Here is a 52,985-nt window from a genome sequence, read left to right as displayed (position 1 = left end):
GGATGACGACGGGCGTTGCAGCCCCATTCCGGGACGGTCGGCGCCCCGCGCCTGGTCCGGGTGGCCACCCGGACCAGGCACCCCGCGGCTGCGGGACAGCCTCTTTCTAGCAGAGCCCCAACAGACAATTCCGGGGCCGCGTAGCGGAACCCGGAAGCCACCCGTGATGCATGACTGCACGAGGCGGCGCGGCCCGTCGTGGATTCCGGGTTCGCCTACGGCGCCCCGGAATGACGACCGCGGTCGGTACAGCAATCTGCTCCATCCACGAAAAAGCCCCGGCCTTTCGGCCGGGGCTCTCGGTCTCAGTCTGCGGTTCGCTTAGCGGCGGTCGCCGAGGAGCGAGAGCAGGAACTGGAACATGTTGATGAAGTCCAGGTACAGGGTCAGGGCGCCGTTGACGGACATCTTGGCCGCACCCTCGGCGTCGAGGCCGCTGTAGAGGAACATCTCCTTCAGCTTCTGCGTGTCGTAGGCGGTGAGGCCCGCGAAGATCAGGACGCCGAGCACCGAGATCGCGAACTGGAGCGCGCTCGAGGCCAGGAAGATGTTCACCAGCGAGGCGATGATCAGGCCGATCAGGCCCATGATCAGGAACGAGCCCATGCCCGACAGGCTACGCTTGGTCGTGTAGCCGTAGAGGCTCAGGCCGCCGAAGGTGGCCGCCGTGATGAAGAACACCCGCACCACGCTGGCGCCCGTGAAGGCGAGCAGCAGCGAGGACATCGAGGCGCCCATCACCGCGGCGAAGGCCCAGAACATCGTCCGCGCCGAGGCTGCCGACATCCGGTCCATCCGGAAGGAGAAGACGAAGATGAAGGCGAGCGGCGCCAGCATCAGCACGTACTTGAACCACGTGCCGTAGATGAAGACACCCACTTGGTTGAGCGGGATGCCCTTGTAGTTGGCGACGATCGTGCCGGTCTGGACGGCCATGTTGAGGCCGAGCGCCACGAGACCCGAGATCCCGAGGCCGACGACCATGTTGTTGTAGACGCCCAGCATGAAGCTGCGCAGGCCCTGGTCGACCTCGACCTGGGAGCCGGCGTATCCCTGCGGCTGGGCACCGTAGCGGAACGGGCTGTTGTCGAATGCCATGAAAGTTTCCCTTGGAAGCTCCCGGCGCGGGATCGATGCGAGGTCCACGCGCGAACCCCGGCGTGTCGAGCACGCCTCGGGCCTGAATATGTTCGCTCGGACAGTCACAGACAAGAGGGCGGTGAAGCTCGCGGCCGAGATTTCAAGTCGTTCCGGCGGCGAAAGTTTTTAACCAAACGCCGGGATTAAAGCTCGTCTTTCGGCGTCGGGGGCCATGACTCAGAACTGCCGCAGATAGGGTGCCGGCTTCTGGCCGAGGATGCGCCACGTGCCGGCCAAGCCCACGATCACCGCGAAGGCGACGGCGATGCCGGCCACCATCAGGGCGCCCGCCGGATCGGGCCGGAAATCGAGCCGCATCACCCGGGCGACGATGCCCCAGCCGGCCAGCGTCCCGGCCAGAATGCCGAAGGCAGCGGTGACGGCACCGAGCGCACCGTATTCGAGCACGTAGGCGAAGAGAAGCCGGCCGCGGGTGGCACCGAGAACCTTCAGCACCACGGCGTCGTAGAGCCGGGCCCGGTGCCCGGCGGCGAGCGCCCCGGCGAGCACGAGCAGGCTCGTCAGCACCGCCACCACGCTGGCGCCGCGGATCGCCAGCGTCAGCTTGTGGACGAGGTCGTTCACGGCATCCAACGCGTCCTTCACCCGCACGCTGGTGACCGAGGGGAAGGCCTTGGCGGCGTCGCGCACGATCTCGGCCTCGAGCTTCGGCTCGGGGCCGTTCGGCAGCGTCAGGGTGGCCAGGTCCGCATGCGGCGCGCCGCGGAACGTGCCGGGGGAGAACACCATCACGAAGTTGATGCCGAGCGAGCGCCACTCGACCTTGCGCAGGTTGGCGACCTTCGCGGTGATCGTGCGGCCGAGCACGTTGACCGCGACGGTGGAGCCGACCTTCAGGTCCAGCGCCCGCGCCGCGTCCGACTCGAACGAGACGAGCGGCTGGCGGCCTTCTTCCGCGTTCCACCACGTGCCGTCGAGGATCTGCGAGCCCTCGGGCAGGATCTCGGCGTAGGTGATGCCGCGGTCGCCGTCGAGGATCCAGCTCGCGTCCTCCGGCGGCTTGATCTGGCCCGCGGGCACGCCGTTCAGCGCGGTGATGCGCCCACGCATCATCGGCACCCGCTCGATCTTGGCGTCGGGCGCCTTCGAGCCGAGGAAGGCCGAGAAGGCCTCCGCGTCGCGCGAGGGCACGTCGAGGAAGAACAGGCTCGGGGCGCGGCCCGGCAGCGAGCTTTCGAGCGCGCGGGTGATGTTGGCGTCGATGGCGCCCAGCGTCACCAGCAGCGTCGTGCCGAGGCCGAGCGAGAGCACGACCGCGGGGGTGAGCGCGCCGGGGCGGTGGAGGTTGGCCAGCGCCATCCGCGGCGCCATCGCCCGCGGCCGCGGCAGGCGGGCGGCCAACGCCATGATGCCGACCGCGATGAGCCGAAGCCCGCCGAAGGCGAGGCCTGCGGCCAGCATGAAGTACAGCGCGACCTTGCGGTCGAACGCCGTGACGAGGGCGAGGCCAGCGAGCGCCAGGAGCGCGAGCGCCAGACCCACGAGGTAGCGGGTCCGCGGCCGGCGCCGCTCGGGATCGACGCCGTCGCGAAACAGGCTGGCCACCGGCACGTCGTGGGCGCGCCCCAGCGGCAGGATCGCGAAGGCGAGCGCGGTGAGCAACCCGTAGGCGGCGGCGAGCGCGAGGCGGCCCGGCGCGATCTCGGGGTTGAGCGGCAACGGAAGCTGGTCGCGCAGGGCGAAGTCGAGCCCGAACGGCAGGGCGGCGCCGAGCGCCAGTCCGAGCACCGTGCTGAGTCCGGCGATCAGCATGACCTGCACGAGGTAGAGCCCGACCACCTGCGAGCCCGGCGCGCCGACACTTTTCAGCGTCGCGATCGCCCCGCGCCGCCCGTCGACGAAGGCCCGCACGGCATTCGCTACGCCGACGCCGCCGACGATCAGCGCGGTCAGCCCGACGAGCGTGAGGAACTGGGTGAAGCGCTCGATGCCCTTGGCGAAGCGCGGATCGGCGTTGGTCCGCCCGCGCATCTGAAAGCCGGCCTCGGGCAGCGCCTTCTGGATCGCGGCGTCGGTCGCTGTCAGCTGCGCGTCGTCGAGGCCGGGAAGCTGGAGACGGTAGCTCCACTGGTTGAGGCTGCCGGGCTGGATCAGGCCGGTGGCGCGGAGCGCGGGCATCGCGATCATCAGCCGCGGGCCGAAGCCGACGCCGGCGGCGACCTTGTCGGGCTCCGACACGAGCGCGGCGCGGATCTGGACCGGGAAGCCGCCGAGCGTGACCCGGTCACCGGGCTTCAGGTCGAGCCGGGTCAGGAGAGCCGGGTCGGCCACCGCGCCGTAGACGCCGTCGCGCTCGGCGAGCAGCTCGGGCAGCGGCCGGGCCGGATCGGTCTCGACCGTACCGACCGCCGGGTACGAGGCATCGACTGCCTTCAGCTCGACGAGCGCCGCGCCCTCGCCCGCCACCGCCATGGCGCGCAAAGTCACGACCTCGGAGACCGGGCCCTTGGCGGCCAATGCGGCCCGCTCGGCCTGGGTCGCCTCGCGGTTGACCAGCGAATAGGTGAGGTCGCCGCCGAGAATTCGCCGGCCCTCGCGCCCGAGCCCGCCCGAGAGCGAGGCGGCGATCGAGGTGACGCCGCTGATCGCGGCCACACCCAAGGCGATGCAGGCGATGAAGACGCGAAAGCCCGAAAGCCCGCCGCGCAGTTCGCGGAGCGCCAAGCGCAGGGTCAGCGGCAGCCGGGAGGCGGCCGGCCGGCTTTGCGGGGAATCCGGCCGGGACAACGTGCCATGCATGCGCGCTCGATCGGTTGGTCTTCCGGCCGGAACGGCCGCGCCTCAATCTGGGCACTTCCGCCGCCCGCGCAACCACGCCCGCCGCCGCAGCCCGTGGCGAAGTCCCGCTTCCGAGCCGCTTCCAAGCCCCGGCGGCAGCGGCTAAACCGGCTGCCCATATCTTTTGAGCCCGGAAGAAGAAGCCGTGTCGTCCCTGCGCCTGGGCGTGAACATCGATCACGTCGCCACCGTCCGCAACGCCCGCGGCGGGCTCATGCCCGATCCGGTGCGCGCCGCAGGGGAGGCCGTGGCAGCGGGCGCCGACGGCATCACCGCGCATCTGCGCGAGGACCGCCGCCACATCCGCGACGCCGATATCGCGGCGCTTAAAAGCCTGCCGGTGCCGCTGAACCTGGAGATGGCAGCGACCGACGAGATGGTCGGCATCGCGCTCCATACCCGGCCGCATGCCGCCTGCCTCGTGCCGGAGAAGCGCGAGGAGCGCACCACCGAGGGCGGGCTCGACATCGTCGGCGGGCGCGCGCACCTCGCGCCCCGCATCGCGACGCTGTCCGAGGCCGGCATCCGCGTGTCGCTGTTCGTCGAGCCCGACGAGGCGGTGATGGAGGCGGCCCGTGCGCTCGGGGCGCCGGTGGTCGAACTCCATACCGGAAGCTACTGCGAGGCTTGCGTTGCGGGTGACACCGCGCGCGTCGCGCATGAACTCGACCGGATCGTGCGCGCCGCCGCCCACGGCGCCGGGCTCGGCCTCGAGATCCATGCCGGCCACGGCCTGACGCTGGATAGCGTCGGCCCGGTCGCGGCCGTGCCGCAGTTGCGCGAGCTGAACATCGGCCACGCGCTGATCGCCGAGGCGATCTTCGTCGGTTTGCGGCAGGCCGTGCACGACATGCGGGCGGCGATGGACCGGGCGCGGCGGTAGCCGGAGCACTAGTAAGTTGAGGATGGTTGGCAGGAACTTTCAATCCGGATCGAAATCGGGGCGCTGAACAGCCGAGGCGGAGCAACAAATCAGATTGCAAGGCAACACCCATATGAGCAGCAAGAATTTTGTAGCAATTATCTGTACGTTGCTTTTTGATATAACGCTGATTGCAGCATTTATATCGAATCTTACTAGGCCAAAATATTGGATACCGATCACAGGAAAAATCGTGGGTTCCGCTACCACATCATGCGGCGACTCCACATTTATTGTGCCGGCATTAGTTTATGAACTAAACGGCATAAGCTACAATGACTTGAACAAGAGAGAATATCATATAATAAAAATCTTCGACGGAGGCGATGTCGATATCTTTGTCAATCCGAAGATAAATAGCCAGTATGCGCTCAAATCCGAGACAGGTATATTCAAAAATGTCCTCTTGGTTCCAATTTTCCTATTGATAAACGCAACACTGATATCACTACTTCTACATGATCAGACCTGAAATCAAACAGAACTTAATATAAAACTAATATGCTGTCAATCCGTGGCTGAAAACTGTTAGAAAAATTTCCATTCAAGGCTGCGAGATTATCGTAGCCTAGTATGTCCCATTTTATCTTCCGACATGACTCCGCATCACATGCATGCGCCGACTAAGATATAGCACCAGACAATCTGGTAGCGGGAAGCGATCGAAACATGATCCTCGGCATCGGCACCGATCTCTGCGACATCCGCCGGATCGAGAATTCCCTCGAAAAGTACGGCGAGCGCTTCACCCACCGGGTCTTCACCGAGGGCGAGCGGGCAAAGTGCGACCGGCGGGCGGCGCGGGCGCCGTCCTATGCCCGGCGCTTCGCCGCCAAGGAAGCCTGCGCCAAGGCGCTCGGCACCGGGATCGGCCAGGGGGTGTTCTGGCGCGACATGGAGGTGGTGAACCTTCCCGGCGGCCAGCCGACGCTGCGGCTCTCCGGAGGTGCGCAGGAACACCTGTCACGCATGGTTCCGGCGGGCTTTGAGGCGCGGCTGCACATCACGCTCACCGACGAACCCCCTCTGGCGCAAGCCTTCGTGATCATCGAAGCGGTCCCGGCGGCCAAGCCCTGAACTGAATACACGGCTGAGCCGGCTTATCCTCGCGTTGCGGGCGGCCCGCGCATGGTCTAGACCCCCGGCCCAGCAGAACGATTGCGCGATGGACGGTCTCGGGCCGGGCATCGGCGTGTGAGGCTGCGAAGGCAACGAGATCATGGAACCCGCACGCGTGGATCGCGACAGCAAATCGGAGATCCGGGCGGCGGAACCCGGCACCTGGGAGAGCATCCGCGAGACCGTGAAGGTCGGCGTCCAGGCGCTGCTGATCGCGCTCGTGGTGCGCACGCTCCTGTTCCAGCCGTTCAATATCCCCTCGGGCTCGCTGATCCCGACGCTTCTGATCGGCGATTACCTGTTCGTGTCGAAGTACACCTACGGCTACTCGAAATACTCCCTGCCGCTGTCGGAGTACCTGCCGTTCGAGGCGCATGGGCGGATCTGGGCGGCCGAGCCGAAGCGCGGCGACATCGCCGTGTTCAAGCTGCCAAAGGACAACGCCACCGACTATATCAAGCGCGTCATCGGCTTGCCCGGCGACAAGATCCAGATGATCGAGGGCGTGCTCAACATCAACGGCAAGCCGGTCAAGCGCGAGCGCATCGCCGATTACGAGACCCTCGACGCCTTCGACCAGACCGTGAAGGTCGCCCAGTACACCGAGACGCTGCCCGGCGGGGTCAGCCACAAGGTGATCGAGCGCGATGGCGACCGCGGCTTCTGGGACAACACCACGGTCTACACGGTGCCCGAGGGGCACTATTTCATGATGGGCGACAACCGCGACAACTCGACCGATTCGCGCGACCTCTCCAGCGTCGGCTACGTGCCGTTCGAGAACTTCGTCGGCCGGGCCGAGATGATCTTCTTCTCGATCGACGAGCGCACCCCCGCCTGGCAGCTCTGGCGCTGGCCCGCGGATGTCCGCTGGAACCGCCTCTTCACGACGATCCACTGACCGCTATTTCGCCATCGTGACCGCGGCACCGACAGAAAGCCCCGCTCCGGCGGGCAAACGGCGTTGAGCGCGCCCGACGAAGGCGCCCCGCGCTCCAGCCGTGCCCGGCGCGCCCAGCGGCCGCGGCCGGGCCTCGACGTGCTGGAAGCCCGCATCGGCCATACCTTCGCAGACTCCGCGCTGCTGCCGCTGGCGCTGACCCATGTCAGCAAGGCGGGCCATACCGGCCGGGTCGGCAGCTACCAGCGCCTCGAATTTCTGGGCGACCGCGTGCTGGGGCTCGCCATCGCGGAAAGCCTCTACACCGCCTTCCCGGACGCGGAGGAAGGCGAGCTATCGCGGCGGCTGGCCGGCCTCGTGCGGCGGGAGACCTGCGCGGCGGTGGCCGAAGCCTGGGAGGTCGGGCCCCATCTCAATCTCGGCCCCGGCGAGGTCCAGACCGGCGGGCGGCGCAACCAGACCATCCTCGCCGACGTCTGCGAATCGATCCTCGGCGCGGTCTTTCTCGATGCCGGCTACGCGGCCACCAAGGCGATCGTGCAGGCGGCCTTCCGCCCCGGCGAGGTGACCGGCGCGCCGCGCGGGCGCGACGCCAAATCCTCCTTGCAGGAATGGGCGATGGCGCGCAGCCTGCCGATCCCGCTCTACGAGGTGGTGGACCGCTCCGGCCCCGACCACGCCCCGGTCTTCCGCATCGCCGTGCGGGTGGACGGGATCGAGCCGGGTTACGGCGAGGGCAATTCCAAGCGCGTGGCCGAGCAGGAGGCCGCCCGCGCCGTGCTGGCCCGCGAGGGCATCGGCGGCACCCAGGATCAGGACGACACCCATGGCTGAGGACGACACGACGGGCGGACCGCACGAGCAGAGGCAGCCGCAGGACACCCGCGCGGGCTTCGTCGCGCTGATCGGCGTGCCGAACGCGGGCAAGTCGACGCTGCTGAACGCGCTGGTCGGCGCCAAGGTCTCGATCGTCTCGCGCAAGGTGCAGACGACCCGCGCCCTCGTGCGCGGCATCGTCATGGAGGGCGCCGCCCAGATCATCCTGGTGGACACCCCCGGCATCTTCGCCCCGAAGCGCCGCCTCGACCGGGCGATGGTGCATTCCGCCTGGAGCGGCGCGGCGGACGCCGACGCGGTCTGCCTCTTGGTCGATGCCCGGAAAGGCGCCGACGAGGAGGTCGAGACCATTCTCCGCCGCCTGCCCGAGGTGAAGCGGCCCAAGATCCTGATCCTCAACAAGATCGACCTGATCCCCCGCGAGCGCCTGCTCGAACTGGCCGCCAAGCTCAACCAGCAGGTGCCATTCGAGGACACCTTCATGATCTCGGCGCTCAAGGGCGACGGCATCGAGCGCCTGCGCAAGGCGCTGGCGGACCGGATGCCGTCCTCCCCCTGGCTCTACCCCGAGGATCAGGTCTCCGACGCGCCGCTGCGGATGCTGGCCGCCGAGATCACGCGGGAAAAGATCTACGACCGGCTGCACGAGGAGCTGCCCTACCGCTCCACCGTCGAGACCGACCAGTGGCAGGCCCGGCCCGACGGCTCGGTCCGGATCGAGCAGACCATCTTCGTCGAGCGCGAGAGCCAGCGCTCGATCGTGCTGGGCAAGAACGGCCAGACCATCAAGGCGATCGGTCAGGCCGCCCGCATCGAGATTTCGGAGGTGGCCGAGGCCAAGGTCCACCTGTTCCTGCACGTAAAGGTCCGCGAGAACTGGGCCGACGACCCCGCCCGCTACCGCGAGATGGGGCTGGAATTTCCGACCGGCTGATTCCTTTTGGGGCTTCATGCCGTCCCCGTAACAACCATCCGAGCCGAACCGGGAGCTCTCCTCCCCCTTGCGGGGAGGAGGTAGGAGGTGGGGGTGGCGCAGAAGGCACCGGGGCGCTCGATCCTGAACCACCCCCACCCCTACCCCTCCCCGCAAGGGGGAGGGGAAACGCGCGCGATATCGGGTCCGAAGCCGAGATGATGCGAGTCCATGTCCGCCGCCTCTGACGCCATCGTCCACGGCCTACCGCTGGCCGAACTTGTCGCCGTGCCGGACGGCGCCGCGCAGGTCTCGCCGCTGATCCCCGGCTCGGCGCGTCTCGAAGACATCGCCGCCGACAGTCTGGAGAATGCCGTGCTGCTCGCGCCCCCCGGCACGGTCGAGCGCCGCTATGCCCTGGCGCTCGCGCTGCGGGCCCTGAAGCCCGGCGGGCGGCTCACCGTGCTGGCACCCAAGGACAAGGGCGGCACCCGGCTCGCCAAGGAATTGCGCAATTTCGGCTGCGCGATCACCGAGGAGGCCAAGCGCCATCACCGCATCTGCACCGCGACGCGCCCGGCCGCACCCGCCGGCCTCGATGAGGCGATCCAGGCGGGGCGCCCGCGCCACATCGACAATCTCGGTCTGTGCACCCAGCCCGGCATCTTCTCCTGGGACCGGCTCGATCCCGGTACCGCGCTGCTGCTGCGCCATCTGCCGAGCCTGTCGGGCAAGGGCGCCGATTTCGGCTGCGGTCTCGGCATCCTCTCGCGCGCGGTGCTGCACTCCGAAAAGGTCAAGTCGCTGGCGATGATCGACATCGACCGCCGGGCGATCGAGATGGCCCGGCGCAATGTCGGCGAGGCCCGCGCCACCGCGCATTGGGCGGATCTCCGCGGCGCCGAACCCGCGCTCACCGGCCTCGACTTCGTCGTGACCAATCCCCCCTTCCACGACGGCGGCGCCGAGGATCAGGCGCTGGGCCAAGCGTTCATCGCCCGCGCGGCGGCGGCGCTCCGCAACGGCGGCACGCTGTACCTCGTGGCCAACGCCCACCTGCCCTACGAGGCCCCCTTGCGCGCCGCCTTCAAGACCGTGACGCCCACGGTGACGGAAGGCGGCTACAAGCTGTTCGAGGCCCGCAAATGAAGGCGTTGCGCCTCGACCGGCTGCTGGCCAACCTCGGCTACGGCTCGCGCCGGGAGATCGAGGGGCTGGCCCGGGCCCGCCGCATCCTCCGAGACGGCGCGCCGCTGACCGACGCCTCCGCCCGCATCCCGCTCGATCCCGACCTTCCCGCCCGGATGACCGTGATGGGCGAGCCGCTCGATCCGCTGCCGGGCCTGTGCCTGATGCTGCACAAGCCGCTCGGCGTCACCTGCTCGCACAAGGAGGCGGGGCCGCTGGTCTACGGCCTGCTGCCCGAGCGCTGGCGCCGCCGCGACCCGGCGCTCTCCACCGTCGGCCGGCTCGACAAGGAGACCTCCGGCCTCCTGCTGCTGACCGACGACGGCGCCCTGCTGCATCGGATCATCGCCCCCAAGGCCAAAGTGGCCAAGCGCTACCGGGTGAGCCTCGCCCGCCCGCTCCAGGGCGACGAGGCGGCGATCCTGTCCTCCGGCGAACTGATGCTGGAGGGTGAGGACCGGCCGCTGCTGCCCGTCGAGATGGAGACCGAGGACGCCACCCACTGCTCGGTGACTCTGCACGAGGGCCGCTACCATCAGGTCCGGCGGATGTTCGCCGCCATGGGCAACCACGTCGATGCGCTCCACCGCGACCGCGTCGGCGGGCTGGCACTGCCGGACGATCTGGCGGCGGGCGATCATCGGATTCTGGGAACGGACGAGATCGCGGCGATCTTCGCCGGTTAGCGCATCGGCCCGAGAGGGCGCCGGCGGCTTTCGAAGCTCTCCCCAGCACCGTCTCGATGCAGGGCACCGCCGCTCCGATCGATCGCGCCCAAGCCATTCGTTGAGATTGCGGCCCTGGGGGCCTATGGATGGCGCCATGGAACTCCACGCTTCCGCCGAACGATCCATGTCCTCCCTGGCGCCTCCCCTGGCCTGCAAACCGCCGCGTGGCGGCAGGGCGGCGCCGTTCCTGCCGATGAGCCGCGCCGAGATGACGGCACTCGGGTGGGAGTCCTGCGACATCGTCCTGGTGACCGGCGACGCCTATGTCGATCATCCGAGCTTCGGCATGGCCATCATCGGCCGGCTGCTCGAAGCGCAGGGGTTCCGGGTCGGCATCATCGCCCAGCCCGACTGGCATTCGGCCGAGCCGTTCAAGGCGCTCGGCCGGCCAAAACTGTTCTTCGGCGTCACCGGCGGCAACCTCGATTCGATGGTGAACCGCTACACGGCCGACCGGCGCCTGCGCCACGACGACGCCTACACGGCCGGCGGCGAAGGCGGAAAGCGGCCGGACCGCTGCACGATCGTCTACACGCAGCGCTGCCGCGAGGCCTACAAGGACGTGCCGATCGTTCTCGGCGGCATCGAGGCGTCGCTGCGCCGCATCGCCCATTACGATTACTGGTCCGACAAGGTGCGCCGCTCGATCCTGGCGGACGCCAAGGCCGACCTGCTCCTCTACGGCAACGCCGAGCGCGCCGTGGTCGAGGTGGCCAACCGCATGGCCGCCGGCGCGGCCCCGCGCGAGCTCGATTCGATCCGGGGCGTCGCCCTGTTCCGCCGCGTGCCCGAGCATTACACCGAGTTGCCCGCCGACGACCTCGATTCCACCGACGAGGCCGCCGCCCGAAAGCCCGGCGACACCGTGATCCGGCTCCCGGCCTACGACGACGTGAAGGACGACAAGGAGGCCTATGCCCGCGCCTCGCGCGTGCTGCACCGGGAGGCCAATCCCGGCAACGCGCGCCCGCTCGTCCAGCGCCACGGCGACCGCGACCTGTGGCTGAACCCGCCGCCGATCCCGCTCTCCAGCGACGAGATGGATGCGGTCTACGACCTGCCCTACGCCCGCGCGCCGCATCCGTCCTACGGCGACGCCAAGATTCCCGCCTGGGACATGATCAAGTTCTCGGTGACGATCATGCGCGGGTGCTTCGGCGGCTGCACCTTCTGCTCCATCACCGAGCACGAGGGCCGCGTCATCCAGAACCGCTCGGAGGGCTCGATCCTGCGCGAGATCGAGCGCATCCGCGACAAGACCCCGGGCTTCACCGGGGTGATCTCGGATGTCGGCGGGCCGACCGCCAACATGTACCGGATGGCCTGCAAGGACCCGAAGATCGAGGCGGCCTGCCGGCTGCCCTCCTGCGTCTTCCCGGACATCTGCCCGAACCTGAACACCTCGCACGACGACCTGATCCGGCTCTACCGCAAGGTCCGCGAGGTGAAGGGCGTCAAGAAGGTGATGGTCGCCTCGGGCGTGCGCTACGACCTCGCGGTGCGAAGCCCCGAATACGTCGAGGAACTGGTGACGCACCATGTCGGCGGGCGCCTCAAGATCGCGCCCGAGCACACCGAGCGCGGGCCCCTCGACCTGATGATGAAGCCGGGGATCGGCACCTACGACCGCTTCAAGGAGATGTTCGACGAAGCCGCCAAGAAGGCCGGCAAGAAGTACTACCTGATCCCGTACTTCATCGCGGCCCATCCGGGTACGACCGACGAGGACATGCTGCAGCTCGCGCTCTGGCTCAAGAAGAACGACTACCGCGCCGATCAGGTGCAGACCTTCCTGCCCTCGCCGATGGCGACCGCGACCGCGATGTACCACACCGAGGTCAACACGCTGAAAGGCGTGAGCCGCGGCGGAGCCGAGCCGGTCGAGGCGATCAAGGGGATGCGCCAGCGCCGGCTGCACAAGGCGTTCCTGCGCTACCACGACCCCGAGAACTGGCCGCTCCTGCGCGAGGCCCTGCGGGAGATGGGCCGTGCCGACCTGATCGGGCCGCGGCCGGACCAGCTCGTGCCGTTCTCGCAGCCGCCGGGCACCGGCTCCGGCGCAGGGAAGGGCCGGGGCCAGCCGCGGCCCGTGTATCGCCCGGGCGGCGGGCAGCGCTTCACCACGAAGGGTGTGCCGCTGAAGTCGTGAGGGTCGCACGCGGCCCGTCGAGCGTGCTCCCCGGGGATTGCGTCCGGCCCGCAGCCTCGGACGCCGGCAATCCCACCCCCGTGCCGGCGCGACTTGCGGCGGCATCGCCGCAAAGATAAGGCGCGGGATATCCTGCCAACGCGACGCCCGAGGCCGCCATGTCCACCTACAAGCTCCTGCTCCTGCCCGGCGACGGCATCGGCCCCGAGGTGATGGCCGAGGTCGAGAAGGTGGTGGCGTGGCTGGGCCGGGCGGGGCTGGCCTCGTTCGAGACCGAGCACGGCCATGTCGGCGGCTCGGCGATCGACGCCCACGGCAAGCCGCTCTCCGACGAGACTCTGGCGCGGGCCGACGCCGCGGACGCGATCCTGCTCGGCGCGGTCGGCGGCCCGAAATGGACCGGCATCGCCTACGATCTGCGCCCCGAGGCCGGGTTGCTGCGCCTGCGCAAGGATCTCGGCCTGTTCGCGAACCTCCGCCCGGCGATCTGCTACCCGGCGCTGGCCGAAGCCTCGGCGCTCAAGCGCGAGCTGGTCGAGGGCCTCGACATCATGATCGTGCGCGAATTGACCGGCGGCGTCTATTTCGGAGAGCCGAAGGAGATCACCACGCTTGCAGACGGCTCGAAGCGCGCCGTCGACACCCAGGTCTACACCACCGCCGAGATCGAGCGGATCGCGCATGTCGCCTTCGACCTCGCCCGCAAGCGCTCGGGCCGGGTGGCGTCGGCGGAAAAGAACAACGTGATGAAGACCGGCGTCCTGTGGAAGGAGGTCGTCACCAAGGTCCATGCCGAGCACTACGCGGAAGTGGAGCTGGAACACGTGCTGGCCGACAACTGCGCCATGCAGCTCGTGCGGCGCCCGAAGCAGTTCGACGTGCTGGTGACCGACAACCTGTTCGGCGACGTGCTCTCGGATGTGGCCGCGATGCTGACCGGCTCCCTCGGGATGCTGCCCTCGGCCTCGCTCGGCGCGGTCGATGCCCGCGGCACCCGCAAGGCGCTCTACGAGCCGGTCCACGGCTCGGCCCCGGACATCGCCGGCAAGGGGTTCGCCAACCCGATCGCGATGATCGGCTCGCTCGCCATGTGCCTGCGCTACTCGTTCGGGCTGGGCGAAGCCGCCGACCTCGTGGAGGGCGCGATCACCAAGGCGCTGGCCTCCGGCGCCCGCACCCGCGACATCGCCAGCGAGGGCCAGACGGCGATCAGCACGGCGCAGATGGGTGACGCGATCGTGCGGGAGTTGGAGATCGCGCGCGGTCTCTGAGCGGGCGCGCTTCCCCTCCCCCTTGCGGGGAGGGGTCAGGGGGTGGGGGTCGGGCAGAAGGCACCGCACACTGGTCCCTCCTGAACCACCCCCACCTCCTACCTCCTCCCCGCAAGGGGGAGGAGAACGCCTCGTTCCGCTGCCGAGCGAAGCCGGTATCCTCTCTCAAAAAGAATCAGGTCCGCGGCTGCGGCGCCGTTCCACCTAAGTGAAACACTCGGTGCGGCACCAGTTCGCCGCGCTCGACGTCGCCGACCGCCACAAGCACGCCGCCGCAAGTTGCGTAGGCCTTGCCTTCCATCGGAGCGTCCTGGCCGCGCAGGATCACCGGCTGGCCGCGCATCAGGCGCAGGCCCATGTCGCGGCTCACCGCCACCGAGGGGACTTCGTCCAAAGCCGTCTCGACCGGCTTCAGCTGCGCCTCGATGCTCTCTTCCAGCGATGCGACGGAGCAGGCATTCGCCTCCTCGAACGGGCCGACGCGGGTTCGGCGCAGGGCCGAGACGTGGCCGTAGCAGCCGAGCATTCGGCCGAGGTCGCGCGCCAGCGCCCGGACATAGGTGCCCTTGCCGCATTCGGCGGCGATCACGGTGCGCTCAGTGCTGTGCTCGATCACCGAGAGATGCGCGATCTGCACCGTGCGGGCGACCAGTTCCACCACCTCGCCGTCGCGGGCGAGATCGTAGGCGCGCTCGCCCTGGATCTTGATGGCGGAGAAGCGCGGCGGCACCTGCTCGATCTCGCCGACGAAGGTCGGCAACGCAGCCTCGACCGCCTCGCGGGTCGGGCGCGCGTCGCTGGTGGCGACCGGCTTGCCCTCGGCGTCGTCGGTGTCGGTCTCGACGCCCCAGCTCACCTCGAAGCGGTAGGCCTTGCGGCCGTCCATGACGAACGGCACCGTCTTGGTGGCTTCACCCAGCGCGATCGGCAGGATGCCCGACGCCAGCGGATCGAGGGTGCCGGCGTGGCCCGCCTTCTTGGCGTTGAACAGGCGCTTCACGATGGCCACCGCCTGCGTCGAGGTGATGCCGACGCCCTTGTCGAGCACGACCCAGCCGCTCACGTCGTTCTTCTTCGGCCGGTCGTGGCGCGGGCGCCCGCGCTGGGGCCGGCGGCCGGAGCGCGGCGGACCGTCATGGCGGCGCGCCTCTCCGCGCGGCGCCTCATCCGACGATGGGGAAGAAATTTCGTCCTGCATCCTGTCCTCGATCGACGGGTACTTTGAAGGGAATCGTCCCGTCATCGGACCACTGGTGGGTCCGGATTTCGTGATCGGCGGAGCCGGACCGGCGCCGCCCTCGTGATGGATCAATCGTCCGCGGACGAATCCGTTTCGCCGTTCCGCGGGGCGCTCTCGAGGTCCCGCTGAACCTTGTCGCTTCTGAGGAGCCGGTCGATCCGGGCGGCCTCGTCGAAGGTCTCGTCGCGGCGGAAGCGGAGTTCCGGCGCGTATTTCAGGTTCACCCGCCGGGCGACTTCCTGGCGCAGGATCTTCCGGTTGCGCTCGAGCGCGGCGATCACCGGCGCCTCGTCCTGGCCGCCGAGCGGCATGATGTAGGCGGTGGCGAGCTTGAGGTCGGGCGACATGCGCACCTCCGGCACGGTGACGACGTGGGAGCCGAGCACCGGGTCCTGGATGTCGCCGCGCTGAAGCACCTCGGCGAGCGCGTGGCGCACGAGTTCGGCCACGCGCTGCTGGCGCTGCGAGGGGCCGGACGGGGTCTGTTTCTGGGCCATATCGTTCGCGCGGAGCCGGACGGCTCGGAGTGAAAGAAAAGGGGCCGCAGCTCTCGCCGCGGCCCCGCTTTCCGAAGGCGGTTCAGGCGATCAGGCCGCTCAGAGCGTGCGCTTGATTTCCTCGATGTTGAAGCACTCGATGAAATCGCCCACCCGCATGTCCTGGTAGTTCTGGAAGGACATGCCGCACTCGTAGCCGGCGGTGACTTCCTTGGCGTCGTCCTTGAGGCGCTTGAGCTGCGACAGCCGCCCCTCGTGGATCACCACGTCGTTGCGCAGCAGGCGGACATGGGCGCCGCGCTGGACCACGCCCTCCATGACGCGGCAACCGGCGATCTTGCCGACCTTCGACACGTCGAAGATCTGCAGGATCTGTGCCTCGCCGAGCTTCTCCTCGCGGAGCGTCGGCGGCAGCATGCCCGACAGCGTGGCTTTGATGTCGTCCACGAGGTCGTAGATGATGCTGTAGTAGCGGATCTCGGTGCCGTCGCGCTCGGCCGCGTTGCGGGCTTCCTTGTGGGCCCGCACGTTGAAGCCGATCACCACCGCCTTGGAGGCGTTGGAGAGCGTGATGTCCGACTCGGTGATGCCGCCGACCCCCGACAGGAGGATGCGCACGCCGACCTCGTCGTTGCCGAGCGCCGTGAGCGCGCCGACGATCGCCTCGACCGAGCCCTGCACGTCACCCTTGATGATGATCGGCAGTTCCTTGCGGTTAGCGCCTTCCTTGGCCTCGCGCATCATGTCGACGAGCGAGCGGTTGGCGCCGCCGGTGCGGGCGTTCAGGCGCTCGCGCTTGATGCGGGCACGGTACTCGGTGACCTCGCGGGCGCGCGCCTCGTTGGCCACCACGATCACGCGGTCGCCGGCATCCGGCGTGCCGTTGAAGCCGAGCACCTCGACCGGAACCGAGGGCCCGGCATAGGGCACGTGCTTGCCGGTGTCGTCGATAAGCGCGCGGATGCGGCCCCACTCGGCGCCGGCCACGACGATGTCGCCGGTGAACAGCGTGCCGCGCTGGACCAGAACCGTGGCCACGGGACCGCGGCCGCGGTCGAGCTGGGCCTCGATCACGGTGCCCTCGCCGTCGCGCTTCTCGTTGGCGCGCAGGTTCATGATCTCGGCCTGGAGCTGCAGGCCCTCCAGCAGGTCGGGCAGGCCGTCGCCGGTCTTGGCCGAGACCTCGAATTCCAGGGTCTCGCCGCCCATCGACTCGACCTGGATGTCGTGCTGGAGCAGCTCGGTGCGGACCCGCTGCGGGTTCGCATCCGGCTTGTCGATCTTGTTGATCGCGATGATGAGCGGGACGCCCGCCGCCTTGGCGTGCTGGATCGCTTCCACGGTCTGGGGCATCACGCCGTCATCGGCCGCCACCACGATCACGACGATGTCCGTCACCTTGGCGCCGCGGGCGCGCATGGAGGTGAAGGCCGCGTGGCCGGGGGTGTCGATGAAGGTGATGAGGTCGCCCGACGGCGCCGACACCTGATAGGCGCCGATATGCTGGGTGATGCCGCCGGCCTCGCCCTCGACCACGTTCTCCTTGCGGATCGCGTCGAGCAGCGAGGTCTTGCCGTGGTCGACGTGACCCATGATCGTGACGACCGGCGGACGCGGCTCCAGATCCTCCTCCAGATCCGGCTCGTCGGAGCTGAGTCCCTCCTCGACGTCCGACTCCGCGACGCGGCGCACGGTGTGGCCCATCTCCTCGGCGATGAGCTGGGCCGTGTCCGAGTCGATCACGTCGGTGATCTTGTGGATCTGGCCCTGCTTCATCAGCAGGCGGATGACGTCCACGGCCCGCTCCGACATGCGGTTGGCGAGTTCCTGGATGGTGATCGTCTCGGGGATCGTCACGTCGCGGGCGATCTTCTCCTTCGGCTCCTCGTGCCGGTGCCCGCTCATCCGCTGCTGGCGGCGGCGGAACGAGGCGACGGAGCGCGTGCGCTCATCCTCGCCCGAGGTGGCGTTGGCGATGGTGAGGCGGCCACGGTTGCGGTCGCCGCCCGGCGACTTCGGCGTCTTGGGCGGCGTGATGATCTTGAGCGGCATGCCCGGACGACGGATCACGCGCTTGGTGTCCGACTCGTCCTCCATCGCCGGGGCGCCGGGGCGCGCGGCGGGACGCGCCGCACCGGCACCCGCGGGGCGGGCGGCGGTGGTCGGCGTCGGCGCCTTCTCGGGCTCGGGCGCCGGAGCGGGCTTGGCCATGAAGTTCAGGTCGCGCGGCTTGCGCGTGTCGGCCGTGAGGACGCGGCGCGGCTCGGCCGGCGCCTGCGGCGTCGCCGGACGGGGCGCACCGGCGGCGGCGGGACGCGCCACCCCCGGACGAGCGGGCGCAGCCGGACGGGACGGGGCGGCCCCGGCGGCCGGGCGGGGAGCCGCCGGACGGGCAGTGGCAGCGGCGGGCCGTGCCGGAGCGGCGGCGGGCCGCGCCGGAGCGGCGGCAGCCGGACGGGCGGCGGCGGGAGCGGCAGCCGATGCAGGCGCCTCGGAAGCGGCAGCAGCGGGCGCTTCGGAAACCGGGGCGACGGCCTCGGGTGCGGACGCCTCGACTGGTGCGGCGGCGGCGCGGGCAGCCTCCTCCTCGGCGCGGCGGCGCGAATCCTCGGCGGCCTTGCGGCGGAGTTCGTCCTCCTGGCGGCGGCGCTCCTCCTCCTCGCGGCGGCGCGCCTCGGCGGCTTCGCGCTCGCGGCGCTCGGCCTCCTCGCGCTCCCGGCGAGCCTTGACCTCGGCCTCGGCGCGGGCGCGGTTCTCGGCCTCGCGGCGCTGCGCGTCGGCGAGCGCGCTGGCACGGGCGTCGCGCTCCTGCTCGCTCAACGTGCGCAGCACGACACCGGACGCCGAGCGGCCGGCGGGCCGGACCGCCGGGGTCGGCGCGGGCGCGACCGAGGCAGGGCGCGGCGGCGGTGCGGCGACGGGCTCGCGGGGCGCGACCGTTCCGGGGGCGGCGCCGATCGTGCGCCGCTTCACCGTCTCGACCACGACGGACTTCGACCGCCCGTGGGAGAAGCTCTGACGCACCGTCCCCTGCTCGACCGGGCGCTTCAGCGTCATCGGCTTCGAGGGGGCCCTGTTCTGCGTCTTGTCACCCGGATTGTTCGTATCGCTCATTCAGTCTGAACCCTGAGGGCTTCCATCGTCAGCGCGGCCGGCGGCGGGCATGCCCGGCCGAGTCAACGTCATTACATCGTCGTGCGAATCGCAGGCAGTCGCGCCAGCATCGAGCGGGGCGCCCGCCTCGGACGCCGACGCCAACCCTTCGAAGGCCCGGAACCGACGCCAACGCGCGAGATAGCCGGTGGTGCCGGCTCCCGCGACGAGGGCAGCGTGTATCACATGATCCCGCCCCAAGGCCATGTCCAATTCGGGGTTGGACAGGTCATCCATGACGGGAATTGCCGATATGGCGTCGCCATGGCGCCGACGCAAGGCGGCCGCCAGCTTGCGGCGCCCGTCCGGCATCGCGTCGGAGGCGTGAATCACCGCCGCGACGCTCTCGGGGCCGAGAATCGCCGACTCGACCTTGCCGAAGCCGGTGACGACGCAGCCCGCCTTGTTGGCGAGCGCCAGCGCCTGGCGCAGGTCGGTGCGCAACCCTTCCGCGATCCGGTCGGGCAGATCGGGCGGGACGCTCGCGCCGCTCGTGCGGAACGCCCGGTTGAAGGCGCGGCGCTTCACCGCCGCCGCGACGGTCTCGCGGGTGGCGGTCACCCAGGCGCCGCGGCCGGGCAGGCGGGTGCGCAGGTCCGGCACCACGGCGCCGTCCGGCCCCAGCACGAAGCGGATCATCGCCTCGGGCGATTGCGTGACGCGGGTGACGATGCAGGTGCGCAGGGGCTCGCGCCCGCGGCCGGGGCCACGGTCGAGGGGCGGGGCGTCCTCCGCCTCCGCCTGTAGGTCCACGCTCCCGCTCACCCGCCGCGCCTTCAGGCGTTCTGCGTCTCGGGACGGGCCTCGCCCTCGACGGGCGCCTCGTCCTCGGCGCCGTCCGTGGCCTCACCCTCCTGGCCGGCCTCGCCCTCGGGCTCGGGCAGCGAATCGATCCAGCCGGCCTTGAGGCGGGCGGACATGATGAGCGCCTCGGCCTCGGCCCGCGACAGCTCGAAGCCGTCGAGGTAGCCCGCGTGGCGCACGGCCTCGGGGCCGCGGCCTTCGGTGTAGCCGACGAGGTCGTCGGTGGCGCAGCCGGCCAGATCCTCGACCGACTTCACCTCGTTCTCGCCGAGCGCGACCATCATCGCGGTGGTGACGCCGTCGATCTCGCGCAGCTCGTCCTCGACGCCGAGTTCGCGGCGGCGGTCGTCCTGCTCCTGCTCGATCCGGGCGAGGTGGTCCTGGGCGCGGGCCTGGATCTCGGCGCCGGTCTCCTCGTCGAGCCCCTGGATGCCCGACAGCTCCGCCACGTCGACGTAGGCGATCTCCTCGACGTTGCGAAAGCCTTCCGCCGCGAGTAGCTGGCCGACGGTCTCGTCGACGTCGAGCGCCTCCATGAAGACCTGCGTGCGCTCGGCGAACTCCTTCTGGCGGCGTTCCGATTCCTCGGCCTCCGTCATGATGTCGATGTCCCAGCCGGTGAGCTGGGAGGCCAGCCGCACGTTCTGGCCACGGCGGCCGATGGCGAGCGAGAGCTGGTCGTCGGGCACCACGACCTCGATGCGGTCGGCCTCCTCGTCGAGCACCACCTTGACGACTTCCGCCGGCTGGAGCGCGTTGACGATGAAGGTCGCCTGATCCTGCGACCACGGGATGATGTCGATCTTCTCGCCCTGCAGCTCGCCGACCACCGCCTGGACGCGGGAGCCGCGCATGCCGACGCAGGCGCCGACGGGATCGATCGAGCCATCGCGGGAGATCACGGCGATCTTGGCGCGCGAGCCCGGATCGCGGGCGACCGCCTTCACCTCGACGATGCCGTCGTAGATCTCCGGCACTTCCTGGCCGAAGAGCTTGGCCATGAATTGTGGGTGCGAGCGCGAGAGGAAGATCTGCGGCCCGCGCACTTCGGTGCGCACGTCGAACAGGTAGGAGCGGATGCGGTCCCCCGGCCGGAACGTTTCGCGCGGGATCATCTCGTCGCGCCGGACGATGCCCTCGCCGCGGCCGAGATCGACGATGACGTTGCCGTACTCGACGCGCTTGACCACGCCGTTGAGGATCTCGCCGATGCGGTCCTTGTACTCGTCGTACTGGCGCGCGCGCTCGGCGTCGCGGACCTTCTGGACGATGACCTGCTTGGCCGATTGCGCGGCCACCCGCCCGAAATCGAACGGCGGCAAGGTGTCGGAGATGACGTCGCCGATGAGCGCGCCGGGATTGTAGCGGCGGGCCTGATCCAGCGTGATCTCGCGGGCGTCGTTCTCGACCTGATCGACCACGAGCAGGTGGCGCGACAGGCGCAGCGCCCCGCTCTTGGTGTCGATCTCGGCATGCACGTCGGTCTCGGCGCCGTAGCGGGAGCGGGCGGCCTTGGCGATCGCCTCCTCCATCGCCTCGATGACGATCTGGCGGTCGATCACCTTCTCGCGGGCCACCGCGTCGGCGATCTGCAGGAGTTCGAGCCGGTTGGCGCTGACGACGGCCATGGGGTCTGTCCTCTTGTGCGGTCTCGTGAACGTCCGCCGTCACGGCGGGCTTCTCGTCATTCTGCTTGGAGCATCGTCTTCTTCTGATGGCCGGAAACCACCTTTCGGGACGAGGCTCTAGTGAAGGGTGTCGCGGTTCTTCAGGCGGGCGGCCTTGGTGACGACGCCGGGGCCGGGCTTGCCCTTGGGCTTCTGCCCTTTCGCCTTCACCGGCTTGTCGGCTTTGGGCTTGGGGCGCTTGGGCTGCGGGATGACGCGGACCAGCGGCGCCTCTTCGGCTCCTTCGGCCTCGTCGTCCTCCGCCTCCGCGTCGAGGTCGTCGCCGTCCTGGGGCGGGGCCGAGCCGCGGCGGAGCGATTCGCGGATCAGGTCGTCGGTGAGCACGAGATGCGCCTCCGCCAGATCGCGCAGCGGCACGTCGATCCGGCTCGGCAGGCCGGGCTTCACGTCGGGCAGGTCGATCGGCACGGTGGCGCCGTCCGGGCTCGGCACGTTGATGATCCCGCGGAAGCGCTTGCGCCCGTCCAGCGGCACGGCCAGTTCCACCTTCGCCTCGTAGCCGGCCCAGCGCTCGAAATCCGAGACGCGCACCAGCGGCCGGTCGATGCCGGGCGAGGAGACTTCGAGGTAGTAGGCGCCGCCGACCGGGTCTTCGAGGTCGAGCAGGGGCGAGATCGCGCGGCTCACCGTCTCGCACTCGTCCACGCCCATGGTGCCGTCCGGCCGCTCGGCCATGATCTGCACGGTGCAGCCGTTGGCGTTCGAGACCTTGACCCGCACCAGCCGGAAGCCGAGGCCCTCGATCGGGCCCTCGACCACCTGGGCGACGCGCGCGGCGACGCCCGTCTCCCCGACCAGACGCTTCTCGGTGGGCTCCGCCATGCTGTCGTTTCCGGCCCGCTCGTCTTGAGTGAACTTGACTGTTCGGGTGCAGGCAGGCTCGCGGAAACAAAAAAGAGCGGGCCCCGGAGGACCCACTCCCGCAAGCAGCCTATCGACTGCACCAGAAATGTTGAGCCGTGACTTAGACCCGGCCGGCGGAGAATTCAAGCGATTCGATCGGGCATCGGCGAAGCGGGCCGGGAAGCGTACGGCGCCCTTCGCACCCCACTACGCTCGTCATTCCGGGGCCGCGCAGCGGAACCCGGAATCCATGACTGGTCGCGACATTTCGTGGGCCGCGCATCGCGGGTGGATTCCGGGTTCGCTTCGCGCCCCGGAATGACGGTGCGAAGATTGACACCGGCCGGTGCGGATGGCGTTACCGAAGCCCGCCGCGAGAGGAGACATCCTTGCCGCCCCATCGCCCCGGCCCCGACCCGGACGCCCTGCACCCGCTAGCCGGCCACAGCCGCGTCACCTTCATCCGCAATCTGGCGCTCCCCGAGAACGTCGAGGTCGGAACCTATACCTATTACGACGACCCGGCCGGGCCGCAGGCGTTTCTCGACGCGATCCTCTACCATTTCCCTTTCCTCGGTGACCGGCTGGTGATCGGGAAGTTCTGCGCCATCGCGGCGGGCACGCGCTTCCTGATGAACGGCGGCAACCACCGCCTCGACGGGCTCTCGACCTACCCCTTCCCGATCTTCGGCGGCGACTGGACCGGCCGCTTCGCAGGCGAGCTGAATTTCCCCAACCGCGGCGACACGGTGATCGGCCACGACGTCTGGCTCGGCTTCCAGAGCACGATCCTGCCCGGCGTCACCATCGGCGACGGGGCGGTGGTGGCCGCGCATGCGGTGGTGAGCCAGGACGTGCCGCCCTACGCGATCGTCGCCGGCAACCCGGCCCGCGTGGTGCGCCGCCGCCTTTCGGAAGAAGACGCCGCGCGGATGCAGCGGATCGCGTGGTGGAACTGGCCGGTGGCGCGGATCACCGCGCATCTGGCGCTGATCGGCGGCGGCGACGTGGATGCGCTGGAGGCGGCGGCGCGGGACGGCTGAGCGCGGCGACGCGCCGGCTCAGCCGGTCAGTTCGAGTGGGAACGGCGCCGGCGTCCAGAACGGCTCGACCTCCGTCCCCGCCACGTTCTCCCGCTCCCAGCGATGAAGAACCGCGGCGAGCGCGGCGCGGTCGTCGTCCATCAGCGGCTCGTCGATCTCGCGGATGCGCTCGCACAGTCGCGGACAGTTCGCATTGACCTTGTGCAACCAGCAGCGGGCCAATTTCAAATTTCCCATCGCAATATCGTACACTATATTCTCGACGAAAGTCTTTCCACACGTATAATCCATATGCGCCTCGGTAAATGATCGGCATGATCGCAAATTATCAAGCGTTCTCAAGAGACGCAGAGTCTTTTCAATGCGAAGATGAAGCTCGTCCTGCATCAGCGGATTGTCCCAGAACCAGAGATCCAATGACTTTGAATCATCGATCGGCGGACGGATATATGCACGACAAAAACCAATATCCCTTGTGGGTTCCGTGTCCGGAAGAAAGAGGGGGAGCAGCCACCAGTTCGGATCGCAATAACGGGCAGACGAAGTCCGTCCGATATGGATCACCCTGGCGACATGCGTCACGGGCGTCAGCCACAGCGAATCGCTGGTGACGAGCGCGAGGTCCGGATGGCGCTTCAGGAGAGGGCGGACAAGTTGCCGGATCTGCCGAGCGGTCGTCACGAGCGAGGCTTCACCTGAATCACGATCACGCGGGCTGTTTCAGGAAAGCGCCCGATCGCTGCGGTTGCAAGAGCAGTCGCCGGGTCGCACTCATGGGCTGCGTCGCCCGTGTCGACGATGGAGGCGCCGACATGCCAGAACCGAGACGCAGCCCCAGGCGGCTGCGGGCTCGGGCTGCAGTTGTCAGCGCACCCGCCAGTCAGGCCGTGCTCTCGAGCGGGAACGGCGTCGGCGTCCAGAACGGCTCGACCGCCGTCCCCGCCACGTTCTCCCGCTCCCAGCGATGAAGAACCGCGGCGAGCGCGGCGCGGTCGTCGTCCATCAGCGGCTCGTCGATCTCGCGGATGCGCTCGCACAGTCGCGGACAGTTCGCATTGACCTTGTGCAACCAGCAGCGGGCCAATTTCAAATTTCCCATCGCAATATCGTACACTATATTCTCGACGAAAGTCTTTCCCCACGTATAATCCATATGCGCCTCGGTAAATGATCGGCATGATCGCAAATTATCAAGCGTTCTCAAGAGACGCAGAGTCTTTTCAATGCGGAGATGAAGCTCGCTCATCATCAGCGGATTATCCCAGAACCAGAGATCTAAAGACTTTGATGCATCGGTCGGCGTGCGGATATAGCCCGTACAAAAACCGATATCCCTAGTGGGATTCGTGTCCGGAAGAAAGAGGGGGAGCAACCACCAACTCGGTTTGCAATAAAGGGCCGAGGAAGTCCGTCCGATATGGATCACCCGGGCGACATGCGTCACGGGCGTCAGCCACAGCGAATCGCTGGTGACGAGCGCGAGGTCCGGATGGCGCTTCAGGAGAGGGCGGACAAGCTGTCGGATCTGCCGAGCGGTCGTCATGAGCGAGGCTTCACCTGAATCACGATGACCCGAACCGTATCAGGAAAATGTCGACTGGCGGCAGCAGCGAGCCGAAGGGCGCGGTCATCGCCGATGTTGGCGCTCCCGGTCTTGAAATCATAGACGCAGGTCGTTCCTGGCGATGTCCTCTCGAAAAGATCGATCCTCGTGGAATTTCTTTCGCCATAACGCGCAGCGCGAGACGCATCGTTGAAAGAAATCTCCGCCACGAAATTCGGGTCTTCTTGCTTATTCACGGCGGCAGCGATCCAGGCGTGAACCTTGTTGCCGAAGTCCTGTGCCGAACGATACAGCCCGCTTGCGCGCACGCTTCGGACGGCCTGCTCGGCAAGCGCCTCGACCTCACCGTTTCTGCGGCAGGCCGCATCGAGCGTTCGTTGATCGATACGGCTTGCGAACGCCGCGCTCACCCCCGTTTCGGTCAGATCGATGGCATACTCGTTCGCCGTAAGGCCGAGGACGGCTTTCCCGAAGCGGTCGTTCCGCGCGGAGAGAACCGCAAAGAGTGCCCCCGCCAATCTGACCGTCACCGCTGTCGTCAGCGGGATCGCCGGAAGAAACGTCGATTGAACGAACGCCTCCGGCTCCGCGCCCGCGGCGGTGAAGGTGCTGCGCCCGAGCACCGCGCCGGTCGCGCCGTCGCGGATCGTCTGGGTCAGGCCGGAGGTCTCGAAGATCCGGCTGTCGCCGTCCGGCGCGGTGACGACGTGCTGCTCGTCGTGGTCCCGGCGACCGGCACGGACCCGGATCGTGAGGACTTGCGTCCCATCGTCGAGGAGCGTCCGTTCGCGGCCGGCGACATCGCCGTCGGAGCCGCCGGACCGGCCCCCCGTCGCGCCGCCGCCCGCTCCGCCCGCCGGCACCCACTGCCCGCCATCGGACTGGCCCGCGGGCGCGCGCGGCTGATCGTCGGAATATTTTCGTCTCAGCATCCGCTCGAGCCGGATCGCCTCCCGATCCAGCGCCGCCCCGGCCAGCAAACCCCGGATGGCCGCGATCTCGGTGCGGCGGTCGGTGCGACGGCTCATGCTCGATCCTCCTGCCTCTCGAACAGGAAAATATGCATACTATGACTTAAGTCACTTTACAAGATTTTAGTCCTATAAGTGGACGCTGGCGATTCTTGCCGGAGCCGCCGACCGCCCAAACGAAAACGCCGCCCCGGTCGGGGGCGGCGCTTCGAAGCGTGGGCTTGTCGAGAGGGATCAGGCGGCCGGGCGTGCCTTGCCGAGCAGCTTGCGGTTCACCAGCACCTCGGCGATCTGCACGGCGTTGAGCGCCGCGCCCTTGCGCAGGTTGTCCGAGACGCACCAGAAGTTCAGGCCGTTCTCGACGGTCGCGTCCTCGCGGATGCGGGAAATATAGGTGGCGTCCTCGCCCGCCGCCTCGTGCGGGGTCATGTAGCCGCCGTTCTCGCGCTTATCGATCACCAGCACGCCGGGCGCGTTGCGAAGAATCTCGGTCGCCTGCTCGGGGGAGAGCGGGCGCTCGAACTCGACGTTCACGGCCTCGGCGTGGCCGATGAACACCGGCACCCGCACCGCGGTCGCCGTGAGCTTGATCTTGGGATCGAGCATCTTCTTGGTCTCGGCGACCATCTTCCACTCTTCCTTCGTGTAGCCGTCCTCCATGAACACATCGATGTGCGGGATGACGTTGAAGGCGATCCGCTTGGTGAACTTTTTTGTTACTACCTCACCTGCGGTGAAGACGGCGCGCGTTTGGCTGAACAGCTCGTCCATGGCGTCCTTGCCGGCGCCGGAGACGGATTGGTAGGTCGAGACTACGACGCGCTTGATCGTCGCCGCCTCGTGCAGGGGCTTCAGGGCCACGACGAGCTGCGCCGTCGAGCAATTCGGGTTGGCGATGATGTTGCGCTTGGCAAAACCCTCGACCGCGTCGGCGTTCACCTCGGGGACGATCAGCGGCACGTCCGAATCGTAGCGGAACGCGGAGGAATTATCGATCACCACACAGCCCTGCTGGCCGATGCGGGGGCTCCACTCCTTCGAGGCCTCGCCGCCCGCCGACATCAGGCAGATGTCGGTGTCGGAGAAATCGTAGGTGTCGAGGACTTTGACCTTGAGGATCTTGTCGCCGAAGGACACGTCCTGACCCTGGCTGCGGCGCGAGGCGAGCGCCACGACCTCGTCGGCCGGGAAGGCGCGCTCGGCCAGGATGTCGAGCATCTCGCGGCCCACATTGCCCGTGGCTCCGACGACGGCGACCTTGTAACCCATCTGTCCAACTCCGCTGCGCGGACGTGATCTCTTTTGCGATGAAAGACCGGCCCGCTCCCCGCTCGGACGGCGTCCTCGCCGTGCCGTCGGGGAATCCATAGGCGGAAGAGCCCGCCCCGAAGCGTCGAGGTGGGTTTTCCGGCGCGCGGAGCAAGAGGACGGTCGGGTTCGGCTGTCAAGGGGTCGGCCGAGGCCGGATGACGAAGCGGGCCGGTTGAAACGGCCGATTCACCTTGGGTGGAGAATCACGAGGACGGCGCCGGCGCGGCAACCGGGCGGTGCGACGAGCGTGGGCAAGGTGGAGCATGCCCCCTTCACGCCGCGAGGACGTGCCATGCCCCCCACCCACGACGGCACCCTCGTCGCGGATGCGCGCGACGACAGCCCGGACGACCTGCGCGGCCTCGCCCGGCCCCGGCCGCTGCGGCGCGCCCGGATCGCAGCGAAGCTCACGGTCTGCGCCGCGCTGATCGCCGGCCTGTCGCTCGCCGCCCGCGACCGGCTGCATGCCCCCGAGCCGCGGGACTGGACCGATCCGCCGCGCACGGAAAACACTGCCCCGCGGATGGTCGCCTCATCCGAGCCGCTCCTCACCCTGGTCGAGGCCGCCTCCGAACTGCCCGTCCCGCCGCCGCGGGCTGAGCCGAGCCGCTGGGACCCGACCCGCGGCCAGCGCGAGGACAGCGTCAGCCAGGGCAGCTTCGACGCCATCGAGGCGCCGTGGCTCCTCGTCACCGCGACCGATCCGGGCGCGGCGCGCACCGAGCCGGGCCCGAGCCTGTTCGTCACCCTGGTGCGGCGCGCCGCCGACGGACGCGGGCTCGCCGTAACCCGCACCGGCGAGCGCGGCGCGGTGGCGACCCGCTACGGCAGCTTCGAGACGCTGGAAGCGGTGCTGAGCGGCGACGGCGCCCGGACCTGCACGGGCTTCCGCAGCCTCGACCTCAACACCCTGCGCCTCGACGGTTGGCTCTGCGGCATCCTCGGCCAGGCGCCGGAGCCGCGCGCCTTGGCCTGCGCCATCGAGCGGATCGCCCTCTCGGGCCGGGTCGCGGCGGCGCTCGGCGCCGGGGAAGCGGGCAAGGGCAATCCGGGCGCCTGCGGGTCCGAGGCGGCCGCCCTCGGCGACCAGACCGGGTCGGTCGCCATGGCCGCGGCCGCGGGATCGATCGCCGGGGCCGGTGCCGCCGGACACATTGCGGCAAAACGGCGGCGGAAATGATGCGAGCGCGGCCATAATCCGGGAACAACGGCCACGCCTGAACGTCTACTCCCCAACAGGCGGGATTCTTAACGAAGGCCCCGATACGGTCTCCTCGCAATCAACAAGGTGTGCCATGCGCTCGACCAAGATCGCCCTCCTGGGCGCCATGACCCTCGCGGCCATCGGCTTCGGCACCGGCGCCGAAGCGCAGGGTCCCTACGGCAACCCGGGTTACGTGCGCGTGAGCCAGCCCCTGCCGATCCGCATCCGTCCGCGCTCCTGGCTCGATGCCGGCAACGTGGTGGAGCCGGGCAACGGCTCGGTCTCGAACCCGGCCACCAACCCGGCCTTCATCGCCGCCTCGAACCAGCTCAACCCGGTCTACGGCCGCAACGACCGCTTCGGCAACGGCATCCTGCCCGACCCGATCACCAACGGCCCGTTCATCGGCGCCCGCTCGAGCGCGATCCGCAACGTCGACCTCTCCTTCATCGACGGGATCGACCCGACGTCGTACGTGTCGCGCACCGGCATGAACCCCTACCGGTAAGACGTTTTCCGACGATGGTTGGACGATGCGGGCCCTGCGGGGCCCGTTTTCGTGTCGGGGCTTGAGATTCGGGCTCCATGGAAGCCGTCCTCTCACCGGCATTCCAAATCACCTCATCGTCATTCCGGGGCGCCGCAGGCGAACCCGGACCCGAAGGGCGCGCCGGAGGCGTGCAATCCAAGACTGGCCGCGACGGTGTGTCGGGCCGCGCATTACGGGTGGATTCCGGGTCCGCTGCGCGGCCCGGAATGACGACGAGGATCACGCCCCCACCGGCAGCCCGGTCTCGATGATCCGCGCCCAGAGCGAGGCGCCGTAGGGGATCGCCGCGTCGTTGAAGTCGTAGTCCGGATGGTGGAGGCCGGCCGACGGGCCGTTGCCCATGAAGATGTAGGCGCCCGGCCGATGGGCCAGCATGTAGGAAAAATCCTCTGCCGCCATCATCGGCGCCACGTCGCGCTCGACCGCTTGCCGGCCCACCACCTGCTCGGCGACATCGGCCATGAAGTCGGTCTCGGCCGGGTGGTTCTCGGTCGCCGGGTAGCCGCTGGCGAAATCGACGCTCGCCCGCGCCCCGAAGGCGCCCGCCACGCCGACGACGATCTCCTCGATCCGGCGGAGCACGAGGCTGCGCACCTTCGGCGTCAGCGCCCGCAGGGTGCCGCGCAGTTCGGCCCGCTGCGGCAGCACGTTGAAGGCGTGGCCCGCCTCGACCGCGCAGACGGAGACCACCGCGGCATCGAGCGCCTTCACGTTGCGCGACACGATCGATTGCAGGGCGACCACGATGTGGCTTCCCACCAGCAAGGTGTCGACCGCGGCGTGCGGCAGGGCGGCGTGCCCGCCCCTCCCCTCGATCTCGATGGTGAAGCGGTCGGTCGAGGCCATGATCGGGCCGGGGCGGATCGCGAAGGTGCCGACGGGCTGGTCGGGGATGTTGTGCAGGCCGTAGACCGCCTCGACCCCGAAGCGCTCCATCATGCCGTCCTTCACCATCGCCTCGCCGCCCCCGCCGCCCTCCTCGGCGGGCTGGAAGATCAGCACGGCGCGCCCGTCGAAGTCGCGGGTCTCGGCGAGGTACTTTGCGGCGCCGAGCAGCATGGCGGTGTGCCCGTCATGGCCGCAGGCGTGCATCTTTCCCGGCACGGTCGAGCGGTAGGGGAGATCGCGCGCCTCCTCGATCGGCAGCGCGTCCATGTCGGCGCGCAAGCCGATGGCCCGGTTCGAGCCGTGGCCCCGGCCGCGGATCACCCCGACCACGCCGGTGCGGCCGATGCCGGTGGCGACCTCGTCGCAGCCGAACTCGCGCAGCTTGTCGGCGACGAAGCCGGCGGTGCGGTGCACGTCGTATTGCAGCTCGGGATGCGCGTGGAGATCGTGCCGCCACGCGGCGATCTCCTCGGCGAGGCCGGCGATGCGGTCGATGACGGGCATGGATCCCAACCTTTTCGGAGCAACGTCCGAGCGTTCCGGATCGTCCCCAGCAAGCAGAAGGCCAAGGCCGGGTCAACGGCGAAGCTTGCATTTGGGACCGGGCTTCGGACAGCGCGCCGGGCTCACAATGATGGCTCATTCTTCCGCCGTCATTCCGGGGCGCCGAAGGCGAACCCGGAATGACGGCGGAGCAGTGAGCCTCACCCCGCCCCGGCGAGATCATCCAGGATCGGGCAATCCGGCCGGCCATCGCCGCAGCAGCGTTCGGCCAGGGTCTCCAGGGTGCGGGCCATTGCTTCCAGGTCGCGGATGCGGCGGCGGAGATCCGCCACGTGGGTCAGCGCCAGCCCCTTCACCGAGGCGCTCGCCCGTTCGCGGTCGCGCCAGAGCGCCAGCAGGTCGGCGATCTCGGCCATGGAGAAGCCGAGGTCGCGGGCGCGGCGCACGAAGCGCAAAGCGTGGAGATCGGCCTCGCCGTAGACGCGGTAGCCGGCGGCCGTGCGCTCGGCGGGCCCGAGCAGCCCGGTTTCTTCGTAGTAGCGGATCATCTTGGCCGAGACGCCGCTGGCGCGGGCCGCCTCGCCGATGGTGACGCTCATATCGAGCCTCCGGCGCGGCGCAGGCGCAGGGCGTTGCCGACGACGAAGACGCTGGAGAGCGCCATCGCGCCCGCCGCCAGGACCGGCGAGAGAAGCGGCCCGTCGAACACCGCGAGCAGACCTGCCGCCACCGGGATCAGGGCGGCGTTGTAGGCGAACGCCCAGAACAGGTTCTGGCGGATGTTGGCCATGGTGGCGCGCGACAGCGCGACCGCCTCGACGAGGCCGGTGAGCGCGCCCGACATCAGCACCACGTCGGCGCTCTCGACCGCGACATCGGTGCCGGTGCCGATGGCGATGCCGACATCGGCCTCCGCGAGCGCGGGGGCATCGTTGATGCCGTCGCCGACGAAGGCCAGCGGGCCGTGCGCGGCGCGCAAGGTGCGCAGGGCCTCGACCTTGCCCTCGGGCAGGAGTTCGGCGCGCACCTCCGCGACACCGAGCGAGCGGGCCACGACCTGCGCCGTCGCGTCGGCATCGCCCGTCAGCATCGCCACGGTGAGGCCGCGGGCGCGCAGCGCGGCGACTGCCGCGCGCGCCTCAGGCTTGATCGGATCGGCCACCGCCAGCAGGGCCGCGAGCCGGCCGTCGAGGGCGAGATGGACGGGGCTCTTGCCTTCGCCGGCCAAGCGCTCGGCCTCGCCTGCCAGCGGGGCGACATCGACGCCGAGCCGCTCCATGTGGCGGCGGTTGCCGAGCGCTACCACCCGTCCGCCGACCCGCGCGGTGACGCCGTGGCCGGGCACGGCCTCGAAGGCGGAAACTTCCGGCAGGGCCCCGGCCTCGGCGCGGGCGGCCTCGGCGACGGCGCGGGCGATCGGGTGCTCGGAGCGGGCCTCGACGGCGCCGGCCAGCGCCAGCGCCTCGTCGCGCGAAAAACCAGGCGCCGCCAGAAAATCGGTGAGACGGGGGCGGCCCTCGGTGAGCGTGCCGGTCTTGTCGAGGGCGACCACGCGGGCCTCCTGCAACGCCTGAAGCGCTGCGCCCTGGCGGAACAGCACGCCGCGCTCGGCGGCCCGTCCGGTCCCGACCATGATCGAGACCGGGGTGGCGAGCCCCATGGCGCAGGGGCAGGCGATGATGAGCACGGCGATGGCCGCCACCAGGGCGTGGCCGAGCGCGGGCGCCGGGCCGAGCGCGAGCCAGCCCAAGAAGGTGAGCGCGGCGATCCCCATCACGGCGGGCACGAACCACAGGGTGATGCGATCGACCAGCGCCTGGACCGGCAGCTTGCCGCCCTGCGCCGCCTCGACCATGCGGACGATGCGGGCCAGCACCGTGTCGGCCCCGGTGCGGGTGACGATGAGATCGAAGCCGCCGGTGGTGTTGAGCGTGCCGCCGACGACGGACGCGCCCTCCCCTTTCCGCACCGGCACCGGCTCGCCGGAGATCATGCTCTCGTCGACGTAGGACTCGCCCGCGGCGACGGTGCCGTCGGCGGGCACGCGCTCGCCGGGGCGCACCCGCACCCGGTCGCCGACGCGCAGGCTCTCCACCGGCACCTCGCGCTCGCCCTCGCGGTCGAGGCGGCGGGCGGTGCGGGGCGAGAGGTCGATCAGCCGGGCGATGGCCGCCCCGGCCCGGCCGCGGGCGCGGGCCTCCAGGGTGCGGCCGAGCAGGATCAGGGTGACGATGAGGACGCTCGCCTCGAAGTAGAGATGCGCCGCCCCCATCGGGAGCATGTGGGGTACTGCAACCGAGACGAGGGAGTAGAGGTAGGCCGCGCCTGCCCCCAGCGCGACGAGGGCGTTCATGTCGGGATGGCCGCGCAGCAGGTTCGGCACGCCGACGCGGAAGAACCTTCGGCCGGGACCGGCAAGCACCAGGGTCGCCAGCACGGCCTGGAGCCAGGGCACGGTGGCGGCGCCGAGCCAACCGGCCAGGGCGTGGTGGAAGCCGGGAAACAGGTGGCCGCCCATGTCGAGGACGACGACGGGGGCCGCGAGCGCCGCCGCGACGAAGAGGTCGCGCCGCAGCGCCGCCTCCTCCCGCGCCTGCCGGTCGGCGCGGCTCGTGTCCGCGGCGCGCTCCGTCGTGACCGGCGCGTAGCCGGCCTCGCGCACGGCCGCCTCGATATCGGCGCGCGAGACGGTGCCGACGGCGTGGCGCAACTCGGCCCGGCCGGTGGCGAGGTTGACGCTCGCCGCGACCGCTCCGGGCAGCGCGAGCAGCGCGCGCTCGACGCGGCCGGTGCAGGAGGCGCAGCTCATGCCCTCGACGGTGACCGCGGTCACCGTCGAGGGCACCTCGTAGCCAGCTCCGCGGATCGCCTCCACGACCTCGGCGGGCCGGACGCCCGCCAGACTCGCCCGCCCCGTCGCGAGGTTGACCGACACGTCGCGGGCGCCCGGCAGCGCGGCCAGCGCCCGCTCGACGCGGGCCGAGCACGAGGCGCAGCTCATGCCCTCGACGGGCAGGCTCAGCCGGGTCGCGGACTCGGCGGAAGGGGAGAAAGAACGGTCTGCGAGGGCTTCCATGCCCACTCAGATGGGGCTTCCCACGATGGGAAGGTCAAGGCGGGCGTGTCGAAATCGCCGGGCCGCCGTCTCGCGGCACGCCTGCCCACAGGCGCGGGCGCCGGACGACGCCCCTCTCGCAGGACCAATCCCTGGGGGGCGGAAAGCCCCTTTCCTATTCCTGAACCGGCACCGCCTCGGCCGGCTCCGGCCGGTACTCCGGCAGCGTCACCCGCATGGTGGTGCCTCGCCCGAGTTCGCTCTCGATGCTCAGGCGGCCGCGGTGGCGGTTGAGACTGTGCTTGACGATGGCGAGGCCGAGGCCCGTGCCGCCCTGCTGACGGCTGGAGGCGACGTCGACGCGGTAGAAGCGCTCGGTCAGCCGCGGGATGTGCTCGGGCGCGATGCCGGGGCCGGCATCCGCGACCCGCAGCTCGATCCGGTCCGGGCGTCCTCCGGTCCTGTCGAGCCGATGGAGCGAGACCGTCACGACGCCGCCGCTGCCGCCGTACTTCATGGCGTTCTCGACGAGGTTCTCGATCACCCGCAGCAGCTCGTCGCGCTCGCCCAGCACCCGCATCGGCGTATCGGGGGCCTCCACGGTGAGTTCGATGCCGCGCTCGCGGGCGAGCGGCGCCTGCATGTCCACGAGCTGGCGTGCGATGCGCGCGAGATCGACCGGCCGCGTCGGCGCCACGTGCTCGCGCAGCTCGATGCGCGAGAGCGAGAGCAGGTCGTCGATCAGCCGCGTCATCCGCTGCGCCTGGGTGCGCATGATGCCGAGGAACTGCTCGCGGGCGCGGGCATCGTCGCGGGCCGGGCCCTGGAGCGTCTCGATGAAGCCGAGCAGGGCGGACAGCGGCGTGCGCAGTTCGTGGCTGGCGTTCGCCACGAAATCGACCCGCATCGCCTCCAGGCGGCGCGCCTCGGTGAGGTCGCGCAGGAACAGCACGATGTTGGGCTCTCCCCCGCTCGGGCCGTCGGGCATCGGCAGCGCCCCGATCTGAACCGCGAAGGCGCGCTCGGTCGGCACGCGGGCGACGTAGTCGACGGTCAGGCTGGTGCCGGTGCGCAAGACCTCCTCGATGCCGTCGAGGATGTCGGGGGCGCGCAGAAAGAACGAGAGCGGGTGGCGCAGCTTCAAGCCCGGCAGCAATCGGCGCGCGGCGGGGTTGGCCTCCATCACCACGACGCGGCGATCCACGAGGATGACCGGATCGGGGATGTTGGCGAGCAAAGCCTCGGCCACAGCGTGGCGGGCGGGCAGGCCGGGCTCGCGCGGCGGCAGCGTCACCGGCCGCCGGGTGCGGCCGAGCAGGCCGCCCGCAACCAACGCGAGCACGGCGGAGACGATCAACGCGGTGTCGACATGGCCGGCCAGAGCCTCGATGCTGAGGATGACGGCGACCGCGACCGCGGCGCCGATCCAGGCCGGCTGCTCCGAACCCACGGGTCAGGCCTTCGCCCGGGTCACGGGTCGTTCGCCGCCCGGTGCCGCCGCAGGCGCGACAGCCCCTCGTAGGCGCCGAGCATGAGCAGCGCCAGGACGAAGGGCACGAGGTAGTAGCAGACCCGGAACAGCAGCAGCGAGCCCAGCACCTCGTCGCGGGGGAGATAGGACAGGGCGATCAGGATGGTGGCCTCGAACACGCCGATGCCGCCGGGCGCGTTCGAGGCGATGCCGAGCATGGCGGCGAGCACGTAGATCGCGAGGAAGGTGGTGAAGCCGAGCGTCATGCCCTCGGGCAGCAGCATGTAGAGCACGGCGGCCGCGGCGCAGACATCGCCGATGCCGACCAGCATCTGGCTGAACGAGACCGTGGCGCCGGGCAGTTCGAGCTGCCACTGACGCACGGTGATGTAGCGCCGCTTCACCGAGACCCAGGCGAGGTAGGCGAGGACGAGGCCCAGCGCGCCGAAGCCGAGGATCTGGTTGAGCCGGACCGTCGTGTTCACGCCGATGCTCTGGAAGGTCAGGCTCGCGAGCTGGCCCGCCTCGATGATGAGGCTGAGGCCCAGCACCACCCCCATGCCGAGCCAGAAGGTGAAGCCCGCGATGACGGTGAGTGCCGCGATCTTGGCCCCCGAGAGCCCGCGCTTCGAGTAGATCCAGTAGCGGATGGTCGCCGCGGTGATGAGCGGGAAGCCGAGGGTGAAGCTCACCGCGTAGCTCGTGAACGAGGCGAGCGCGGTGATGCTGTAGGGCACCTTGAGCCGGAGTTGCCGGAGCGCCAGCGCGTCGTAGCAGGTGAGGAACAGGTAGCTGACGGCGACCGCGCCGAAGGCCATGGCGAGCTGCGCGTTGGTGACCTCGGTAAACGCCTTGTGCAACTCGGCCCAGGTGATCTCCGCCGAGAGCTTCCACAGCACGAACAGCGAGGCGAGGATGAGCAGGAGGCTCGCCAGCGTGCCGAACCAGGCATAGGGGCCGCGCTTCACCTTCGGCTTGGCGGCCTTGGCGCCACGGGCGTCCTCGTCCGGCTCGGCCGAGGAGACCGGCTTATGCTTTCCGGCAAAATTCATGTGAGATCGGTGCACGCCTCCGCTGGTCGCCCGCCTCGAGCCGTCGGCGCGGGTCGCGACCCGAGCGGGTGCCCTGGATGCCCGCCCCGGCGCATTTAGGGTCAATGCCGGCCAAAGGCCAGCGACCGGACGCGCGGGGCACCCCCGTCCTGCATCCGGATTGCGGCCGAATTGACGGTGCTACCCCCTCTCGGCGAGTCGCGCCGCGGCCTCGCGCAGACCCGCCAGGATGCGCTCGCGCACGCTCGGCGCGGTGCAGACATAGGTCGGGCTCGGATGCGGCACCGGGATCACCGGCAGGTCGGGCCGCAACTCGGCGAGCGGCGCGGCGGCCCCCGCGGCGAAGCGCCCGGCCGGCACCACGACGGCAAGGCGCGGCAGCAGCGCGAGCAGCGGGGCGAAGTAGGGCGCGGCCGCCGCGGCCTCGGCACGGCGCGGAGCGCGGTTGAGGGCGCCCGGCGCGTGGATCACCCAGGGGATCGCGTTCCAGATCAGCGTGTCGCCCCGCGCGATGCCGGCCTCGGCGAGGAAGCGGAACAGGTTGGCGGCCGTGCCGGTGGCGTTGTCGCGGGAGACGAAGCCGGTGCGGCCGATGGATGGGCCGGGGGTTTCGAGGAGCAGCAGGAGGCGCGCCGCGACGCCGCCGTCGAGGGGGTCGGGGTCGGGAACGGAGGCGTTGCGCTCGGTTGCGATTTTTCGGGCGAGGGCTCGTAAGGGGGCGATGTGGGGGGCGCCGACCATGGCGCGGCGGGCTTCGAGCGCGGCCGGGTCGGCGAGGCTTTTGGGGGCGGTGGGCAGAGCCGATAGATCGGCGGCGCCTGTCGCTGCCTGCGTTATGCTGTCGGAGGCGCCGATCTCTGTCGGGCTCTCCGAGTCGCGTCGAGCGCGGGTCCCCTCCCCCTTGCGGGGAGGGGTTCGGGGTGGGGGTCGGGCAGAAGGCACCATCACGCCTCGTTCTGAACCACCCCCACCTCCTACCTCCTCCCCGCAAGAGGGAGGAGAACGCCCCGTTCTGCTCACGAGGCGATCCACGGACACAGGTGCTGGGTGCAGAAGCCAACCTCACACACGGCGAACCGGATCAATCCAAAATCCCGTCGGGCAATTTCCCCTGAACCCGAAACCGCTCGATCCCGTCTTCCGCAGCCAGACGCTCCCGCAAGCCCTCCGCCCCACCGAACTGGAAACCGATCTGCGAAGCGTAGGCCGCACAGGCCTCGGCCTTGCGCCGCTCGGCCTCGGCACCGAAGCGGACCATCCACTCGGGATAGGGCTCGAACAGATGCCGCAGCGGCTGCTTCGGCGCGGCGTCGCGCACCGTGTAGGGAAAATCGCGCCACCACAGCACCGGGAGCGGCGGCTGGGCGGCGCGGAAGGCACGCACGACCTGGACGTGATCGACATGGCCGCCGACCGCCTGGGGGGCGAGGATCAGGTCCGGCTGCGTGTCGGCCACCAGACGCTCGAAGGCGTCGGCGAGATTGAGGCCGACGCTGTCGTCGGGGCGCAACTCCGAAAACAGCTCGGGCGCCGAAGCGTAGCCGCGGTGCGGCGCCTCGCGGAACGGAAGGTGGACTGGCGCCTCGATGCCGAGCGCCTCCGTTGCGAAACAATCCTCGGAACGGCGCAGGGCCATGTAGTCGACGTGCGGCCCGAGCCCCTTGTCGAGCTGGCAGGCCAGCGCGAAGCCCTGCGGGTTCGCCACCGAGGCGGTGAACACCGTCGCCATCACGACCTGCCAGCCTTGCGCGCCCAACCGCGCCAGCGTCCCGCCGGCCGAAAAGGCAGCGTCGTCGAGATGGGGCGAGATGGCGAGCGCGACCGGCATCAGAGCAGGTGCGGCTCGGCGCGGAAGCGGCAGGACGGATCGTAGGGCAACGCGTCCGCGAAGTCGGTGTGCGGCGCCTGCCCGGCGACCTCGGCATAGACATCCATGATCTGGCGCCCGACCGCCGTCCATGAATAGACCCGGCGGCACTCCTCCAGCCCGTCGCGGGCGAGGCGGCCCCGCAGGTCGTCGTCCTCCACCACGCGGCCGAGGGCTTTCGCCAGGGCCGGCACGTCGCCGGGGTTCACGAGCAGGCCGTTCTCGCCGTCGCGCAGGCAGTCCGAGACGCCGACCGAGTGGGTTGAGACCACCGCCAGCCCCGAAGCCATCGCCTCCAGGATCGTGTTCGAAAAGCCCTCGGCGTAGGTCGGGGAGACGAACACGTCGGCCTGCCGGTAGAGGTCCGGCACGGTGTCGTAATCGGCGTAGCCCGTGAAGCGCACCTGATGCGCGGTGAAGCCGATGGCCTCCGCGCGTTCGCGGGCGGCGTCCACGTCCGGGCCGATGCCGGAGATGGTCGCGTCGAAGGGCTGGCCGGCCTCCCACAGGCGCTCCAGGGCGTCGAGGAAGTCGAGCACGCCTTTCCGGCGATCGACCCGGCCGTGATAGAGGAAGCGCACCGGCTCCTCGTCCTCGCGCTCGGCCTCGAACCGCGCGCCCGGCGTGAAGCGGGCGGTGTCGACGGCGCCGGGCACGATGGTGAAGCGGGCCGGGTCCGACCCCAGCCGGTCGCAGACCTCCCCGACGAAGGACGGGCCGCCGATCAGCAGGGCGTTGGCGTGGGCCAGCACCTCGACCATCGCGACCCGGTGGGTCTCGCAGCAGGAGCCGACCCAGTGGCCGTCGCCGCCCTGGATCGACACCACCGTCGGCAGGCCGAGGCGCTTGCCGGCGACCAGCACCGCCCAGCCGGTCGGGTAGCCGTACTGCGCGTGCAGCACGTCGAACGGCTTCTTGGCGTGCTCGGCTTCGATGGTCGCGATCATCTCGTCGATGTCGCGCTCGAAATCGCCGTTTTCCTGCTCGCCGCGCTGCTCCAGGCCGATGACGCGGACGCCCGGCACCAATGGGGGTGGACCGCCGCCATAGACGCGCGTGCCGAATTCATCGCCGCGGTACTGCGAGATCATCGTCACGTCGTGCCCGGCCCCCGCGACCTCGCGCAGAAGATTCTGGGCGTATACGCTCATGCCGGAGATCGCCGGGAAGTAGCGGCGGCTGACGAAGCAGATTCTCATGCGTTGGGCAGTCCCGGAACGGGGGTCTCGCGGGGCGTCGCGTCCGGCCGAGGCAGGCCGGGGCCGGGGCGGCGGCAGGTGCGGAGATACTCGAGGGCCTGACCCACCATCACGTCGGCCCGGTGCGAATCGCGCGACAGCTCCACACAGACGAGCTTTTGGAAGCCGATCGCGTCGAGGGCGTCGAGCACGGACGCCACGTCCATGTCGCCCTCGCCGAAGGGCAGGTGGATGTGCTCGCCCCGCTTCATGTCCTCGATCGCCACCGTGCCGATCCGGGGGGCGAATTCCTTCACCGCGGCGGCCGGGTCGCGCTCCTGCGTGACGAGGCAATGGCCGGTGTCGAGGGCGAGATGCAGGCCGGGGATGTCGAGGCCGGCGAAATCGTCCAGCGTCTCGATCAGCATGCCGGGCTCGGGCTCCAGCGCGGCGACGACGCCCTTCTCCGCGGCGAAGTCGGCGACCTCCCGCAAGCCCTCGATCAGCCAGCCGCGCGCCTCGCCGTGATCGACGCCGGGCTTCGGCACGCCGGCCCAGAACGAGACCGCCTCGGCGTTCAGGATCTTGCCGATCTCGATCGCCCGTTTGAGGAAGCCGATCCGCCGGGCGCGGCCCGTCGCGTCCGCCGTCACCAGCGTCGGCTCGTGCTTGGCGGTGGGGTCGAGCAGGAAACGGGCGCCGGTCTCGATCACCGAGCCGAGTTCGAGCCGGGCCAGGATACTGGCGACGCGGTCGGCCTCGACCACCCAGTTGTCGGCGAAGGGGTCGAGATGGTGGATGTCGAGCGTCAGCGCGACGCCGTCGTAGCCGGCGTCCCCGATGAGGCGGATCGCGTCCTCGATGCGGTGGTTGGCGGTGCCGTTGGTGTTGTAGGCGAAGCGAAGGGTCATGACGGCCTCCGGTCGGCCCGGCGGCCCTGTCGCTCGTAGCGGAACGGGGCGTGGTGCGATTCCGGCTCGCGGTAGAGCGGGTAATGCGAGCCGACGATTTTTTCCGCCAGCGCCGTGTCGAAGAGCGGCTGGCCGCCGAAGCGATCCAACGCCTCGGGCGTGAGGCGGACTGGCAGCAGCGTGTCGGTCGGCTGGCCGAAGCGGATCAGCGGATGATCGCGCTCGATGAGCTTCTTCGTGTTGCGCTCGCCGATCCGGTAGTAGCTCATGGTCTCGACCTCGAGCTCCGGCACGATCGCCTTGACGACGCCGATGCCGCCGCCGGGCGGCGAGCAATCGACGTAGAGCACGTCGAAGCCGGCCTGCTCCAGCCGCTCGCGGGCGATCCGTCCACGGGCATGCCCGTCCGCAGCCGGCGTCGTCGGTAGTTCCATGAACGGCTTGGTGCTGCGCTCGGCGTAGACCGTCTCGCTCAACACGCCACGGAGTTGCGCGGGCGTCATGTCGATCCAGGCGAGCATGGCCTGGAGCGCGCGGCTCTCCTCCAGATCGAGGCTCGGCAGCGCCTTCCGGATGAAAGCCTCGACGTAGCCGGGGGGCGCCACGGTGTCGGCGAGCGCCAGCGGCCCGTGCCCGAAGGTTTTTCGGACGCGCGCGGCCTGGAATTCGAGGAGCGCTTTGCGCAGAGCGCGCTCGCGGTCGGGGTCGCAGGCCTCGCCGCAGGCCGAGAGCGCGATGGGGGCGGGCGTGCGGGCCGGGTCCTCGTCGTAGCCGACGACGTAGAGGTTGGTCATACCGAATTCGTCGGTGGCGAATTTCGGCAGCGCGCGGATTCCGAGCCCTTCAAGCCGGTCGAGCATGGCGCGGGTCTCGGGGCCGATCCCGTCGAGATCGAGCATCACGCCCTGATCGAGCGCGCGGAACAGCAGGCCGTTGCCGTCGCGCTGGAGCATTTCGAGGAGGCCGTGGCCCAGCGCGAACTCCACGTCCGGCCCGGCGCCCAGCCCGTTGGTGATGAGGTTGGTGAAGGGCTGATAGCCCTGGCGCAGCTCGAAATAGTCGGTCGCGGCGACATCGAGCGGCGCCCAGACGGATTCGCCGGTCCGCGCCCGCACGGCGCGGGTCCAGTCGAGGGGGGTGCCGCGGTCGACGGGCGAGCCCGCGGGGAGGCCGAGCGTCAGCGGATCGACCACGGCGTTCGCGCCGTAGACGCGCACGAGGTCGTGGTAGGAGCGCTCGTCCTCGTTGTCGCCGCCCCTGGCGCGCAGGCGCGGCAGCAGGGCGACCGAGGGCATCAGGTTCTCGGCGATCTCGGCCACCGCGCCGATCAGCGCCTCGTCGTCGGTGGCACCGTAGCCGATGCCCGACGGCATGGCACCGACATAGAACGGATCGTCGAGGAAGAGCGCCACGAACCAGACCGGGATGCCGGTGCGGTCGAGGCCCGCGAGGTTGAAGCCGACGACGCGCCCCTCGGGCAGCACGTCGAGATAGGCGCGCACCGGCTCGGGCAGCCGCTCGGGCAGGCCCTCGATGACCCGCGGGGCGCCGCGGCGATAGGCGCGGGGCGCGGCGAGCGTCGCGTGGCGGGCGCGGTCGTCCCGGTCGAGGGTCTCGGTCATGTCCGTTCCGATTCTAGAACCGTCTCATCCCATCCTCCGCCCTCATCCTGAGGTGCCGAGCGCAAGCTCAGCCTCGAAGGAGGGCTCCAGTATGCGCGCGATACGCTGGAACCCTCCTTCGAGGCTGCTTCGCAGCACCTCAGGATGAGGGGTTGGTGGGATGAGACGGTTTCCTCTCTCTCGTTGCCTTCAGGCCGCGTCGCGGCCCGCGGGCGTGCCGGCCGCCGCGTAGGCGCGGGCGATCAGGCGCATGGTGTGAAGGTCGCGCTCGGCGTCCCAGGCGGCGCGCAGGGCCGGCTCGCGGAGCGCTCGGCCGAAGGCGCGCACCTGTTCGAGGAACGGCGAGGCGTCCGTATCGAAGGGGATCGGCCGGCTTTTGCCGGTCGCGCCGTCGGTGAAGGTCACGGAGCCGCCCGCGGTCTGGCCCATCGTGTCGATGGCGGTCAGCAGGCCGCCTGTGCCGACCACTTCGAGGCGGCGGCGCGGCAGGGCGTCGGGGCAGTTATAGGCGACGTTGAGCTGGGCCAGCGCCCCGCCCTCGGTGCGGCCGATCAGCAGGGCGCCGTCATCGACGGCGTAGTCCTGGGCGCGGGCCTGGGTCATCGCGGCGATCTGGACGAGGGGCTCGCCGAGGAGGAAATCCACGAGGTCGAGGCCGTGGGGCGCCAGATCCATCAGGGCGCCGCCTCCGGCCTGAGCCGGGTCGATGCGCCAGTTCGGCTGCCCCTGAAACGAGGTCCAGGCCCGGTCGAGCCAGCAGGCGTAGACGATGCGGATCGCCGTGACGGTGCCAATGCGGCCGTCGCGGATCGCCGCGCGCAAAGCCGCGTGGCCGGGGTGATGGCGCTGGTCGAAGGCGGTGCCGTAGAAGGCGCCGGACTTGCGCACGGCGGCCGCCATGGCCTCTGCGTCAGAGAGCGTCGCCGCCATCGGCTTCTCGCACAGCACCGCCTTTCCGGCGGCGCAGAGCGCTTCGACGGCGCCGCGGTGAAGATGGTTCGGGGTCGCGACGTAGACCGCTTCGACCTCCGGCTCGGCGATCAGGCCGGCGAGATCGGCATGCGCGCGGGCGCCTTCCCTCTCAGCGGCAGCGCGCGAGGCCTCGCCCGGATCGGCGACCGCGACGAGGCGGTGTCCGGCGGCGCGGATGCCCGGCGCCATGTAGTCGCGGGCGACCCAGCCGTAGCCGACGATGCCCCACCCGACCGGTCTCATCACCAGCGCTCCGGCAGATCGACATATTCGCGTCGCCGCACCCGCTCGACCTCGGGCGCATCGGGCTTGCCCTCCCAACTGATCGCCTGCGGGCCGTCGGAATGGAGCGGATAGGTGGCTTGGCTCGCGTATTCCGCCTCGTAGCGCTCGGACGGCCAGCGGATGGCGAAGCCGCCGTCTTCGGCCGCGTAGAGCGGGTTGAGATGAAGCTGCGCGTCCGGCGGCGGCAGGGTGATGCCGTCGATCACCGCGCGCGGGGCCGGGCGCATGCCGGGACCGGCCACCACCGAGAAGGCCTCGCAGGTCTTGAGCTGGCCGGGCTCCCGTGGTTGGGGCGCGCGGGCCTCGACGAGCGCCCGGGTCAGCTCGGAATCGTCGTAAACGAGGGCGTCGGGAAACAGCTCCTCGACGTCCGCGGAAGAGATCGCCTTGCCGGCGGAGAAGCCGGGCCGGCCGCTGTTGTGGATGTGGCTGACGGCGAGCCAGCCGTCCTCGCCCGCGGTCTTGCGCAGGCAGGCCAGCACGCCGGGCTTGTCGTCGAGGAAGTAGAAGGCGTCGTTGCAGATGACGAGATCGACCGGCGCCTCGGCGATCGGCCAGTGGGGCGCGGCCGCGTCGAAGCAGACGAGTTGTGCCCCCGCACCGACGACCCAGTGGCGGGCGACCCAGAGCTTGGCGAACACCACGTCGCCGCCCGCGACCTTGACGCCGCGGCGCTGCAATTCGCGCAGGTAATGGCCGATGCCGCAGGCAAGCTCGAAGGCGCAGGCCGGCGCGTTCCAGTGGGCTTCCAAGAGGCTGAGGCCCGCCAGATAGGTCGGGTCGCTCCAGCGGTTGACGAAATAGTCGCCGACGCGGCCCCAGCCGAGGAGATCGACCGCCCCGCGCAGACTCGTGGTCTCGCGCTCGGCGATGAGACGGCGCAGGGAATCCGGGTCTGCGGGCGGGCCGGTCCACCAATCGTCCTGATCGGCGAGCAGCAGGATCAGAGCCTCGTCCGCGCGGTCGGCGTCGAGGGCTTCCAGCACGACCTCGACCAGCCGCGCGCGGCCGGTGCGCAGATAGGGAATGCCATCGATCACCGGCCAACGGGCGCCGGTCTCGACGTCGCGCAGGGCATGCGCGCCGTCGGCTTTGAGCCGGTGGCCGGTCTCGGGCGAGAGCAGGTCGAACGGGATCATCGGGGGAGCCGAAGGGCGCGCTGGGTCACGGAATCCGCATATCGGTCAGCACGCGATCCTGGAAAGCCTTCACCGGCCCGGCATGGACCAGTTCCATCTCGCCGAGCACCGTGTCCATGGTGAGCGAGGCCGCCCGCAGGTGCTGGGCGATCTGCAGGACGCGGTCGATGGAGTCGGCGGCGTGGAAGGCGCGGCCCTCCGCGGTCGCGTCGTCGGGCAGCACCGCGCGGGCGGAGCGCACGGTCTCGCGCAAGGGCTGGTCCAGTTCGTCCAGCGCCCATTGCGAGCAGCGCGCGACGATCGGCCAGAGATGGTCGCCGAGCAGCATCTCGCCGGTGAAGCCGGCATCCGGCATCGCGGCGTTGTGAAAGTGATGCGCGAGTCCGGCCAAGAAAACCGTCGTCGGGTCGGCCCGGTAGAACGGGCTCAGGAGCACGCCGTAGACCGCCACGACGAGGCAGTGCTCGGCATGGTTTTCCGGCGGCTCCAGCAGGATGCGCGGCTTGCCCGGACAGGTGACGCCCGCCCGCGGCTGCCGCGCCAGCGCTCCGACGAAGCCGGGCACCGGGCCGGCCTGTAGCTCCGCGGGATGGCGCAGGTCCTCCCGCAGCCGCTCGCGGAGCGCCGGATCGACCGCCCCGGCGACCGCATCGAGCCCTGCCACGAGGATGTTAGAGGCTTGGGCGTCGTCGAGCCCGGCAGCGGCGAGGAACGCCGCGTCGAGGTCGCAGAGCCGCGCGGCGGCGAGCGCCTTCGCGGTGATGTCGAGGGCGACCGTCTCGGGCGGCGTGCCGCCGGTCAGCGCCGACCAGCCCTGCGCGAACAGCCGCTCGGCGATCGACCCGTCGCGGCCCGCGGAGCGGACGCGCTTCAGGTCGCCGAGTTCGACCAGAAGCTCCCGCAGCGCCAGCGGCGCCGCGGGACCGGTCTCCGAAAAGCCCGCCATCGGTGGGATGTCCTCAGTGCACGCCCAGCCAGTCGAACAGCATGCGCTGCTGCTTGCCGAAATCGTGCTCCGGGCCGTGGCCGTTCTTGACCATCGGCGCCTTGAAGAAGGTCGAGAGCTGCTCCTGCACGCCGCCGTCGCCGCGGGTCTTGGCCAGATCCAGCACGCGGGCGATCTCGATGACGAGCGGGGCGGCCAGGATCGAGTCCTTACAGAGGAAGTTGACCTTGATCTGCATCCGCTGGCCCATGAAGCCGGTGACGTCGATGTTGTCCCAAGCTTCCTTGTCGTCGCCGCGCGGGCGGTAATAGTGGATGTGCACGAGGTGATCCTCGACCGGATAGCCGAGGATCGAGTCGAGCACCGTGCCCTTGGTGTTGAGCTTCGACTGGAGCGAGTCCTTGTCGTTGAGGGCGAGGCCGTCGCGGTTGCCGAGGATGTTGGTCGAGAACCAGCCGTCGACGTGGAGCGAGCGGGCCTTGAGCGCCGGGGCCAGCACCGTCTTCATCATGGTCTGGCCGGTCTTGCCGTCCTTGCCGGCGACCGGGACGTTCAGCTCGCGGGCGAGTTCCATGAGCGCCGGCACGTCGGCGGCGACCGAGGGGGTGAAGTTGGCATACGGCACGCCGCTCTTGATCGCCGCGTAGGCGTAGAGCATCGCGGGCGAGATCGACTCGTCGCTCGAATCCAGGCCCTTCTCGAAGGCGTCGGCCGAGTTGAGCGTCGCCGCGGAGAGGTCGGGCCAGCGCTCGGTCGAGGCGAGGTTCACGACCACGACGTCGTCGAGGTTGCTCTCCTTGCGGAAGCGGTTGAGGTCGTTGGCGATGACCGAGACGGCCTCGCGGTGATCCCTGGCGACGATGCGGTTGGCGCCGTCGATGTTCTTGCAGAACTTGGCCGAGCCGACGGCCGGCCAGGGGGTGATGCCCTTGAGCGCCTGGGCGCCGTTGTCGATGTCCTGAGCCGTCAGAACGCCGTGGCCGGTGGCGGCGGAGGCGAGGTCGTCGCCGTTCAGGTCCCAGCCGCCGAACACCAGATCCTTGTAATCGGCCATGCCCGGAACGGGCACGCCCGCGAGCGGCAGGCCGTCCAGACGGTTCGAGCCCGACTTGATGGTCTCGATGCCGGCGATGGCGGTCGTGGCGACCGCACCGCCCATGCCGACGAACGCCACTCCGACGCGCCGACCGGTCTGAATGCCCATGAACCCGACTTTCTGCTGTGGTGGCGCAGGCACCTTAGGATGAGCCCTAACTGGTCGCCGCGCGGCCCATGACAACTGTGGCCCAGCTGGTGCGTTCCGAGGACAAGGCTGCCTCGTTTGACGCAGGGCGATCGCGCGGGCCACGACGCGAAATCGTTAAAATATCGTAAATACAGTGGCTTAACGCTCCATTAACGCGACCACGTTTGTATCACGGGGTGGTCCCATTGTGGTCACACCCGGCGGCGAAACACCCGCCGGTCAAAAGAAGCCCGGCCGAAAAGAACGCCGAGGCAAAACAAGGAAGACCGATGGGGGTTTACCCGGAGCCGGCGCTCTGCGCCGACGACGTGAGCCGACTCGTGCCTTGCGGGTCGCTCGCCAGCGCGAACGCGGTCCCGCACCGCGCCACCTCTCGGGCGGGTTCCGCCGCCCGCCTCGCCTCTTGCGGCGTTGCCGCCGCGATGCTCGCGGGCCTCCTCCTGCTCTCCGCGCCGCGCGCCGCGGACGCCTACGAGAACGCGGTCGTCCAAGCGATCCCGGCCCTGGTGCGGACCGATCTGCGCCCGGCCGCCGCCGAGCCCGAATGGGGCGGCTCCGCCCTGCTGGGCCAGGACGACACCGTGTCCGTCCCGGTCGCCCGCGCCCAAGGCGCCATGACCGGTACCCGCGAGGGCGACGAGGACGTGCTGCGCTTCGGCGACATGAGCGTGCCGCGCGACCTCGTTTCGACCATCCTGCGCGCCTCCGAGGCGACCGGCGTCGATCCCGTCTACATGATGGCGCTCGCCGACAAGGAATCCAGCTTCGACACCGACGTGAAGTCCTCCGCCTCCTCGGCGCAGGGTCTGTTCCAGTTCGTCACCGGGACGTGGCTGGAGATGATCCGCACCTACGGCGCCCGCCACGGGCTCGCGGCGGAAGCCGCCGCCGTGAAGGGTCGCGGCGGCGCCATCACGATTGCCGACGCCGCGATGCGCAAGCGCGTGCTCGACCTGCGCAACGATCCCTACGTCTCCGGCCTGATGGCGGGCGAGTTGATCAAGCGCGACCGCGCCCGCATCGAGGCCCGGATCGGCCGGGCGCTCAAGACCACCGAACTCTACCTCGCCCACTTCCTCGGCACCGCGAGCGCCGGAAAATTCCTCTCGCTCAGCGCCGAGGATCCGGACAAGGTCGCCCAGACGGTGTTCGGCCGCGCCGCGCGGGCCAACCGCTCGATCTTCACCGCCAAGGACGGGGCCAAGCGCCGCAGCCTCACGGTCGCCGAGGTGCACGAGCGCCTCGACGGCATGATCGACCAGCGCATGAGCCAATACCAGGCCATCGCCGAACTCGCCGGCCAACTGCCGGAGGTGGCCGACGCCCCGATCCTCGACGCCCGCCTGCGCCTCGACGGAGCCGTGGCCCCGGTGCTGGGGGCGCACGCGATCCGGTAGGGCGACGTCCGGCCGATCGTCTCGCGGCGGACCTTTCCCGAGTCCTTTGCCGATCAGGCCGCGCTCGCCCGCACGCCGGTGTGGCGAACGCGATGCGGGATGCTCTCGATGAGGTCCGGGATGTCCCGCGCGGGCCGGGCCGGGCTGTAGAGGAAGCCCTGCGCGCTGTTGCAGCGCTTGAGCCGCAGCAACTCGGCCTGCTGCACGGTCTCGACGCCCTCCACCGTCACGTCGATAGCGAGGTCGCGGGCGATCACCATGATCGCCTCGATCACCGTGAGGCATTCGCGGCGGTGGATCAGGTCGCGCACGAAGGCGCGGTCGATCTTGATCTTGTCGACGGGAAACTGCGTCAGGTAGCTCAGCGACGAGAAGCCGGTGCCGAAATCGTCGAGCGCGATGCGCACGCCCAAGCCCCGCAGTCGATTCAGGTTCTCGATGACGTGGGGCGTGCTGCCGAGGAAGATCGTCTCGGTGATCTCGATCTCCAGAAGGTTCGGCGCCAACCCGGTCGCCCGCAACGCCGCCTCGACCTCGCCGACAAAGCCCGGCAGGCGGAAGTGGATCGAGGAGATATTGACGGCGACCCGCAGGGCCTCGGGCCAGCCCGCGGCCTCGGCGCAGGCCTTGCGCAGCGCCCAGCGGCCGATCTCGATGACGAAGCCCGTGCTCTCGGCGATCGGCACCGTCTCGGCGGGCGAGACCGGGCCCTCGCCGGGGCGGGTCCAGCGCAAGAGCGCCTCGAAGCCGATCACGCGACCGTCGGCGAGGTTCACCAGCGGCTGGTAGTGCAGCGCCATCTCGCCGTTCTCCAGGGCCGGGCGCATCGCCGCGTCGAGTTCGCGGTGGCGTTGCGCCCGGCGCTCCAGGCTGGCGTCGAAGGCGTGCCAGCGCCCCTTGCCGGCATCCTTGGCGGTGTAGAGGGCGAGATCGGCCTTGCGCAGCAGGCACTCGGGATCGGTGGCGTCGCGGGGCGCGTGGGCGAGGCCGACGCTGACGCCGATCTCGGCGCGCACGCCGTCGATCGCGTAGGGCTCGCCGAGAACGGTGACGCAGGATTGCGCCACGGCTTCCGCCGCCGCGACGGAGCCGCGATGCAGGATCGCGAACTCGTCGCCGCCCAGGCGAAAGCCGTGGGCCGAAGGCTCGGCGGCCGTGACGGCGCGGATGCGGTCGGCGACCTGCCGCAGCAGCGCGTCGCCCGCGCCGTGTCCGGCGCTGTCGTTGACGAGCTTGAAGCCGTCGAGGTCGAGGTAGAGCAGGCTCGCCGTCTCCCCGCCGGGCGTGCCCGCCTCGCGGCAGGCGGCCTGGGCGATCTCGTGGAAGATCGCCCGGTTCGACAGGCCGGTCAGGGCGTCGCGGGTGGCCAGATAGGCGATGCGCTCCTCGGCGGCGCGGCTCGCGGTCACGTCGGAGCCGACCCCGCGGAAGCCCGCGAACCCGCCGCGCCGATCCTGGAACGGCTTGCCGCTGAGCCGCAGCCAGCGGACCCCCTCGGATCCCGCGAAGGCGGCGAGCCGCTCGCGGAACGGCTCGCGGGCGGCGAGGCAGGCCAGGATCTCGGCGACTCCATCCCCTTCCTGTCCGTCCGCCTGCGCGCCGCCGCCGAGGAGCGTGGCGAGCGAGGTCGCGTGCAGGTCGTCCTCCGTGCGGCCGAGCGCCTGCGCCATCCGGGCCGAGACGTGCTGGAACTGGCCCAACTCGTCGGTCTCCCACAGCCAGTCGCTGGTGTTGGCCTCGAACTCGTTGAGCAGGAGGCCGATGGTCTGGCCCTGGTCCTCGACGCGCACGCGGTCGTGGATGCGCTCCCGCGACAGCCGGCTCATCCGCGCGACGCTGGCGAGCACGAACATCGCGTAGACGACGAGCAGCACGCCGATGCTGAGCGCGATCCCCTCGCCCGAGCGGGCGAGCCCGACGAAGCTGCCGAGGATCAGCGGCACCGCGAACAGGAACGAGACCGAGAGCAGCGGCCCGACCACGTAGGCGTCGGAGATCAGCCCGGCGGCGGTGGCGACGATGATCAGGCGCTGGTCGTCGCTGGCGGGAGCGAACAGCATGATCGGCATCGTCGCCCAGGTGAGCCCGAGGGCGAGCGCCAGCCCGGCCGAGATGCGGCAGCCGCGGGCGACGCCGACCTCCGACACCCCGTCCGCGTAGATGCGGCGGTAGAGCCGGTTGGTGTAGAGGGTCAGCCCGATGATCGTCGTCACCACCGCGAACAGCCCGGCGAGATAGACCCGCGAGGCGCTGTCCCAGAACAGCACCGGGATCACGACGGCGACGGCGAAATGCGTGACGGCCGAGATGTTGGCGAGCTTCAGGGTCTCGTCGAGGAGGTCGGTGCGGATCTGATGCCGGTAGCGCTCCGGCGGCGCCTCGGCCACGGCCCAGCCGAGCCGGCGTGCGAGCCAGCCGTCCTTTTCCTCGCCACGCTCCCGCACGGTGTCATCCGGCATGGCGCGCCACCACCCGCATGGGCACGCCGCCCCGCGGCCGCAGGGTGACGCGGAACTGCGCCTCCGGCATCTCGGCCCGCTCCGGCACGAAGCGCAGCGCCGGCAGGAGGGTTGCCAGCACGACGAGGCATTCGGTGATCGCGAGCCCCATGCCGATGCAGACCCGCGGGCCGGCGCCGAACGGCAGGTAGGCGTAGCGGTCGCGGGCCGCGTGGATCGCCGGGGCGAAGCGGTCCGGGTCGAAGGCGTCGGGCCGGTCCCACAGGCCGCGGTTGCGGTGGAGCGCGTAGACCGGCACGTGGACCGATTCGCCCGCCGGAATCCGCGTCTCGCCGAGACGGACCTCCCGGACGGTGCGGCGCACGATCAGGGGCGCGGGCGGGTAGAGGCGCATGGCTTCCATCAGCACCTGGCGCGTGTAGGTCAGGCGCTCGACGCCGTCCGGCTTCTGCCCCAGCGGCGCAGGCAGCCCGGCGATCTCGGCGAGCATCCGCGCCTCGACCTCGGGCCGGTCGGCGATCAGCCGCAGGGTCCAGGCCAGCGCCAGCGCCGTGGTCTCGTGGCCGGCGGCGACGAAGGTGAGGAGGTTGTCGACCAGCGCCTCCTCGGACAGGCCGAGGCCGGTCTCGGGATCGCGCGCCTCCAGCAGCAGCCCGAGCAGATCGCGGCCCGGCTCGCCGCGGGCGCGGCGCCGGGCGATGGTGCGGGCGGTCTCGTCGCGCAGGTAGCGCGCGGCGGCCGCCCCCCGGCGGGCGCCCGGATGCGGCGTCCAGGCCGGCGCGCCGAGATGGGCGAGCGCGATCTTCCACTGCGTCTGCGACAGGTAGTCGTCGATCGCCCGGCCGAAGGGGGCGACCTGCATCTCGGAATCGCCCGAGATCATGGTGGCGACGATGATCTCGAAGGCCGTTCGCATCAACTCCGGCAGGATGTCGGCGGCGGGAGCGACTTGGGCGGCGGTCGCCTGCCAGCGCGCGCGCCCGGCCTCCGCCGCCGCCGCGATGGCCGGGACGAAGCCGCGGATGCGGTCGGGCCGGAACATCGGCGCCGCGGTCCGGCGCTGCCCGCGCCAGAAGGCGCCGTCCGCCGTGAGGATGCCGCGCCCGAGCGCGGGCGCCAGCGCCCGCAGCATGAAGGTCTCGCGCTCCAGCGCGTCCGCCTGATCGACGAGCAGGCTGCGGATCAGCCCCGGCTCGCAGACATAGGTGGTGCGCTTGCCCAGGAACCGGGTGGCGACGGCGGGCTGCGCGTAGACCTCGTCGGGCCATGCCTCGATCATGCTGCGCAGCATGGTCGCCAGCAGCGGCGGCACCGTCAGGGCTTCGGCGAACGCGTCCCTCAGCGAGGGCGGACGCTGGTCGCACAGCCGGAATGTGGTCGATGCCGATGCCATCGCTCCCTCCGATGGCGATCAGTAGCTGCCCCAAACATAAACAATGCCTTAATCGACGCTGTTCTTGATCGCTAAGGTTGGTGACAGGCTATTGTTTCAGTCGATTAACCATCACATGATGGAGATCGCCGCAGAATTTGCCAAGTCGCACCTGAAACCGATCGACGATGACCATGCCTCATCGCCGATCGCCCGCGCGACTGCGCGGCGGCGGTCGTCCGCCGGACGCATGAATCAGGACCATCTGTCCTGATTCATGCAGCTCGGGATGACTTCATCCTGATGTCAGGCCCTGGTTGCCGTTCCGGCCCGATCGACCCGCGCCTCGGGGCGGCTGTCGGTCGTGGCGTAGTAGGGCTTGATGTCGAGGAGCGGCGTGCCGTCGATGCAGTCGAGCCCGCGCACGCTGAGGCGACCGCCCTCGATGCCGAGCAACTCGACCACCGAGAGCGCGATCGGGTTCGGCCGGGCCGGCGAGCGCAGCGAGAAGGTGCCGCGGCTGCCCTCGGCATGGCGCGGCTGCTGGCGCACGAGGTCGCGGGCGGCCCGGTCCATCCAGTAGAGCACGATCAGGTGGGTCGCCCCGTGCACGTTCTGGAGGCCGGGTCGGTAGGGCGCATCGACCTCGAGCGTGCAGACCGCCTCGGTCTGGCGCCCGTTCTTCGGGCATTCGGCCCGACTGCCCCAGGGCGTGCGCACCCGGCCGATGAAGTAGAGGCCGGCATCGTAGCTTCGGGGGAGTTCGACCGTCTCCTCGCCGGGGCGGCGTTCGGCTCGATCCTGCATCGCGTCTCCTCGCATCCGTCCCGAACCGGCTTGCCCGCCGCCGCGCTCGCGCCGATGTAGAGGCCCACACCGCCGAAGGGGAGAGCGCATGGTCAGCGACGAGTTGCGGCCGATGGAGTCGATCACCGATCCGGAGGGCGCGGTCGCGCGGCTGGAGGCGCTGCATGCGGGCGCGACGCGGGCGCTGCAGACGGCGCTCGCCCGCTACCTCGACACGCGCGAGGCGCCGAGCCCGGCCGAGCGGCTGCAGTTCCGCTATCCCGAACTGCGCCTGACCTACCAGCCGGCGGGGCCGCTGCCGCGGCTGGAGCGGGCGACCGCCAAGTTCCAGGCGCCGGGGATCTATTCGACCACGCTGACCCAGCCGGGCTATTTCCGCCCCTACCTGCTGGAGCAGCTGCGTCCGCTGGTGCGCGATTACGGCGCGGCGATCGAGGTCGGGCTCTCGGCCCAGGAGATTCCCTACCCCTACGTGGTCGAGCCCGGCACCGATCTCGGCGGCAGCGGCGTGAGCGCGAGCGATCTCGCAGCGCTGTTTCCCGTGCCGCTGCTCTCGGTGGTCGGCGACGAGGTGGCCGACGGGCTGTGGCGGGAGGAGCCGGGCGAGCCGCGCCCGCTCGCCCTGTTCGACGGCATCCGCACCGACTACTCGCTGCGCCGTCTCGTCCACTACACGGGCTCGGACTGGAGCGAGATCCAGCCCTGGATCCTGCTCACCAACTACCACCGCTACGTCCACAACTTCGTCCGCCATGCCCTCGACCGGCTGGCGTCCGGCGACGGGGAGCGCCTCGTCCTGCCGGGCGGCGTGGTGGTGCGCCAAGCGGATGCGGCGGGTGCCGATCCGGAGGCGCTGATCGCCGCCTCCCCCTGGCACCGCTTCCAGATGCCGGCCTACCACCTCGTCTCCCGCGGGGCCGACGGGGCACCCCAGGGCACGACGCTGGTCAACATCGGCGTCGGCCCCTCCAACGCCAAG

Annotated in this window: 44 protein-coding genes (1 of these 44 cut by a window edge); 15 read left to right on the top strand and 29 right to left on the bottom strand. The window is 70.0% G+C overall.

The genetic code is table 11. The features are described from left to right. Positions 1 to 321: 321 nt before the first annotated feature. A complete protein-coding gene (locus HNR00_RS18270) occupies positions 322 to 1,098 on the bottom strand; it encodes a Bax inhibitor-1/YccA family protein (protein WP_183571798.1) in 777 nt (258 codons plus the stop codon). Between the two features lie 219 nt (positions 1,099 to 1,317). Then, positions 1,318 to 3,900 carry an ABC transporter permease gene (locus tag HNR00_RS18265; RefSeq protein ID WP_183571797.1) on the bottom strand — a complete coding sequence of 861 codons (2,583 nt, stop codon included), beginning with the start codon at positions 3,898 to 3,900 and terminating at the stop codon, positions 1,318 to 1,320. Between the two features lie 184 nt (positions 3,901 to 4,084). On the opposite strand from HNR00_RS18265, the gene HNR00_RS18260 reads away from it, so the two are divergent. The 9 genes from HNR00_RS18260 to leuB all read left to right on the top strand — a co-directional run bounded on the left by HNR00_RS18260 (position 4,085) and on the right by leuB (position 13,967). Next, on the top strand, positions 4,085 to 4,822 hold the full coding sequence (locus HNR00_RS18260; RefSeq protein ID WP_183571796.1) for a pyridoxine 5'-phosphate synthase: 738 nt from the start codon (positions 4,085 to 4,087) through the stop codon (positions 4,820 to 4,822). Positions 4,823 to 5,530: 708 nt separating this feature from the next. Then, positions 5,531 to 5,938 (top strand): holo-ACP synthase, encoded by a 408-nt coding sequence (acpS, locus tag HNR00_RS18255; protein WP_183571795.1) that lies wholly within the window; start codon positions 5,531 to 5,533, stop codon positions 5,936 to 5,938. 142 nt (positions 5,939 to 6,080) lie between these two features. Continuing rightward, positions 6,081 to 6,881, top strand: a complete 801-nt coding sequence (gene lepB, locus HNR00_RS18250) for a signal peptidase I (RefSeq protein WP_183571794.1) — start codon at positions 6,081 to 6,083, stop codon at positions 6,879 to 6,881. Positions 6,882 to 6,944: 63 nt separating this feature from the next. Beyond that, entirely contained in the window at positions 6,945 to 7,715 is a 771-nt protein-coding gene (rnc, locus tag HNR00_RS18245) for a ribonuclease III (protein WP_183571793.1), read from the top strand. Continuing rightward, on the top strand, positions 7,708 to 8,652 hold the full coding sequence (gene era / locus HNR00_RS18240) for a GTPase Era (protein ID WP_183571792.1): 945 nt from the start codon (positions 7,708 to 7,710) through the stop codon (positions 8,650 to 8,652). The genes rnc and era overlap by 8 nt, the downstream gene beginning before the upstream one ends. Positions 8,653 to 8,862: 210 nt before the next feature. Continuing rightward, positions 8,863 to 9,780, top strand: coding sequence for a class I SAM-dependent methyltransferase (locus HNR00_RS18235; protein ID WP_183571791.1), 918 nt, complete (start codon positions 8,863 to 8,865; stop codon positions 9,778 to 9,780). After that, positions 9,777 to 10,505, top strand: a complete 729-nt coding sequence (locus HNR00_RS18230; RefSeq protein WP_183571790.1) for a pseudouridine synthase — start codon at positions 9,777 to 9,779, stop codon at positions 10,503 to 10,505. Before HNR00_RS18235 ends, HNR00_RS18230 begins: the two co-directional genes overlap by 4 nt. 136 nt (positions 10,506 to 10,641) lie before the next feature. Beyond that, positions 10,642 to 12,696 (top strand): YgiQ family radical SAM protein, encoded by a 2,055-nt coding sequence (locus tag HNR00_RS18225; RefSeq protein WP_512698593.1) that lies wholly within the window; start codon positions 10,642 to 10,644, stop codon positions 12,694 to 12,696. Between the two features lie 158 nt (positions 12,697 to 12,854). After that, on the top strand, positions 12,855 to 13,967 hold the full coding sequence (gene leuB / locus HNR00_RS18220; protein ID WP_183571788.1) for a 3-isopropylmalate dehydrogenase: 1,113 nt from the start codon (positions 12,855 to 12,857) through the stop codon (positions 13,965 to 13,967). Between the two features lie 175 nt (positions 13,968 to 14,142). Here leuB and truB read toward each other — a convergent pair whose 3' ends face one another. The 6 genes from truB to rimP all read right to left on the bottom strand — a co-directional run bounded on the left by truB (position 14,143) and on the right by rimP (position 22,171). Next, positions 14,143 to 15,165, bottom strand: coding sequence for a tRNA pseudouridine(55) synthase TruB (gene truB / locus HNR00_RS18215; RefSeq protein WP_183571787.1), 1,023 nt, complete (start codon positions 15,163 to 15,165; stop codon positions 14,143 to 14,145). A gap of 110 nt (positions 15,166 to 15,275) precedes the next feature. Continuing rightward, a complete protein-coding gene (gene rbfA / locus HNR00_RS18210) occupies positions 15,276 to 15,704 on the bottom strand; it encodes a 30S ribosome-binding factor RbfA (RefSeq protein ID WP_183571786.1) in 429 nt (142 codons plus the stop codon). A 99-nt stretch (positions 15,705 to 15,803) separates the two neighbouring features. Next, a complete protein-coding gene (infB, locus tag HNR00_RS18205; protein ID WP_183571785.1) occupies positions 15,804 to 18,818 on the bottom strand; it encodes a translation initiation factor IF-2 in 3,015 nt (1,004 codons plus the stop codon). Further along, entirely contained in the window at positions 18,819 to 19,610 is a 792-nt protein-coding gene (locus HNR00_RS18200) for an RNA-binding protein (protein ID WP_376770395.1), read from the bottom strand. Between the two features lie 23 nt (positions 19,611 to 19,633). Further along, positions 19,634 to 21,289 carry a transcription termination factor NusA gene (nusA, locus tag HNR00_RS18195; RefSeq protein WP_183571783.1) on the bottom strand — a complete coding sequence of 552 codons (1,656 nt, stop codon included), beginning with the start codon at positions 21,287 to 21,289 and terminating at the stop codon, positions 19,634 to 19,636. Between the two features lie 117 nt (positions 21,290 to 21,406). Beyond that, positions 21,407 to 22,171, bottom strand: coding sequence for a ribosome maturation factor RimP (gene rimP / locus HNR00_RS18190; protein WP_183571782.1), 765 nt, complete (start codon positions 22,169 to 22,171; stop codon positions 21,407 to 21,409). Positions 22,172 to 22,581: 410 nt separating this feature from the next. Here rimP and HNR00_RS18185 point away from each other — a divergent pair, with 410 nt between their 5' ends. After that, positions 22,582 to 23,235 (top strand): CatB-related O-acetyltransferase, encoded by a 654-nt coding sequence (locus HNR00_RS18185; RefSeq protein WP_183571781.1) that lies wholly within the window; start codon positions 22,582 to 22,584, stop codon positions 23,233 to 23,235. 18 nt (positions 23,236 to 23,253) lie between these two features. On the opposite strand, the gene HNR00_RS18180 is transcribed toward HNR00_RS18185, so the two are convergent. The 4 genes from HNR00_RS18180 to HNR00_RS18165 form a co-directional block, all read right to left on the bottom strand. Next, positions 23,254 to 23,916, bottom strand: coding sequence for a hypothetical protein (locus HNR00_RS18180; RefSeq protein ID WP_183571780.1), 663 nt, complete (start codon positions 23,914 to 23,916; stop codon positions 23,254 to 23,256). A 199-nt stretch (positions 23,917 to 24,115) separates the two neighbouring features. Next, a complete protein-coding gene (locus HNR00_RS18175) occupies positions 24,116 to 24,778 on the bottom strand; it encodes a hypothetical protein (RefSeq protein ID WP_183571779.1) in 663 nt (220 codons plus the stop codon). Then, positions 24,775 to 25,827, bottom strand: coding sequence for a hypothetical protein (locus HNR00_RS18170; protein WP_183571778.1), 1,053 nt, complete (start codon positions 25,825 to 25,827; stop codon positions 24,775 to 24,777). The genes HNR00_RS18175 and HNR00_RS18170 overlap by 4 nt, the downstream gene beginning before the upstream one ends. 177 nt (positions 25,828 to 26,004) lie before the next feature. Continuing rightward, positions 26,005 to 27,039 carry an aspartate-semialdehyde dehydrogenase gene (locus HNR00_RS18165; protein WP_183571777.1) on the bottom strand — a complete coding sequence of 345 codons (1,035 nt, stop codon included), beginning with the start codon at positions 27,037 to 27,039 and terminating at the stop codon, positions 26,005 to 26,007. A gap of 334 nt (positions 27,040 to 27,373) precedes the next feature. Here HNR00_RS18165 and HNR00_RS18160 point away from each other — a divergent pair, with 334 nt between their 5' ends. Together HNR00_RS18160 and HNR00_RS18155 are read left to right on the top strand one after the other, a co-directional pair. Then, on the top strand, positions 27,374 to 28,261 hold the full coding sequence (locus tag HNR00_RS18160; protein WP_246390780.1) for a hypothetical protein: 888 nt from the start codon (positions 27,374 to 27,376) through the stop codon (positions 28,259 to 28,261). A gap of 115 nt (positions 28,262 to 28,376) precedes the next feature. Next, positions 28,377 to 28,793, top strand: coding sequence for a hypothetical protein (locus HNR00_RS18155; protein ID WP_183571776.1), 417 nt, complete (start codon positions 28,377 to 28,379; stop codon positions 28,791 to 28,793). A gap of 261 nt (positions 28,794 to 29,054) precedes the next feature. Here HNR00_RS18155 and HNR00_RS18150 read toward each other — a convergent pair whose 3' ends face one another. The 14 genes from HNR00_RS18150 to HNR00_RS18085 form a co-directional block, all read right to left on the bottom strand. Continuing rightward, on the bottom strand, positions 29,055 to 30,227 hold the full coding sequence (locus HNR00_RS18150) for a M20 aminoacylase family protein (RefSeq protein ID WP_183571775.1): 1,173 nt from the start codon (positions 30,225 to 30,227) through the stop codon (positions 29,055 to 29,057). Positions 30,228 to 30,427: 200 nt separating this feature from the next. Further along, positions 30,428 to 30,826, bottom strand: a complete 399-nt coding sequence (gene cueR, locus HNR00_RS18145) for a Cu(I)-responsive transcriptional regulator (protein WP_183571774.1) — start codon at positions 30,824 to 30,826, stop codon at positions 30,428 to 30,430. Beyond that, positions 30,823 to 33,303, bottom strand: a complete 2,481-nt coding sequence (locus HNR00_RS18140) for a heavy metal translocating P-type ATPase (protein ID WP_246390778.1) — start codon at positions 33,301 to 33,303, stop codon at positions 30,823 to 30,825. The genes cueR and HNR00_RS18140 overlap by 4 nt, the downstream gene beginning before the upstream one ends. Before the next feature lie 154 nt (positions 33,304 to 33,457). Further along, a complete protein-coding gene (locus tag HNR00_RS18135) occupies positions 33,458 to 34,732 on the bottom strand; it encodes an ATP-binding protein (RefSeq protein WP_183571773.1) in 1,275 nt (424 codons plus the stop codon). Between the two features lie 20 nt (positions 34,733 to 34,752). Beyond that, positions 34,753 to 35,805, bottom strand: a complete 1,053-nt coding sequence (locus tag HNR00_RS18130; RefSeq protein WP_183571772.1) for a putative bifunctional lysylphosphatidylglycerol flippase/synthetase — start codon at positions 35,803 to 35,805, stop codon at positions 34,753 to 34,755. Between the two features lie 180 nt (positions 35,806 to 35,985). Beyond that, a complete protein-coding gene (locus tag HNR00_RS18125) occupies positions 35,986 to 36,546 on the bottom strand; it encodes a uracil-DNA glycosylase family protein (RefSeq protein ID WP_246390776.1) in 561 nt (186 codons plus the stop codon). A gap of 340 nt (positions 36,547 to 36,886) precedes the next feature. Next, the gene (locus HNR00_RS18120; protein WP_183571801.1) at positions 36,887 to 37,636 is read right to left on the bottom strand and encodes a PIG-L deacetylase family protein; all 750 of its coding nucleotides are present in this window, start codon (positions 37,634 to 37,636) and stop codon (positions 36,887 to 36,889) included. Further along, the gene (locus tag HNR00_RS18115) at positions 37,633 to 38,871 is read right to left on the bottom strand and encodes a glycosyltransferase family 4 protein (protein ID WP_183571770.1); all 1,239 of its coding nucleotides are present in this window, start codon (positions 38,869 to 38,871) and stop codon (positions 37,633 to 37,635) included. The genes HNR00_RS18120 and HNR00_RS18115 overlap by 4 nt, the downstream gene beginning before the upstream one ends. Beyond that, positions 38,868 to 39,761, bottom strand: a complete 894-nt coding sequence (locus HNR00_RS18110) for a sugar phosphate isomerase/epimerase family protein (protein WP_183571769.1) — start codon at positions 39,759 to 39,761, stop codon at positions 38,868 to 38,870. The genes HNR00_RS18115 and HNR00_RS18110 overlap by 4 nt, the downstream gene beginning before the upstream one ends. Further along, positions 39,758 to 41,383, bottom strand: coding sequence for a YcaO-like family protein (locus tag HNR00_RS18105; protein ID WP_183571768.1), 1,626 nt, complete (start codon positions 41,381 to 41,383; stop codon positions 39,758 to 39,760). The genes HNR00_RS18110 and HNR00_RS18105 overlap by 4 nt, the downstream gene beginning before the upstream one ends. 189 nt (positions 41,384 to 41,572) lie before the next feature. Continuing rightward, positions 41,573 to 42,598, bottom strand: coding sequence for a Gfo/Idh/MocA family protein (locus HNR00_RS18100; protein ID WP_183571767.1), 1,026 nt, complete (start codon positions 42,596 to 42,598; stop codon positions 41,573 to 41,575). Further along, the gene (locus tag HNR00_RS18095) at positions 42,598 to 43,779 is read right to left on the bottom strand and encodes a class I SAM-dependent methyltransferase (protein WP_183571766.1); all 1,182 of its coding nucleotides are present in this window, start codon (positions 43,777 to 43,779) and stop codon (positions 42,598 to 42,600) included. Before HNR00_RS18095 ends, HNR00_RS18100 begins: the two co-directional genes overlap by 1 nt. Before the next feature lie 25 nt (positions 43,780 to 43,804). Further along, on the bottom strand, positions 43,805 to 44,725 hold the full coding sequence (locus HNR00_RS18090; RefSeq protein ID WP_183571765.1) for an HD domain-containing protein: 921 nt from the start codon (positions 44,723 to 44,725) through the stop codon (positions 43,805 to 43,807). A 13-nt stretch (positions 44,726 to 44,738) separates the two neighbouring features. Beyond that, on the bottom strand, positions 44,739 to 45,929 hold the full coding sequence (locus HNR00_RS18085; protein ID WP_183571764.1) for an inositol-3-phosphate synthase: 1,191 nt from the start codon (positions 45,927 to 45,929) through the stop codon (positions 44,739 to 44,741). A gap of 311 nt (positions 45,930 to 46,240) precedes the next feature. Between HNR00_RS18085 and HNR00_RS18080 the strand changes: the two genes are divergently transcribed. Then, positions 46,241 to 47,368: a transglycosylase SLT domain-containing protein gene (locus HNR00_RS18080; protein ID WP_183571763.1), complete on the top strand. Its 1,128-nt coding sequence runs from the start codon at positions 46,241 to 46,243 to the stop codon at positions 47,366 to 47,368. 53 nt (positions 47,369 to 47,421) lie between these two features. Here the strand turns inward: HNR00_RS18080 and HNR00_RS18075 are convergent, their stop codons facing one another. Both HNR00_RS18075 and HNR00_RS18070 read right to left on the bottom strand, forming a co-directional pair. Further along, positions 47,422 to 49,827 (bottom strand): putative bifunctional diguanylate cyclase/phosphodiesterase, encoded by a 2,406-nt coding sequence (locus tag HNR00_RS18075; protein ID WP_183571762.1) that lies wholly within the window; start codon positions 49,825 to 49,827, stop codon positions 47,422 to 47,424. Continuing rightward, on the bottom strand, positions 49,817 to 51,220 hold the full coding sequence (locus tag HNR00_RS18070; protein ID WP_183571761.1) for a cytochrome P450: 1,404 nt from the start codon (positions 51,218 to 51,220) through the stop codon (positions 49,817 to 49,819). The genes HNR00_RS18075 and HNR00_RS18070 overlap by 11 nt, the downstream gene beginning before the upstream one ends. A 115-nt stretch (positions 51,221 to 51,335) precedes the next feature. Here HNR00_RS18070 and HNR00_RS18065 point away from each other — a divergent pair, with 115 nt between their 5' ends. Beyond that, complete coding sequence (locus HNR00_RS18065) at positions 51,336 to 51,473, top strand: hypothetical protein (RefSeq protein ID WP_183571760.1); 138 nt, start codon at positions 51,336 to 51,338, stop codon at positions 51,471 to 51,473. 32 nt (positions 51,474 to 51,505) lie between these two features. On the opposite strand, the gene tsaA is transcribed toward HNR00_RS18065, so the two are convergent. After that, positions 51,506 to 52,006, bottom strand: coding sequence for a tRNA (N6-threonylcarbamoyladenosine(37)-N6)-methyltransferase TrmO (tsaA, locus tag HNR00_RS18060; protein ID WP_183571759.1), 501 nt, complete (start codon positions 52,004 to 52,006; stop codon positions 51,506 to 51,508). 88 nt (positions 52,007 to 52,094) lie between these two features. Here tsaA and HNR00_RS18055 point away from each other — a divergent pair, with 88 nt between their 5' ends. Continuing rightward, positions 52,095 to 52,985: the 5' portion of an AMP nucleosidase gene (locus tag HNR00_RS18055; protein ID WP_183571758.1), read on the top strand. Its footprint extends 597 nt past the window's final position; 891 of the gene's 1,488 nt are visible here — the first part of the coding sequence; the start codon lies at positions 52,095 to 52,097; its stop codon lies beyond the right edge, outside the window.

The organism is Methylorubrum rhodinum (assembly GCF_014199935.1).
Taxonomy (GTDB): Bacteria; Pseudomonadota; Alphaproteobacteria; order Rhizobiales; family Beijerinckiaceae; genus Methylobacterium; species Methylobacterium rhodinum.
The sequence above is the reverse complement of the archived record's forward strand: the minus strand, read 5'-3'. Positions and strand labels throughout refer to the sequence as shown.

Bases quoted from the DNA above. Each gene is read 5' to 3' on its own strand.
- HNR00_RS18225 (WP_512698593.1), top strand. From the start codon at position 10,642: ATGGAACTCCACGCTTCCGCCGAACGATCCATGTCCTCCCTGGCGCCT.
- HNR00_RS18170 (WP_183571778.1), bottom strand. From the start codon at position 25,827: ATGAGCCGTCGCACCGACCGCCGCACCGAGATCGCGGCCATCCGGGGT.
- cueR (WP_183571774.1), bottom strand. From the start codon at position 30,826: ATGAGCGTCACCATCGGCGAGGCGGCCCGCGCCAGCGGCGTCTCGGCC.
- HNR00_RS18160 (WP_246390780.1), top strand. From the start codon at position 27,374: ATGCCCCCCACCCACGACGGCACCCTCGTCGCGGATGCGCGCGACGAC.
- infB (WP_183571785.1), bottom strand. From the start codon at position 18,818: ATGAGCGATACGAACAATCCGGGTGACAAGACGCAGAACAGGGCCCCC.
- lepB (WP_183571794.1), top strand. From the start codon at position 6,081: ATGGAACCCGCACGCGTGGATCGCGACAGCAAATCGGAGATCCGGGCG.
- HNR00_RS18100 (WP_183571767.1), bottom strand. From the start codon at position 42,598: ATGAGACCGGTCGGGTGGGGCATCGTCGGCTACGGCTGGGTCGCCCGC.
- HNR00_RS18125 (WP_246390776.1), bottom strand. From the start codon at position 36,546: ATGGTCGGCGCCCCCCACATCGCCCCCTTACGAGCCCTCGCCCGAAAA.
- HNR00_RS18080 (WP_183571763.1), top strand. From the start codon at position 46,241: ATGGGGGTTTACCCGGAGCCGGCGCTCTGCGCCGACGACGTGAGCCGA.
- HNR00_RS18090 (WP_183571765.1), bottom strand. From the start codon at position 44,725: ATGGCGGGCTTTTCGGAGACCGGTCCCGCGGCGCCGCTGGCGCTGCGG.
- rimP (WP_183571782.1), bottom strand. From the start codon at position 22,171: ATGGCGGAGCCCACCGAGAAGCGTCTGGTCGGGGAGACGGGCGTCGCC.
- HNR00_RS18115 (WP_183571770.1), bottom strand. From the start codon at position 38,871: ATGAGAATCTGCTTCGTCAGCCGCCGCTACTTCCCGGCGATCTCCGGC.
- HNR00_RS18085 (WP_183571764.1), bottom strand. From the start codon at position 45,929: ATGGGCATTCAGACCGGTCGGCGCGTCGGAGTGGCGTTCGTCGGCATG.
- HNR00_RS18175 (WP_183571779.1), bottom strand. From the start codon at position 24,778: ATGACGACCGCTCGGCAGATCCGACAGCTTGTCCGCCCTCTCCTGAAG.
- HNR00_RS18265 (WP_183571797.1), bottom strand. From the start codon at position 3,900: ATGCATGGCACGTTGTCCCGGCCGGATTCCCCGCAAAGCCGGCCGGCC.
- truB (WP_183571787.1), bottom strand. From the start codon at position 15,165: ATGCAGGACGAAATTTCTTCCCCATCGTCGGATGAGGCGCCGCGCGGA.
- rbfA (WP_183571786.1), bottom strand. From the start codon at position 15,704: ATGGCCCAGAAACAGACCCCGTCCGGCCCCTCGCAGCGCCAGCAGCGC.
- HNR00_RS18140 (WP_246390778.1), bottom strand. From the start codon at position 33,303: ATGGAAGCCCTCGCAGACCGTTCTTTCTCCCCTTCCGCCGAGTCCGCG.
- tsaA (WP_183571759.1), bottom strand. From the start codon at position 52,006: ATGCAGGATCGAGCCGAACGCCGCCCCGGCGAGGAGACGGTCGAACTC.
- HNR00_RS18270 (WP_183571798.1), bottom strand. From the start codon at position 1,098: ATGGCATTCGACAACAGCCCGTTCCGCTACGGTGCCCAGCCGCAGGGA.
- HNR00_RS18150 (WP_183571775.1), bottom strand. From the start codon at position 30,227: ATGCCCGTCATCGACCGCATCGCCGGCCTCGCCGAGGAGATCGCCGCG.
- HNR00_RS18235 (WP_183571791.1), top strand. From the start codon at position 8,863: ATGTCCGCCGCCTCTGACGCCATCGTCCACGGCCTACCGCTGGCCGAA.
- nusA (WP_183571783.1), bottom strand. From the start codon at position 21,289: ATGGCCGTCGTCAGCGCCAACCGGCTCGAACTCCTGCAGATCGCCGAC.
- HNR00_RS18070 (WP_183571761.1), bottom strand. From the start codon at position 51,220: ATGGCATCGGCATCGACCACATTCCGGCTGTGCGACCAGCGTCCGCCC.
- HNR00_RS18165 (WP_183571777.1), bottom strand. From the start codon at position 27,039: ATGGGTTACAAGGTCGCCGTCGTCGGAGCCACGGGCAATGTGGGCCGC.
- HNR00_RS18095 (WP_183571766.1), bottom strand. From the start codon at position 43,779: ATGATCCCGTTCGACCTGCTCTCGCCCGAGACCGGCCACCGGCTCAAA.
- HNR00_RS18075 (WP_183571762.1), bottom strand. From the start codon at position 49,827: ATGCCGGATGACACCGTGCGGGAGCGTGGCGAGGAAAAGGACGGCTGG.
- HNR00_RS18230 (WP_183571790.1), top strand. From the start codon at position 9,777: ATGAAGGCGTTGCGCCTCGACCGGCTGCTGGCCAACCTCGGCTACGGC.
- HNR00_RS18065 (WP_183571760.1), top strand. From the start codon at position 51,336: ATGATGGAGATCGCCGCAGAATTTGCCAAGTCGCACCTGAAACCGATC.
- HNR00_RS18155 (WP_183571776.1), top strand. From the start codon at position 28,377: ATGCGCTCGACCAAGATCGCCCTCCTGGGCGCCATGACCCTCGCGGCC.
- acpS (WP_183571795.1), top strand. From the start codon at position 5,531: ATGATCCTCGGCATCGGCACCGATCTCTGCGACATCCGCCGGATCGAG.
- HNR00_RS18130 (WP_183571772.1), bottom strand. From the start codon at position 35,805: ATGAATTTTGCCGGAAAGCATAAGCCGGTCTCCTCGGCCGAGCCGGAC.
- era (WP_183571792.1), top strand. From the start codon at position 7,708: ATGGCTGAGGACGACACGACGGGCGGACCGCACGAGCAGAGGCAGCCG.
- leuB (WP_183571788.1), top strand. From the start codon at position 12,855: ATGTCCACCTACAAGCTCCTGCTCCTGCCCGGCGACGGCATCGGCCCC.
- HNR00_RS18105 (WP_183571768.1), bottom strand. From the start codon at position 41,383: ATGACCGAGACCCTCGACCGGGACGACCGCGCCCGCCACGCGACGCTC.
- HNR00_RS18110 (WP_183571769.1), bottom strand. From the start codon at position 39,761: ATGACCCTTCGCTTCGCCTACAACACCAACGGCACCGCCAACCACCGC.